The 55,568-nt window shown below is 61.8% G+C and carries 55 protein-coding genes and 1 pseudogene (2 of these 56 cut by a window edge); 29 read left to right on the top strand and 27 right to left on the bottom strand.

Annotated elements, in window-relative coordinates; all coding sequences use genetic code 11:
• A protein-coding gene (locus tag AC0L14_RS08675) for an aldose epimerase family protein (RefSeq protein ID WP_473529770.1) crosses the window boundary here: on the bottom strand, window positions 1-684 show its 5' portion. The gene continues 486 nt to the left of window position 1, outside the view; 684 of the gene's 1,170 nt are visible here — the first part of the coding sequence; it begins with the start codon at window positions 682-684; its stop codon lies off the left edge, out of view.
• Window positions 644-1,036 carry a hypothetical protein gene (locus AC0L14_RS08670; RefSeq protein WP_473529771.1) on the bottom strand — a complete coding sequence of 131 codons (393 nt, stop codon included), beginning with the start codon at window positions 1,034-1,036 and terminating at the stop codon, window positions 644-646. Before AC0L14_RS08670 ends, AC0L14_RS08675 begins: the two co-directional genes overlap by 41 nt.
• A gap of 720 nt (window positions 1,037-1,756) precedes the next feature.
• Here AC0L14_RS08670 and AC0L14_RS08665 point away from each other — a divergent pair.
• Window positions 1,757-3,514 carry an adenylate/guanylate cyclase domain-containing protein gene (locus tag AC0L14_RS08665; protein WP_473529772.1) on the top strand — a complete coding sequence of 586 codons (1,758 nt, stop codon included), beginning with the start codon at window positions 1,757-1,759 and terminating at the stop codon, window positions 3,512-3,514.
• A gap of 866 nt (window positions 3,515-4,380) precedes the next feature.
• Here AC0L14_RS08665 and AC0L14_RS08660 read toward each other — a convergent pair.
• Complete coding sequence (locus tag AC0L14_RS08660) at window positions 4,381-4,770, bottom strand: cupin domain-containing protein (protein ID WP_473489998.1); 390 nt, start codon at window positions 4,768-4,770, stop codon at window positions 4,381-4,383.
• 32 nt (window positions 4,771-4,802) lie between these two features.
• On the opposite strand from AC0L14_RS08660, the pseudogene AC0L14_RS08655 reads away from it, so the two are divergent.
• The 5 genes and pseudogenes from AC0L14_RS08655 to AC0L14_RS08635 form a co-directional block, all read left to right on the top strand.
• A pseudogene (locus tag AC0L14_RS08655) lies at window positions 4,803-5,081 on the top strand (FAD-binding oxidoreductase); the annotation flags it as partial.
• Between the two features lie 420 nt (window positions 5,082-5,501).
• Window positions 5,502-5,975, top strand: coding sequence for a BBE domain-containing protein (locus AC0L14_RS08650; RefSeq protein WP_473613779.1), 474 nt, complete (start codon window positions 5,502-5,504; stop codon window positions 5,973-5,975).
• Between the two features lie 46 nt (window positions 5,976-6,021).
• Window positions 6,022-6,582 (top strand): pyridoxamine 5'-phosphate oxidase family protein, encoded by a 561-nt coding sequence (locus AC0L14_RS08645; protein ID WP_473489999.1) that lies wholly within the window; start codon window positions 6,022-6,024, stop codon window positions 6,580-6,582.
• A gap of 330 nt (window positions 6,583-6,912) precedes the next feature.
• A complete protein-coding gene (locus AC0L14_RS08640; RefSeq protein ID WP_473749165.1) occupies window positions 6,913-7,707 on the top strand; it encodes a methyltransferase domain-containing protein in 795 nt (264 codons plus the stop codon).
• Between the two features lie 172 nt (window positions 7,708-7,879).
• Window positions 7,880-8,323, top strand: coding sequence for an SRPBCC family protein (locus AC0L14_RS08635; protein WP_473487095.1), 444 nt, complete (start codon window positions 7,880-7,882; stop codon window positions 8,321-8,323).
• Window positions 8,324-8,399: 76 nt separating this feature from the next.
• On the opposite strand, the gene AC0L14_RS08630 is transcribed toward AC0L14_RS08635, so the two are convergent.
• Window positions 8,400-14,957 carry a kinesin gene (locus AC0L14_RS08630; RefSeq protein ID WP_473526808.1) on the bottom strand — a complete coding sequence of 2,186 codons (6,558 nt, stop codon included), beginning with the start codon at window positions 14,955-14,957 and terminating at the stop codon, window positions 8,400-8,402.
• Window positions 14,958-15,228: 271 nt separating this feature from the next.
• Between AC0L14_RS08630 and AC0L14_RS08625 the strand changes: the two genes are divergently transcribed.
• The 3 genes from AC0L14_RS08625 (at window position 15,229) to AC0L14_RS08615 (ending at window position 17,254) form a co-directional block, all read left to right on the top strand.
• Entirely contained in the window at window positions 15,229-15,597 is a 369-nt protein-coding gene (locus AC0L14_RS08625; protein WP_473487093.1) for an Hpt domain-containing protein, read from the top strand.
• 100 nt (window positions 15,598-15,697) lie between these two features.
• Window positions 15,698-16,018, top strand: a complete 321-nt coding sequence (locus AC0L14_RS08620; protein ID WP_006334837.1) for a 2Fe-2S iron-sulfur cluster-binding protein — start codon at window positions 15,698-15,700, stop codon at window positions 16,016-16,018.
• Between the two features lie 207 nt (window positions 16,019-16,225).
• On the top strand, window positions 16,226-17,254 hold the full coding sequence (locus tag AC0L14_RS08615; RefSeq protein WP_473487092.1) for an NAD(P)/FAD-dependent oxidoreductase: 1,029 nt from the start codon (window positions 16,226-16,228) through the stop codon (window positions 17,252-17,254).
• 46 nt (window positions 17,255-17,300) lie between these two features.
• Here AC0L14_RS08615 and AC0L14_RS08610 read toward each other — a convergent pair whose 3' ends face one another.
• On the bottom strand, window positions 17,301-17,918 hold the full coding sequence (locus AC0L14_RS08610) for a DUF922 domain-containing Zn-dependent protease (RefSeq protein WP_123145937.1): 618 nt from the start codon (window positions 17,916-17,918) through the stop codon (window positions 17,301-17,303).
• An 84-nt stretch (window positions 17,919-18,002) separates the two neighbouring features.
• On the opposite strand from AC0L14_RS08610, the gene folP reads away from it, so the two are divergent.
• From folP to folK, 3 genes are all read left to right on the top strand, one after another.
• A complete protein-coding gene (folP, locus tag AC0L14_RS08605) occupies window positions 18,003-18,845 on the top strand; it encodes a dihydropteroate synthase (RefSeq protein WP_473526807.1) in 843 nt (280 codons plus the stop codon).
• Window positions 18,846-18,955: 110 nt separating this feature from the next.
• Complete coding sequence (gene folB, locus AC0L14_RS08600) at window positions 18,956-19,315, top strand: dihydroneopterin aldolase (RefSeq protein WP_123145775.1); 360 nt, start codon at window positions 18,956-18,958, stop codon at window positions 19,313-19,315.
• Complete coding sequence (gene folK / locus AC0L14_RS08595) at window positions 19,299-19,811, top strand: 2-amino-4-hydroxy-6-hydroxymethyldihydropteridine diphosphokinase (protein ID WP_473487090.1); 513 nt, start codon at window positions 19,299-19,301, stop codon at window positions 19,809-19,811. The genes folB and folK overlap by 17 nt, the downstream gene beginning before the upstream one ends.
• A 103-nt stretch (window positions 19,812-19,914) precedes the next feature.
• Here the strand turns inward: folK and AC0L14_RS08590 are convergent, their stop codons facing one another.
• From AC0L14_RS08590 to AC0L14_RS08580, 3 genes are all read right to left on the bottom strand, one after another.
• Complete coding sequence (locus tag AC0L14_RS08590) at window positions 19,915-20,463, bottom strand: DUF924 family protein (RefSeq protein WP_473749164.1); 549 nt, start codon at window positions 20,461-20,463, stop codon at window positions 19,915-19,917.
• Window positions 20,460-22,316: a monovalent cation:proton antiporter-2 (CPA2) family protein gene (locus AC0L14_RS08585; RefSeq protein ID WP_473749162.1), complete on the bottom strand. Its 1,857-nt coding sequence runs from the start codon at window positions 22,314-22,316 to the stop codon at window positions 20,460-20,462. Before AC0L14_RS08585 ends, AC0L14_RS08590 begins: the two co-directional genes overlap by 4 nt.
• 174 nt (window positions 22,317-22,490) lie before the next feature.
• Complete coding sequence (locus tag AC0L14_RS08580) at window positions 22,491-22,661, bottom strand: hypothetical protein (RefSeq protein WP_473487087.1); 171 nt, start codon at window positions 22,659-22,661, stop codon at window positions 22,491-22,493.
• A gap of 13 nt (window positions 22,662-22,674) precedes the next feature.
• On the opposite strand from AC0L14_RS08580, the gene AC0L14_RS08575 reads away from it, so the two are divergent.
• Window positions 22,675-22,896: a hypothetical protein gene (locus AC0L14_RS08575; RefSeq protein WP_473639191.1), complete on the top strand. Its 222-nt coding sequence runs from the start codon at window positions 22,675-22,677 to the stop codon at window positions 22,894-22,896.
• A 31-nt stretch (window positions 22,897-22,927) separates the two neighbouring features.
• Here the strand turns inward: AC0L14_RS08575 and AC0L14_RS08570 are convergent, their stop codons facing one another.
• The 4 genes from AC0L14_RS08570 to AC0L14_RS08555 form a co-directional block, all read right to left on the bottom strand.
• The gene (locus tag AC0L14_RS08570) at window positions 22,928-23,482 is read right to left on the bottom strand and encodes a hypothetical protein (RefSeq protein WP_473639190.1); all 555 of its coding nucleotides are present in this window, start codon (window positions 23,480-23,482) and stop codon (window positions 22,928-22,930) included.
• Between the two features lie 187 nt (window positions 23,483-23,669).
• A complete protein-coding gene (locus tag AC0L14_RS08565) occupies window positions 23,670-24,758 on the bottom strand; it encodes a YcjF family protein (protein WP_473749161.1) in 1,089 nt (362 codons plus the stop codon).
• Window positions 24,755-26,269 (bottom strand): YcjX family GTP-binding protein, encoded by a 1,515-nt coding sequence (locus AC0L14_RS08560; protein WP_473749160.1) that lies wholly within the window; start codon window positions 26,267-26,269, stop codon window positions 24,755-24,757. Before AC0L14_RS08560 ends, AC0L14_RS08565 begins: the two co-directional genes overlap by 4 nt.
• A gap of 292 nt (window positions 26,270-26,561) precedes the next feature.
• The gene (locus tag AC0L14_RS08555; protein WP_473749159.1) at window positions 26,562-27,065 is read right to left on the bottom strand and encodes a SixA phosphatase family protein; all 504 of its coding nucleotides are present in this window, start codon (window positions 27,063-27,065) and stop codon (window positions 26,562-26,564) included.
• Between the two features lie 263 nt (window positions 27,066-27,328).
• Here AC0L14_RS08555 and dksA point away from each other — a divergent pair, with 263 nt between their 5' ends.
• Complete coding sequence (gene dksA, locus AC0L14_RS08550; protein ID WP_006202025.1) at window positions 27,329-27,745, top strand: RNA polymerase-binding protein DksA; 417 nt, start codon at window positions 27,329-27,331, stop codon at window positions 27,743-27,745.
• Between the two features lie 101 nt (window positions 27,746-27,846).
• On the opposite strand, the gene AC0L14_RS08545 is transcribed toward dksA, so the two are convergent.
• A complete protein-coding gene (locus AC0L14_RS08545) occupies window positions 27,847-28,581 on the bottom strand; it encodes a hypothetical protein (protein ID WP_473487082.1) in 735 nt (244 codons plus the stop codon).
• 368 nt (window positions 28,582-28,949) lie between these two features.
• Here AC0L14_RS08545 and cckA point away from each other — a divergent pair, with 368 nt between their 5' ends.
• Entirely contained in the window at window positions 28,950-31,520 is a 2,571-nt protein-coding gene (gene cckA, locus AC0L14_RS08540) for a cell cycle histidine kinase CckA (protein WP_123145782.1), read from the top strand.
• Between the two features lie 85 nt (window positions 31,521-31,605).
• Entirely contained in the window at window positions 31,606-32,316 is a 711-nt protein-coding gene (locus AC0L14_RS08535) for a purine-nucleoside phosphorylase (RefSeq protein WP_473749157.1), read from the top strand.
• Here AC0L14_RS08535 and AC0L14_RS08530 read toward each other — a convergent pair.
• Entirely contained in the window at window positions 32,313-32,618 is a 306-nt protein-coding gene (locus tag AC0L14_RS08530) for a ribbon-helix-helix domain-containing protein (protein ID WP_077384009.1), read from the bottom strand. The two genes, AC0L14_RS08535 and AC0L14_RS08530, sit on opposite strands and share 4 nt — an antisense overlap.
• A gap of 365 nt (window positions 32,619-32,983) precedes the next feature.
• On the opposite strand from AC0L14_RS08530, the gene AC0L14_RS08525 reads away from it, so the two are divergent.
• From AC0L14_RS08525 to AC0L14_RS08515, 3 genes are all read left to right on the top strand, one after another.
• Entirely contained in the window at window positions 32,984-33,379 is a 396-nt protein-coding gene (locus tag AC0L14_RS08525) for a VOC family protein (protein ID WP_473487079.1), read from the top strand.
• 79 nt (window positions 33,380-33,458) lie between these two features.
• Window positions 33,459-34,007 (top strand): gluconate 2-dehydrogenase subunit 3 family protein, encoded by a 549-nt coding sequence (locus AC0L14_RS08520; RefSeq protein ID WP_473487078.1) that lies wholly within the window; start codon window positions 33,459-33,461, stop codon window positions 34,005-34,007.
• 47 nt (window positions 34,008-34,054) lie between these two features.
• The gene (locus AC0L14_RS08515; RefSeq protein ID WP_473487077.1) at window positions 34,055-35,626 is read left to right on the top strand and encodes a GMC family oxidoreductase; all 1,572 of its coding nucleotides are present in this window, start codon (window positions 34,055-34,057) and stop codon (window positions 35,624-35,626) included.
• Between the two features lie 68 nt (window positions 35,627-35,694).
• Here AC0L14_RS08515 and AC0L14_RS08510 read toward each other — a convergent pair whose 3' ends face one another.
• Window positions 35,695-36,090 carry a hypothetical protein gene (locus AC0L14_RS08510; protein ID WP_123145941.1) on the bottom strand — a complete coding sequence of 132 codons (396 nt, stop codon included), beginning with the start codon at window positions 36,088-36,090 and terminating at the stop codon, window positions 35,695-35,697.
• Window positions 36,091-36,391: 301 nt separating this feature from the next.
• Between AC0L14_RS08510 and urtA the strand changes: the two genes are divergently transcribed.
• The 6 genes from urtA to AC0L14_RS08480 all read left to right on the top strand — a co-directional run bounded on the left by urtA (window position 36,392) and on the right by AC0L14_RS08480 (window position 42,824).
• Window positions 36,392-37,702 carry an urea ABC transporter substrate-binding protein gene (gene urtA, locus AC0L14_RS08505; protein WP_473487076.1) on the top strand — a complete coding sequence of 437 codons (1,311 nt, stop codon included), beginning with the start codon at window positions 36,392-36,394 and terminating at the stop codon, window positions 37,700-37,702.
• 124 nt (window positions 37,703-37,826) lie between these two features.
• Entirely contained in the window at window positions 37,827-39,446 is a 1,620-nt protein-coding gene (urtB, locus tag AC0L14_RS08500) for an urea ABC transporter permease subunit UrtB (protein WP_473487075.1), read from the top strand.
• Window positions 39,443-40,675 (top strand): urea ABC transporter permease subunit UrtC, encoded by a 1,233-nt coding sequence (gene urtC / locus AC0L14_RS08495; RefSeq protein WP_473487074.1) that lies wholly within the window; start codon window positions 39,443-39,445, stop codon window positions 40,673-40,675. Before urtB ends, urtC begins: the two co-directional genes overlap by 4 nt.
• Window positions 40,676-40,678: 3 nt before the next feature.
• On the top strand, window positions 40,679-41,425 hold the full coding sequence (gene urtD / locus AC0L14_RS08490) for an urea ABC transporter ATP-binding protein UrtD (protein WP_473487073.1): 747 nt from the start codon (window positions 40,679-40,681) through the stop codon (window positions 41,423-41,425).
• A gap of 70 nt (window positions 41,426-41,495) precedes the next feature.
• Complete coding sequence (gene urtE, locus AC0L14_RS08485; protein WP_473487072.1) at window positions 41,496-42,191, top strand: urea ABC transporter ATP-binding subunit UrtE; 696 nt, start codon at window positions 41,496-41,498, stop codon at window positions 42,189-42,191.
• A 456-nt stretch (window positions 42,192-42,647) separates the two neighbouring features.
• On the top strand, window positions 42,648-42,824 hold the full coding sequence (locus AC0L14_RS08480) for a hypothetical protein (RefSeq protein ID WP_473487071.1): 177 nt from the start codon (window positions 42,648-42,650) through the stop codon (window positions 42,822-42,824).
• 40 nt (window positions 42,825-42,864) lie between these two features.
• On the opposite strand, the gene AC0L14_RS08475 is transcribed toward AC0L14_RS08480, so the two are convergent.
• The 9 genes from AC0L14_RS08475 to AC0L14_RS08435 all read right to left on the bottom strand — a co-directional run bounded on the left by AC0L14_RS08475 (window position 42,865) and on the right by AC0L14_RS08435 (window position 51,425).
• Complete coding sequence (locus AC0L14_RS08475; protein ID WP_473487070.1) at window positions 42,865-44,016, bottom strand: GGDEF domain-containing protein; 1,152 nt, start codon at window positions 44,014-44,016, stop codon at window positions 42,865-42,867.
• A 96-nt stretch (window positions 44,017-44,112) separates the two neighbouring features.
• A complete protein-coding gene (locus AC0L14_RS08470) occupies window positions 44,113-44,919 on the bottom strand; it encodes a DUF72 domain-containing protein (RefSeq protein ID WP_473526801.1) in 807 nt (268 codons plus the stop codon).
• 27 nt (window positions 44,920-44,946) lie between these two features.
• Complete coding sequence (locus tag AC0L14_RS08465) at window positions 44,947-45,417, bottom strand: GNAT family N-acetyltransferase (RefSeq protein ID WP_473526800.1); 471 nt, start codon at window positions 45,415-45,417, stop codon at window positions 44,947-44,949.
• A gap of 34 nt (window positions 45,418-45,451) precedes the next feature.
• A complete protein-coding gene (uvrA, locus tag AC0L14_RS08460) occupies window positions 45,452-48,373 on the bottom strand; it encodes an excinuclease ABC subunit UvrA (protein ID WP_473487067.1) in 2,922 nt (973 codons plus the stop codon).
• Window positions 48,374-49,144: 771 nt separating this feature from the next.
• Entirely contained in the window at window positions 49,145-49,402 is a 258-nt protein-coding gene (locus AC0L14_RS08455) for a hypothetical protein (RefSeq protein ID WP_473749154.1), read from the bottom strand.
• A gap of 125 nt (window positions 49,403-49,527) precedes the next feature.
• Window positions 49,528-50,133 carry an ATP-dependent Clp protease proteolytic subunit gene (locus AC0L14_RS08450; protein WP_473749152.1) on the bottom strand — a complete coding sequence of 202 codons (606 nt, stop codon included), beginning with the start codon at window positions 50,131-50,133 and terminating at the stop codon, window positions 49,528-49,530.
• Between the two features lie 21 nt (window positions 50,134-50,154).
• Window positions 50,155-50,649: an SRPBCC family protein gene (locus AC0L14_RS08445; RefSeq protein ID WP_473526799.1), complete on the bottom strand. Its 495-nt coding sequence runs from the start codon at window positions 50,647-50,649 to the stop codon at window positions 50,155-50,157.
• On the bottom strand, window positions 50,646-50,960 hold the full coding sequence (locus tag AC0L14_RS08440) for an ArsR/SmtB family transcription factor (RefSeq protein WP_473526798.1): 315 nt from the start codon (window positions 50,958-50,960) through the stop codon (window positions 50,646-50,648). Before AC0L14_RS08440 ends, AC0L14_RS08445 begins: the two co-directional genes overlap by 4 nt.
• Before the next feature lie 75 nt (window positions 50,961-51,035).
• Window positions 51,036-51,425 carry a cupin domain-containing protein gene (locus AC0L14_RS08435; protein WP_473487062.1) on the bottom strand — a complete coding sequence of 130 codons (390 nt, stop codon included), beginning with the start codon at window positions 51,423-51,425 and terminating at the stop codon, window positions 51,036-51,038.
• Between the two features lie 219 nt (window positions 51,426-51,644).
• Here AC0L14_RS08435 and AC0L14_RS08430 point away from each other — a divergent pair, with 219 nt between their 5' ends.
• The 3 genes from AC0L14_RS08430 to AC0L14_RS08420 all read left to right on the top strand — a co-directional run bounded on the left by AC0L14_RS08430 (window position 51,645) and on the right by AC0L14_RS08420 (window position 53,544).
• Window positions 51,645-52,163, top strand: a complete 519-nt coding sequence (locus AC0L14_RS08430) for a single-stranded DNA-binding protein (RefSeq protein ID WP_473487061.1) — start codon at window positions 51,645-51,647, stop codon at window positions 52,161-52,163.
• Between the two features lie 133 nt (window positions 52,164-52,296).
• A complete protein-coding gene (locus AC0L14_RS08425; RefSeq protein WP_473487060.1) occupies window positions 52,297-52,722 on the top strand; it encodes an OsmC family protein in 426 nt (141 codons plus the stop codon).
• Window positions 52,723-52,794: 72 nt separating this feature from the next.
• On the top strand, window positions 52,795-53,544 hold the full coding sequence (locus AC0L14_RS08420; protein WP_473749149.1) for a hypothetical protein: 750 nt from the start codon (window positions 52,795-52,797) through the stop codon (window positions 53,542-53,544).
• A 63-nt stretch (window positions 53,545-53,607) separates the two neighbouring features.
• Here the strand turns inward: AC0L14_RS08420 and AC0L14_RS08415 are convergent, their stop codons facing one another.
• The 3 genes from AC0L14_RS08415 to AC0L14_RS08405 all read right to left on the bottom strand — a co-directional run bounded on the left by AC0L14_RS08415 (window position 53,608) and on the right by AC0L14_RS08405 (window position 55,252).
• Window positions 53,608-53,955, bottom strand: a complete 348-nt coding sequence (locus AC0L14_RS08415; protein ID WP_473749147.1) for a transposase — start codon at window positions 53,953-53,955, stop codon at window positions 53,608-53,610.
• Between the two features lie 50 nt (window positions 53,956-54,005).
• The gene (locus tag AC0L14_RS08410; RefSeq protein WP_473487058.1) at window positions 54,006-54,638 is read right to left on the bottom strand and encodes a MarC family protein; all 633 of its coding nucleotides are present in this window, start codon (window positions 54,636-54,638) and stop codon (window positions 54,006-54,008) included.
• Between the two features lie 77 nt (window positions 54,639-54,715).
• The gene (locus AC0L14_RS08405; protein ID WP_473487057.1) at window positions 54,716-55,252 is read right to left on the bottom strand and encodes a hypothetical protein; all 537 of its coding nucleotides are present in this window, start codon (window positions 55,250-55,252) and stop codon (window positions 54,716-54,718) included.
• A gap of 103 nt (window positions 55,253-55,355) precedes the next feature.
• Here AC0L14_RS08405 and AC0L14_RS08400 point away from each other — a divergent pair, with 103 nt between their 5' ends.
• Window positions 55,356-55,568, top strand: the beginning of a protein-coding gene (locus AC0L14_RS08400) for an AraC family transcriptional regulator (RefSeq protein ID WP_473749145.1). It continues 642 nt past the right edge of the window; 213 of the gene's 855 nt are visible here — the first part of the coding sequence; the start codon lies at window positions 55,356-55,358; the stop codon falls past the right edge of the window.

The following is a 55,568-nucleotide window of genomic DNA, read 5'->3' as shown; positions in this document are numbered from 1 at the left end:
GATCCCACCCGTGCCGTCGCCGGCGAGATTGAAGTAGGAATGACTCGTGAGATTGACCACGGTTGGTTTGTCGGTCGTCGCCTCGTAGTCGATGCGCAGCTCGTTGTCGTTGGTGAGGCTATAGACGACCTGGACCGTGAGCGTGCCGGGATAGCCTTCCTCGCCATCCTTGCTCGTGTAGTTGAGCCGCGCTGCGGCGCCGCTGACGCTGCTCAGCGGCTCGACCGCCCAGACGACCTTGTCGAAGCCTTTCGTGCCGCCGTGCAGGCTGTTCGGCCCGTTATTGGCGGCGAGTTGGTATTGCGTGCCGTCGAGCGTGAACTTCGCGCCGCCGATGCGATTGCCGTAGCGCCCGATCAAGGCGCCGAAATAGGGGTTCATGGATTCGTAGTCGGCGAGTTCCTTGAAGCCGAGCACGACGTTGTCGAGCTTGCCCCAGCGGTCGGGCACATTGATCGCCGTGATGATACCGCCATAGGCGATGAACTTGACGGACGCGCCCCTGTCGTTGGTGAGCGTGTAGAGATCGACGGCTTTGCCGTCCTGCGTGTTTCCGAATGGGGTCTTGTCCACAGAGCCGGCGCCGGCGCTCGTTCCCGTCAGCAGCACGCCCATGCCGAGCACGGCCGCGCCGAGCACTGACCTATGCCAGGTACGCGACCTGTTTGGTTCGATCGGCGTCATGGTTTCCTCCCTCGATAGGCCTCTTCGCCGGCGGCTTCTGACGAGCCGCCTGAAAGACCAATTCTAAACTCATCGGGCTATCAAGGTAAGCGCGTCCTGGTAGAGATTGTACAATAGCACCGTGCTTGAAAAGCGTGTGCCGGATACCGCCGGTCGCAAATTCCGGTTTCCAGATCAGGGAGCCGTAGGCGAACACCCAGAATTCGCGGCTCTGCCCGCGTCCTGTAACGATATGATCAACCCACCACGCATGATCCTCGTCCTGCAGATAGATAGTCCCTGAACGCGGTCCTGGAACGACAACGTGGCGATGGGCCTTGGCTACAAGTTCAGGGGTGAGGGTCAGCATCATGTTGGTACACGCTCAACGCTTTTCGTCTCGGTTCGAGCGCATTATGCGTCCGCGAAAGGAGCCTGTACCGACGTCGTTCTGAAGTTTTTCTGATTTTAGCTTGGTCTAGTCGGTGCGCGGCCGTACCGCAGAATGTCTGCAGGCAGGCGCAATCAAGTCATTTCGGCGGTCAATTTCGAGGGCAGGTTTCCACACCCCGGCCGGACCTTCCCGAACCTCATCAGGCGATCTGAAGTCGGAACGCATCGACCGACCACGTGCGCCAATTCCGGTCATTCGGCGGGCTTCTCCATTGCCGACATTCGCTCAACCGCAGGATTCGACCCTTCTCTGCCCTACCGCTGCAGAGCCTGAAGGGGAAGTCCTGACCCACTCCGGACCATCCTGAGGTTGGGACACGTGGCTGACGGAGCGATTGTTCCCACCGCCAACGACGGAAGAAACCGCTTCGGCAAGTTCAGCGCGCCAGTGGGTTCGAAGTCCCGAAAACGGACCTTCCTTCGAATGACGCCGTCCTTCCATTGGACCGCAACAGACCTTTGCAGTGACCGCTTCGCGGATCCTGTTCCTGTTGAAGGCGGCACTCTCGTGAAGCGTCGCCACATGACCGTCTCAGTGGTATCATGAACCAGCACGGTCGCGGTGTCGGGCAGCCGGATGGTGCATGTCGCGTCAATCGCCCGGGCTTCATCCGGCGGATCTCCTGAGGGAGAGACAGCCATGGCAACTGCAAGAGCGGAGCGGCGGCTGGCCGCGATCCTGGCCGCTGACGTCGTCGGCTATTCCCGCCTCGTCGAACATGACGAGGCTGGGACGTTGTCGGCCCTGAAGGTTCTGCGCCGGGAGGTGATCGATCCGCTGCTGGCCGAGCATCAGGGCCGTATTGTCAAGCTGATGGGCGACGGTGCGCTCGTGGAGTTCGGCTCGGTCGTCGATGCCGTCGCGTGCGCGGTCGCCATCCAGAAGGGCGTTGCCGAGAACCAGGCCGATATCCCAACGGAGCGACGCATCATCTTCCGGATCGGCGTCAATCTCGGTGATGTGATCCACGAGGTTGATGGGGATCTCTACGGCGATGGCGTCAACATCGCGGCCCGCCTCCAGACCTTGGCGGATCCAGGCGGCATTTGCATTTCCGGCACGGCGTACGATCACCTCCAGGGCAAGCTTGACTGCGACTACGAGTACCTCGGCGAACGCGCGCTCAAGAACATGGAGCGGCCGGTGCGACTGTACCGCCCCCTTCTGGAAGGGACGACCGCACGAACGGCATCGCCCAGGCCCGCACTTCCGGACCGACCATCCATTGCCGTGCTGCCGTTCAACGCCATGAGCGCCGACCCGGAGCAGGACTTCTTCAGCGATGGGCTCACCGAGGATATCACCACCGCGCTATCCAAGCTCAAGGGCTTCTTCGTGATCGCCCGCAACACGATGTTCACCTACAAGGGAAAGCCCGTGGATGTGCGCGCCATCGGGCGCGAGCTCGGGATCCGCTATGTTCTCGAGGGGAGTGTCCGCAAGTCCGGCAACCGCGTGAGGGTGACCGCGCAGCTCATCGATGCGGCCTCCGAAGCCCATCTCTGGGCCGAAAGGTACGACGGCGACCTCGGCGACATCTTCGTCATTCAGGACGAAATCACCGCAAGCGTCGTCGGCCGCATCGGGCCGGAACTCCTGGCGGCAGAGCATGCCCGCGAAAGCCCCAAGCCGCATCATGGCCTTGATGCCTGGGAATGTGTCGTGCGGGCGGTGTTCCTGTGTTCCCAGTTGTCTGAGGAGAGCAGCCGGAAGATGCTCCCCCTGCTCGATCGGGCAATCGGACTGGCTCCCGATTATGCCCAGGCGCTCGCCATGAAAGGTTGGATTACGATGTGGCGCGCGTTCCAGGGGTGGGAGGACATGGGATACGCCCTGGCCCTTGCCAGGGATATCGTCCAACAAGCCATTGCCGCGGACGATAAGGAACCGTGGGCTTACCTCGCGCAGGCGATGATAGCCTTTGCGACGCGTGACAATGTCCTGGCGATGGCAGCGATCAGCCAGGCTGTCGCGATCAACCCCAACTCCGCGTTTGCACACGGCCAGTTGGGACTTGCGCATGCCAACGGGGGCCGCGCGGCGGACGCCATTCCTTGCATCGACTACGCCCTCAGACTGAGCCCGCGCGAGGCTTTTCTCGGCGACTTTCAGTTCTACTACGCCATGGCTTACTTCCAGGGCGCGAATTACGAGCTTGGATTGAGTTATGCACGGGAGGCGCATCGCTTGCGGTCCGGCCACGCGTATCCGCTGGTGATCGGCACAGCCTGTGCCGGACTTCTGGACAACCAGGAGGCTGCCACGGACTTGCTCGGACGGCTCAAGTCGCTAGTCCCTGACATCTCACGGGACGCGGTCGGAGCAACATCTGCTTTCGTCCGCGCCGAGGATCGGGCGCGCCTGATCGAGGGACTTGCCCGTGCCGGCCTGAATTGACGGGTTGGATTGACCTCGAGAACCGATCGCTTACCGGTGAGGAGCGTTCCTGGCAGCATGTCGCGACGACTTTCGGAATTGTGCTGCGTGGAAGCCCATCTCGCGGCCGCCGCAACAAAGCTGCCAACACGAAGGTCGCTTCAGCTATCGCCGAAACGCTCCCCGTGATTGGCTCATCGCGAGTAAGGGCGTCCAGACGCTGGAAGGCGTGGCTCAAGTCTGGTGGCGTTTGCTACCGAATGCCGGACCGATGCAGCGGCGATCTAGTCACACGGAGCGGCACGTTTCATTGTGGCATCCGCGAAATGAACTTGTGAACCAAGAACGTCCGTTCATGGCACAACCTGCTTGTCCCGATGAGCGAGGCGAACGACGGCCTTCCACCCAACCGCGACGTAGAACGCTCCGTGGCTGTACGGCAGAGCCGAATCCTTTGGCCGGCTCGGTCGCGCCAACTGCCGACCTCCCGGCGCTTCTCCATAGCTGCCGTTCGCGCTACGGCTTGCATCGACCCATCCAGCCATCAAGATGGCGGGTGTTATGCTTTTGCGGTAGCCCAATGTCATCACTTCCGGTTGCCCCTCGAAAGAGGCCTCGAAGATTGGCGTGCCGGCTGGCACGATGACGGATTGTCCCGTTGAAACTGTTCTCGTTCATCATCCAACCACAGCTCGGCTTGGCCTTCCAGAACGGCCAGACTTCCTCGACGGAATGGCTGTGAGTACGTGTGCCACCTCCCGGTGCGACTATGCAGAGCGCGGCTGCCTCGGCTGAAGGTTAGGATCAATAATCTGCATGATCCCCTCCGTTGGCAGAGTAGCACGGCGCGTGGATCGTTCGGCGGGACGCTTCTTGCCTTTGGTCCTTTAGGCATTGATGAACTCGACTCCATGCTTGGCGGCAATGTCCCTGAAAGTCGCCGCCCCCTGCCTTGACGGATTGCCACTATCGACCTGCGAATTGACCACATCTGCGATAAACGCTTCAAATGCCCCAGCAGGCGAACTGATCCCTATTTGCCGCCCTTCGCCCGGGCCGACATTCTTGATGGCGTGCGGTGTTCCAGCAGGGGCAAACATCATCTCCCCTGAGCCAAGAACGCGAACCTCGTCGCCGACCTGGCATTCGTATCGACCTTCGATGATCATATGCCACTCGTCATAATCATGGCGATGGAGGCCGGCACCAGAGCCGGGCGGACTCGTCGATTCCCACACGCTATAGTCCCCCAAAGCCTCGACGGGCTTGAAGGCCATCTTAACTTGCCCAAGCTGGCGGCGGTGGGCACAATGTTGCGGGCAGTGCGGTCTGTGATGACGGGCTCGTCATAGACTTTTCCGGCATGAAGCGCATTGAAGTCGACCCCGAGCGCCGAAGCGCGCGTGCCGAGCCGGGACTACTCTGGGGCGACTTCGACAGCGCAACGCAGGCGTTCGGCCTTGCCACCACCGGCGGCATCGTCACGCATACGGGGATCGCTGGACTCACACTGGGTGGCGGCATCGGCTGGCTGATGCGCAGGCACGGACTGACCTGTGACAACCTCGCTGCAGCCGACGTTGTGACCGCCGACGGCGGATCCTGCCGCGCGAGCGGGCGCGAGAATACCGATCTTCTTTGGGGGCTGAGAGGCGGAGGCGGCAACTTCGGCATCGTCACCGGCTTCGAGTATCGTCTCCATCCGGTCGGGCCACAAGTGCTCGCAGGCGTGGTGCTGCATGCCGCTGAACGGGCGCCCGAAGTGCTCCGTATCTATCGCGACTACATCGCCACTGCGCCGGACGATTTGACGACGATCGTCAATCTCCGAAAGGCGCCGCCGGCGCCGTACCTGCCCTCGGATCTCCACGGTCGCCCTGTCGTCGTCATCGCCGTCTGTTACGCGGGCTCGCTCGATGACGGAGAGCGCGTTCTCGCGCCGCTGCGGCGTTTCGGCGAGCCCCTCATCGACTTGATCAGGGCGACCCCGTACACCAGCCACCAGGGCATGTTCGATGCGAGCGTGCCCCATGGTCTGCACTACTACTGGAAAGCCGATTATCTCGGGCCGCTCGACGACGCGAAGCTCGACGCGCTGATTGGGCACGCCTGGCAGGCGCCGTCGCCGATGTCCTACACCATCCTGTTCCACCTGGGTGGCGCTATCCGTCGAATTGATGGCTCAGCGACAGCTTTCGAGGATCGCAACGCCGAACACGCCTTGAATATCAATGCGGTGTGGTCCGATCCGCAAACCACCGAAGGTCATGTCGCATGGGCCCGAACCTTCTGGGAAGCAATGCATCCACTATCGACGGGTGGCGTCTACGTAAATTTCCTCGGCGCAGAGGGGCAGGAGCGGGTGCGGGCCGCCTACGGTCCCGACAAGTATCTCCGGCTCATGGCGCTGAAGAGGAAATATGACCCGACCAACCTGTTCCGTCTCAACCAAAACATTCCGCCTGTGCCCGAGCGGCCATGATCGGCCGAACTCTGGCGAATGGTTGCGCCAGATGACGGAGGCAGCGATGGGCAAGCTTTATGGACACATAACCGATCGGCTCGAGGCCTTTATCGAACGGCAGCATGTCTTTTTCGTTGCCACTGCTCCCTTGGAGGAAGGTGGCCACGTCAACGTGTCGCCCAAGGGCCAGGATACCTTCGCCATCCTTGATCCCCATACCGTCGCTTATTTGGACTTCTCGGGAAGCGGCGCCGAGACCATCGCTCACGTCAAGCAAAACCGGCGGATCACCATTATGTTCTGCGCCTTCGAAGGGCCGCCGTTCATTTTGCGCCTCTACGGCCGGGGCGAGGTGTTGGAACCCGACAATCCAGACTTCGCGGCGATCAACAAGCGCTTCGGCCGCAAGCTCGGCGTGCGCTCCGTCATTCGCGTCGGTCTTACGCGCATCCAGGATTCCTGTGGCTTCGGTGTGCCCCTCTACAAATTCGTGAAACCGCGGGACACGCTTCTGAGGTGGGCCGAGAAGAAAGGCGAGCGGGAGATCGTCAAGTTCAAGCACGAGCACAATGTGCGGAGCATCGATGGCCTGGTCGCTCTTGAGGTCTTCGACCGACCGCAGTGACTGCGAATCCTGCGGCAAGAACGATGGGGCGCCGGAGTTGACTCGTCGCGGTCTCCCCCGATTGATGTCCGCCTCGTGGCGCGAAGCGGCCGTTCGCAGCCGCGCCATACGGCAAACTTCCACCCGATTGCGACGCTGGTTCTTCGAATGGGTTCCAATTCGCCCGCCGCTGGCAGGCTTGTTCGCGCCAATAGCCGAAGTTCCTGAGATCGAGCATCATGACCACATCGCCGCGAGCCGGCTGAGGGGAGGCGGATATGATGAGGATATGATAATCTAAAGTGGTGGCTATGCCTGTCGCGCTGGCGCTATTTAGGGAGGTCAAACCAAATGAGCGGTGGGCTGCAATTTGACGAAGAGACCAGCCGAAAGGTCGAGGCGCTCTATCTAACTCCGGACGTGGCCGCACAGCGGTGCCAAGTGTTAAAGGCTCTGCAGCTGAGGGAGGGTGAACGGGTTCTCGATATCGGTTCCGGCCCCGGACTCCTGGCCTATGACATGGCAGCTTCAGTCGGGCGTGAGGGCCGTGTGTGCGGCATTGATATCAGCGAAGACATGCTAGCCATGTCGAGAAAGCGCTGCGCCGACCTGCCTTGGACCGAATACCAGCGGGCAAATGCAACCAACCTACCGTATCCGGATAGTAGTTTCGATGCCGCAGTATCGACTCAGGTCTACGAATATGTTGCGGATATTCCGGCAGCCCTTGCGGAGCTTTATCGGGTAACGTGTCCGGGCGGTCGCGTGGTCGTTCTGGACACGGATTACAGGTCGTTGGTGATTCACACGGAGGACGAGGCGCGCATGGGGCGGGTGTTATCGGCCTGGGAAGAACATTTCGTACACGCCGGGCTACCCCGCATCTTGTCAGGGCACCTCCGCGACGCCGGTTTCACGATCCGACAGCGCAACGTGATCCCGATGTTCAATCCCGAATACCACGATAACACCTACGGCAAGCGTGCGCTGGGTATCATGGCGTCGTTTGCGGTCGGACGCAGAGGCGTGTCCCAGGAGGAAGCAAACGCCTGGCTTGCTGAATTCGCCGAGCTTGGCAAGCAGGGGAAGTTCTTCTTCAGCCTCAATCGTTACCTCTTTGTTGCCGACAAAGTTGCGGCTGCGTGACTGGGACAGTTCAAGCTGAACTCGGTGGAAGGGCAGAGAAGGGTCGAAAGCGGTCGCAGAGAGCCCTACATGAAGGTCTGCGGCCCCGGTTCCAAAAACCTCAGAACTTGTGTCGGATTGGTCAAGACCGGTTCGTCCTTGGGCATGGAACGACATCACAAGGATAAATGATATGCCCAGTACCGTACGCCTGCACCGCGTTCTGGCAACCAGCCCAGAAAAAGTCTATCGCGCATTCGTTGAGGCGGACGCGCTCGCGAAATGGCTACCGCCCAACGGCTTTACCTGCACGGTTTATCATCTGGAACCCAAAGTCGGCGGCACATTCAAAATGTCGTTCCGCAACTTCACAACGGACAAAAGCCATTCGTTTGGCGGCGAATATGTCGAGCTCGTTCCGGGCGAACGCCTGCGCTATACGGACAAGTTCGACGATCCTAACTTGTCCGGTGAGATGCAGGTGACGGTGATATTGAAGAAAGTATCAGTCGGCACGGAACTGGATATCACGCAGGCAGGTGTTCCGGACGCCATTCCAGCTGAGGCTTGTTATCTCGGTTGGCAGGAGTCGCTGCGAAACCTGGCAAGGCTCGTCGAACCGGAGATCAATCAATAGAGCATCATCCCCGAGGACGCGGGACGGCATGAAAAAGGCGGGAAATTTTCCCGCCTTTTCGGTCCCTATCGCCTGATCAATGCAGGCGGCCGCTGGCGTGTGCAAGCATCGTATAGACCTTGCCGGTGTCCGACGTCAGGTAGGTCTGCGCCATCATGTTGTCGCGGTCGTTGCGCGACACGTCCTTGAGCAGTTTTTCGAAATCGTCGCAGTAACGGTCGACGGCGGCGCGGAACTCCGCCTCCATCTGATATTTGCGACGGATCTCGTCGAAAGTCTGCTGACCCTTCAATGTGTAGAGACGCCGCGTGAACACGTCGCGCTCGCCGCGCCGGTAGCGGTCCCACAGCTCGATCGAGGCGTCGTGATCGATGGCGCGGGCGATGTCGACGGAAAGCGAGTTGAGCGACTCCACGACATGAAGCGGCGAGCGCTGGGCAGGGGCCGAGCGTGGCGCTTCCGAAGGTGCCGCGGGCTTGGCGCCCTCTTCGCGCGATGCCCCGGTCAAGAGATCGCGCACCCAGCCGCCCTGCGGCGTACGGCCATTGGGGTCGCGCTGGCGCGGCGCCGTCTCAGCCGGGCGTTCCAGGTCGAGCGTGCCGCGCAGTGCGGTGTCACCCGATGGCGCCTGCGGGCCAAGAGGCTCCGGTTGCGGGCCTGGAGGACGGCCCTGCGGCTCAGCGGCGCGCGCGGCAGGCGCTTGCGGCGCAGGACGCAGGTTGCGCGGCTCCGAGGAGTCGGTGTTGCGGCCCGATTTCGCAACGATATCCGAAAGTTCCTTCAGCGCGTTGATCTGCTCGGAAACGGCGCGGCGGATGGCCGTGGTCGATTCCTTTGCCTCTTCCGGCATCTCGATGACGCCCTTCTTGAGCTCGGCGCGGGTGAGGTCGAGCTCGCTCTTGATCGAGCCGGCGGTGCGCCGCATCTCCTCGGTCGCGTCGGCGAAGCGCTTCGTTGCCGAATCGACGACGTCGGAGATGGCGGTACGGATCTTGTCCGCCGACTCCAGCGTCTTGCCTTCGGCGTTCTGCAACGTCTGGCCGACCAGATCCTCGAACGAGCGCATGACCTTTTCGAGATCCTCCGACTTCTTGACCAGGCCGACGGCGAGGTCCTCCAGCGACGATTGCCTTTCCAGCGTGTGTTCGAGGTTGCTCTGGGCCGAGCTCAACAGATCCGAAGCACTGGACAGCAATCGGCTGTGCTCGTCGAACTTGGTGGCGATCGAGGCAACCTCGCGCAAGGTCGCGGATGACAGCTCGGTAAGCCGTGTCGTGTTCGAATCGACCAGGCGTGCCGAACTGGCGAAGGTCTGCGCGGCTTTTTCCGTCGTCGCCGCAAAGCTTTGCGTGCTGCCGGTCAGGCGTTCGTCGACTTGGCCGAGATTGGCCGCCGCCTGCTCGATCAACTGACCGAGCTGCGAGCTCGAGGTGCTCATGCGGCCGATGAGATCGGCGACACTGTCGGCGAGCGTCGAGCGCGCGCCTTCGACGGCCGACAATGTTTCGGCCGTGCGGCTGGCGAGCGCATTGACGAGGGTGGCGTTTTCACTGCGCAGCTTCTCGGTGGCGCGTTCGGTCACCTCTTCCATGCTCTTTTGCAGTTCCGAGCCGCCCAGGGCGAAGCGCTCGACCAGCGGCCGTGCCGTTTCGTCGAGGATTTTCGAGATCTCGGCCGAACGTGCCGCAAGCATGGTGTTGAGCTCGCGGGTGTTAGTGCCGATGGTCTTCGCCGCGTCGTTGGTGCTCTGGCCGATATGCTGGCCGACCGCAGTGAAGGTTTCGGCGATCGAGTTGGCACGCGAAATAAGTTGCGCCTCAGCGGTCGAAACCTGCTCGTTGAGCTTCTGGCCTATCGTTTCGGTGGTGTAGACGAGACGGTTTTCGACGCCGGCAACCTGCTCCTCGACGCGAGCCGCCGCAGCCGCCGCGCTGGATGCCAGGCGCTCGTCGGCGCCGGCGAGCGCCTGCTCGATTTCACGGGCGTGGACGGCCAGTTCCTGACCGGTCTGCCTCGCACGTTCGGCAACCCGCTGCTCGGTGCTGGCAAACGCCCCGACGATGCTGTCGGCATGTTCTCCGATCGTCGACGTGCTGTCGGTGATGCGGGAAACCAGACGGTGATCCGCCTCGTCGAAGATACGGCCGATCTCGGATGCTCGGGCCGCCAGCGCCTCCGAACCTTCGGCGATGCGCGAGATCAGCTGCTGGTCGGCGGCATCGAAAATGCGGCCAAGGTCCGATGCCCGCGCTGCTAGCGCTTCGGCCGATTCGCCGATGCGCACGCCGAGCCGTTCGTCGGCGCCTTCGAAATTGCGCAGGATGTCGCCGGCGCGTGCCGCCAGCGATTGCGCCGTTTCGACCGCGCGGGCAACCAGCTTCTGGTCCGCCGCATCGAATGTACCGGCGATCTCGCTGGCGCGAGCGGCCAGCTGGTCGGCTGTTTCCTGGGCGCGCGTCAGCAAGGAGTTCGATGTGTCGTCGACACGGGCCATGATTGCGCTGGATGTATCCTCGGCGCGGGCAATGAGCGTGCTCGACGTGTCTTCGGCACGTGCGGCGAGGCGGCGGTCCGCCTCCTCGAAGGTGCGGGCGATATCCTCCGCCCTGGCGAGCAAGGCGGCCGAGGTCTGCTCGGCACGTTCGGCGATCTTGCGATCGGCGTCGCTGAACGCCGCGCCTGCCTGCTCATGCAGCGCGCTGGTGACTTCCATGACCTTTTCACGCAGCGCTCCCGCAACGAAGACGGCGCTCTTTTCGAGCACGCTGCGGACGTTGTCGACACCGGTCGACAGCGCGCGCTCCATGGTTGCGGCGCGCTCCTCAATGATGCCGGTCTGGCGGCTGAACGCCTGCTCGATCTTTTCGACGTCTGCGGCAATGGCGTCCGAGATATCGGTGCTTCTGGCGGCGATCTGGTCGATATGGCCGGACAGGGAACGGTCGACTTCCTTGCGCGTATCGGCGAGCTTGGAGAGATCGTCCTCCAGCGCACGGGTCAGCGCGTCGCGGCCTTCGCCCAGTTTGCCGACATGCCCGGCGATGATGTCGTCCACCTCGCTGCGGCTCGTCGCAATTTTCTGCAGGTCTGCTTCCAGCGCACGTCTGAGGATGTCGCGGCCCTCGGCCAGTTTCTCGACTTGGCCGGCAACCAGCCCGTCGATGCTCGACCGGCTTTCCGCCAGTTTGGCGAGGTCGTCTTCAAGCGCCTTGGACAGGATCGAGCGGTCCTGGATGAGCTTCTCGGCATGGCTGTTTACAAGACCGTTGACGCTGCCGAGATCGGCTTCCAGCGCCTGCGCAAACTGTGCGCGATTGTCGGTCAGCTGCTGGGACTGGTCGGCGACGACACTCTTGATGGTGTGGAGGTCTGCTTCCAGCGCACGTCTGAGGATGTCGCGGCCTTCGGCCAGCTTCTCGACCTGGCCGGCAACCAGCCCGTCGATGCTCGACCGGCTTTCCGCCAGCTTGGCGAGGTCGTCTTCAAGCGCCTTGGACAGGATCGAGCGGTCCTGGATGAGCTTCTCGGCATGGGTGTTTACAAGACCGTTGACGCTGCCGAGATCGGCTTCCAGCGCCTGCGCAAACTGTGCGCGATTGTCAGTCAGCTGCTGGGACTGGTCGGCGACGACACTCTTGATGGTATTGAGGTCTGCTTCCAGCGCACGTCTGAGGATGTCGCGGCCTTCGGCCAGCTTCTCGACCTGGCCGGTAACCAGACCATCGATGCTCGACCGGCTTTCCGCCAGCTTGGCGAGGTCGTCCTCAAGCGCCTTGGACAGGGTCGAGCGGTCTTCCGCCAGCTTTTCGGACTGGCCTGCTATGACGTCATTGATCGTATTGAGATCGGATTCCAGCGCGCGCTTGAGGATGTCGCGGCCCTCTGCCAGCTTCTCGACCTGGCCGGTAACCAGACCATCGATGCTCGACCGGCTTTCGGCCAGTTTGGCGAGGTCGTCTTCGAGCGCCTTCGACAGGATTGAACGGTCCTCGGCGAGCCTGTTCATGTGATCGGAGATAAGGCCATTCACGCTCTGCAGGTCGGTTTCCAACGCCTTGGAGAGCTGACCACGATCTTCCGCCAGCTTTTCGGACTGGCCAGATATGACGTCCTTGATCGTGTTGAGATCGGATTCCAGCGCGCGCTTGAGGATATCGCGGCCTTCGGCCAGTTTCTCGACCTGACCGGCGACCAGCCCGTCGATGCTCGATCGGCTTTCCGCCAATTTGGCGAGGTCTGCCTCGAGCGTCTGCGAAAGCAGGCTGCGATCGTCGGCGAGCCTGCCCGAATGGTTCTCGATCAAGCCTCGGATGTCGGACAGGTCGCCTTCAAGCGAGCGCGAAAGCAGGCTGCGGTCTTCCGCCAGTTTGGCGGAATGGCCCTCGATAAGATCCTTGATGCCGACAATGTCGGTTTCCAACGCCTTGGCGAGTATGGCGCGACCTTCGGCGATCTTCTCGACCTGACCGGCGACCAGTCCGTCGATGCTGGCGCGACTGTCGGCCAGCTTGCCGAGATCGGCCTCGAGGGCGCGTGAAAGAATGCTGCGGCCTTCGGCGAGCTTGCCAACATGGCCGGCAACCATTTCGTCAATGATCGTACGGGCTTGTACAAGTTTTCCGGAGTCTTCGTTCAATGCTTGTGAAAGCCTGTTGCGGCCCTCTTCGAGCCTTTCGAGATGGCTGCCGAGCGAAGCATCGATGGCGGCGCTTGACTCGTTGACCTTGCGCAGATCCTCTTCGAGGGCGCGCGAGATCAGGTTGCGGCCTTCGGCAAGCTTCTGCACCTGGTCGGTGACGGCCGCGTCGATGCCGGCGCGGCTTTCGGCGAATTTCGCAAGATCGGCCTGCATTGCCGCCGCCATGCGTTCGCGGCTTTCGGAAAGCTTGCGGCTGTGGTTCTCGACGGCTTCTTCGATGCCGACGCGGGCATCGGCAAGCCGCTGGATGTCGGCGTCGAAGGAGCGCGACACCACATGACGGGCCGCTTCCATGCGCCCGGCGAAATCGCCTGCGCGTGCTTCGAGCATGGACGAAGTCGACGAGACAATATCGGCCATGTCGGCGCCGATCTGGGTCTTGCCCTGATCGATCATCGCCGACAGCGTCTCCTTGCTCTCCTGGAAGGTATGGGCGATTTCGCGCGCGCGCTCGACCAGCGTCTCGTTGATCTGGCGTGCGCGGGCCTCGAGTGCGGCGTTGAGCTTCTGGGTGCCGGTGTCGAGCGCTTCGGCGCGGGTCTGGAATTCACTGATCAGCGCTTGGCCGCGTTCGGCCAGCGTCCGCTCGATGCCGTCAAGGCTGGCTTCAAATTCGGAGTTGAGCGTGCGCGCGGCGCCGCCGAGCAGCGATACCATGCCGGAGGTCCGATCGTCGAGCAGATCGGTCAGCGACCGGGTGAGGCCGTCGGTCGTGTCCGTCAGCTTGGCGATGCGTGTATCGAGAAGACTGGCGAAGGCTTCGCCGGAGGTCGACAGCCGGTCCGTGATCGACTCGAGCCGGCCTTCCACCGAATCGAAGATCGACAACGAGCTTTGGTTGATCCTGTCGATCAGCGTGTCGCCGGAATTGGTGATGGTCATCGACAGGTTGGTCGAGGCGTTGAGAATGCTGTCGCGAATGATGTCGCTGGCAGCCCCGATTTCGTCCTTCAGCGTCTCATGCGCGCCGGTGATCGAGGCGCGCACGCGTTCGGCGTGAGTGACCACCGCTTCGCGCTCGCTGCCCAGCCCGTCGACAAGCGAGCGGATGCGCGATTCATTCTCCGAGTAGGAGCGTTCGATCTGGTTCACCTCGCTGTGGACCAGGGTTTCGAGCTCGACGGCACGCGCAAGCGTGCGCTCGATGCCTTCACCCATGGCCGCCACCTCGCGGCGGACGGCTTGCCCGATCATCATGACGCGATCCTGGGCAATATTTTCCGGCTCGGTCAGGCGGAAGGCCACTTCCGTCATCGACTGAGCCGCGATGCGCATTTCCTGCGCGCGGCGGATCATGGCTGCAAACGCCCAGAACAGGAGGACGGGCAGGATCGCAGCGATCGCCAGGCCGATCAGTTCGGGACGGGCGAAGAACTGGCCGGGCGTGCGGATTTGCCAGATGCCTGGTCCAAACAGCAGGTTGGCCAATGCACCGGCGCCCGCGATCCAGGCAAGCGAAACGAGCGCCACGATCCAGTAGATCGTGTTCGAGGCACGCCGATTGAGGGTGTGCAGCAGCGTTTTGTAGTCTTTTTGACGCGGGTCATTGGCTGGCGTGAAACCGGCCGGCTGGCCATTGCGCGTTTCCAAAGAGCGCAGTTCAGCCGGCTTGGCCATTGCCGCGGGCTTTGCTTTCTGGTCCTGGTTGGCAGGCTCCGTCTGTAGGCTCCAGTTGGCGGGCTCGGCATTCTGTCCCTGGTCGGCGATAGGCTCGGCATTCTGGCTCTGGTCGGCGACAGGTTCGGCATTCTGGTTACGGCCTTCGCGGGCCAACTCGTCGGCAGCCTGCGATATCTGCGCTTCCAGATCTTCCATCGACGCTGCGATGTCGAGGTCGCCGCCGGCATCGCCGCTCAGATCGATATCAAGTGCTTTTTCGAGTTCCCTGGCTACGTCGTTGTCGAGCGTTCTTGTCGTCGATGTTTTCTTCGCCATGCCTTCGCTACCCTGTACAAGCTGCCGCGGGACTTATTGATTCTGCTTGTCGTGTCCCACGCAAGAGGCTGAAAATGGACCTGTCGTATCGTAATGACACACCGGGGTAAAGAAAACATGCATTCGGCGCGATACGTAAAACTTTAAATATAAGGTTAACAGAACTGTGATTCCGGCGCCGTTATCGCAACATTTTTCCGGGCCAATCATTAACCCGTCGTCCACAGGATGGGCCTATTTTTTGCGGCTGGAAGAACGGAGTTGCAGATTCATGCGTGGCGAAAACGGCATTGCCTTCTCGATGCCCGGCGGCGACGTGTCGGGAACGGCCGGGTCGCGGCCGGTGGACCTGGCGCACCTGGCGCGCCAGACGATGGGCGACCGCAGCCTCGAGCAGGAGGTGCTGGCGCTGTTCGTACAGCAGGCGCTGTCGGTTCGCGACAGGATCGTCGACGCCGATGTGAGGCAAAGACTGCTTCTGGCGCACGGGCTGAAAGGTTCGGCGCGCGGCGTCGGCGCCTTCGCTATTGCCGATTGCGCCAGCGCGATCGAACTTCAACCTGAAGATATCAATACCCTCAAGCGGCTTGGCGCCCTGATCGAAGAAGTCCGCGATTTCGTCGCCGCCATCAGCCGTTAAACCGATTTCCGAAAAAAACGGCATAGAGCGCCGCTTTCGCGCGGCAGTTGACTTGTCTGCCGGAGTGATTATCTCGGCTGGGACTCCCTTCAGGTGACAAATGACCAAGCTGACCTTCATCGCCCATGACGGCACACATTTTGACGTGGATGCCGAAAACGGCTCGACCGTCATGGAGAACGCGATCCGCAACGCTGTGCCGGGGATCGAGGCCGAATGTGGTGGCGCCTGCGCCTGCGCGACCTGCCACGTCTATGTCGACGAGGCATGGACGGCGGAAGTCGGCGAGCCGGAAGCGATGGAGGAGGACATGCTGGACTTCGCCTACGACGTCCAGCCGAACTCACGGCTTTCCTGTCAGATCAAGGTGCGCGACGCTCTCGACGGGCTGGTTGTGCGCGTGCCCGCCCGCCAAGGCTGAAGCGTGAAGGCTGAAGCGCTAGATATAGCCGATTTTTCCGGCTCCGGCTTGGCAGCGGGCCAATGGTCATGCAGTGTCGCGCCGTTCTCTACAGCGCCGCGCGTTCTCTCGGACGCGCAAAGGACGCTGTAGCACCGTGATTTGGCGCATGATCCCCAGCAAAAATCGATTTCGATTTTTGCGGTCGTGCGCATCGAAGGCGCATTCATGACCGATATCACCAAGACGGACGTATTGATTGTCGGGACGGGGCCTGTCGGCCTGTTCGCCGTGTTCGAACTCGGCCTCTTCGACATGAAATGCCATCTGATCGACATACTCGATCGGCCCGGCGGGCAATGCGCCGAACTCTATCCGGAAAAGCCGATCTACGACATTCCCGGCTGGCAATCGATTTCGGCGCAGGGCCTAGTCGACAGACTGCTTGAGCAGATCGCGCCGTTCAAGCCCGACTTCACCTTCAACCGCATGGTCTCAAGCCTCGAAAAGCTCGAGGACGGCAGCTTTCGCGTGATCACCGACGAGAACGAGGTGTTTGAAGCCAAAGTTGTGGTTATCGCCGCCGGCGGCGGCTCGTTCCAGCCGAAGCGGCCGCCGATCCCGGGCATCGAGCTTTATGAGGGCAAGAGCGTCTTCTACTCGGTTCGCCGGATGGAGGAATTTCGCGGCCACGACCTCATCATCGTCGGTGGCGGCGATTCGGCGCTCGACTGGACGCTGAACCTGCAGCCTGTGGCCAAGAGCGTGACGCTGGTCCACCGCCGGCCGGAGTTTCGCGCGGCGCCCGACAGCGTCAACAAGATGTACGCCATGCAGGAGATGAAGGAACTGGATTTCCAGGTCGGGCAGGTGACGGGATTGTCCGGCGCCGACGGCCAGCTTTCCTCCGCGACCATCAAAGGCCCCAGCGGCGATATCGAGGTGCCGTGCACGCGGATGCTGCCGTTCTTCGGCCTGACCATGAAGCTCGGACCGATCGCCGAGTGGGGGCTCAATCTTCATGAGAACATGATCCCGGTCGACACCGAGAAATTCCAGACGTCGGTACCGGGCATCTTCGCCGTCGGCGACATCAACTGGTACCCCGGCAAGCTGAAGCTGATCCTGTCGGGCTTCCATGAGGTCGCCCTGATGGCCCAGGCAGCCAAGCGCATCGTCAGCCCCGGCGAGCGCATCGTATTCCAGTATACGACGTCGTCGACCAGCTTACAGAAGAAGCTCGGCGTCGCCGGCTGACGCCCACTCTTACTCCACGAGAATCGATCTTATCATCTGGCCTGAGCTAACCCGGCAGCCGGCCGTTCTCGATGCGCTCCATGCGATAGCGCAGCAGCCGCAGGATACGGCTTTCGAAATTGATTGTCTCGACGCGATCGAATTGCATCTGGGCCTGGTCGTGCTTGGCAAGAATAGCGGCGGCGACTTCCGCGGCCTTGGCCTTGGCCTCCTGGCAAGTCTTCTGCGGATAGGTCGCCTTCAGCGCATCCTCGAGGTCGCGGGCATGGTTCTTGGCGATCTCGACATGGCGGTCCTCATGGCGCTTGATGTCGGCGGACAATGTATCCCAAAACAGCCTTACGCCCGCATCAGCCTTGCGCGAGCGGCGCCACTCGGGAAGGATCACCTTGACCTTGAGAGTGACGTCGGCGTCAGCAATCGCGCAGGAATTCGATTTTTCCGCATAGCTGACGCGGGTGGTGAACGCCATCTGCGTGGCGCCTGGATGCCGCATCCCGGTGCTTTTCACCTGAGGTCCAAGTTTCGTAAGCTGGGATCCGATATCATCGAGCGTTCTGCCGCCGATGCTGAAGTAGCTATATGTCTTTACCAAACTCGCCGTGCCCGCCGGCAAGGCAGAAAAAGCGAGCATCAGGGCGCAAAGCAGTGATCGTTTCATCATGTTGCCTCTTTGCCTACCATGCGCTACGGCCGCTGCCGGCGCAACGGAATTGATCTTTGGCGGATCACACATGATTGATGGACAATGACGACACGGCGATGGCAACTGGCGCATGGGCGTCATCTCGACCTTGGCGGCAAGGCGGTGATCGTCGGTATCCTCAATGTCACGCCGGACAGTTTTTCCGACGGGGGACTGTTCGTTGCGCCCGAACAGGCGATGGCCCAGGCCCGCCGGATGGTGGAAGAGGGCGCCTCCGTCATTGACGTCGGTGGAGAATCGACACGTCCCGGCGCATCTCCGGTAGCCGTCGAGGAAGAGCAGGCCCGCGTGCTGCCTGTCATCGAGGCGCTCGCCAGGCTTGGCAAGGCGCTGATTTCGGTCGACACCTATCGCGAGGACACTGCCCGGCTTGCCGTCGCTGCCGGCGCCCATATCGTCAACGATGTCTGGGGCCTGCAGCGCGAACCGGGCGTCGCGCGGGTCGCTGCCGAGACCGGCGCCGGGCTGGTCATCATGCACACCGGACGTGACAGGCAAAAACTGCCCGACGTGATCGAGGATCAGTTTTCCTTCCTCAGCAAGTCACTGGAAATCGCCCGGCGAAGCGGCGTTGTCGACGACCAAATCGTGCTCGATCCGGGCTTTGGCTTCGCCAAGGAAACAGCGGAGGAAAATCTCGACCTGATGGCACGGTTTTCCGAACTCGATGCCTTGGGCTTTCCACTGATGGCGGGTACGTCGCGAAAGCGCTTCATCGGCGCCGTCACCGGCCGCGACGCCTCGGCCAGGGGTGCCGGAACGGCGGCGACGAGCGTCATACTGAGGCTCAAGGGCGCGCAGCTTTTTCGCGTCCACGATGTCGCAATCAATGTGGATGCGCTGGCGCTTGCCGATGCTATGCTGGCGCGTGAAACCACCGCATAGGCTCGAAAATCAAAATCGATTTCCGGCAGGATGCGTCGATTTAAGCGTTAGAGCGTAGTTTGTGCGTCCAACTGGACGCACCTCGCTCTAATCGAGCGGGACGCTGAGCGATGTATGTCATACGCATGAAGAACTGCGCTTTCTTCGCCCGGCACGGCGTGCTGGATGAGGAGGAGACGCTCGGCCAGCGCTTCTATGTCGACGCCGCGCTCACCGTCGAACCCGGCCGCGCGCTGGTCGACGATTCCATCGAGGATACCGTCCACTATGGTGTCGCCTTCGGGGTGATCGAAAAGATCATAACCGGGGAGAGGCGTTTTCTGATAGAAGCGCTGGCGCTGGAGGTGGCCCGGGCGCTGACGGCCCGGTTTCCCCAGATCAAAAAGGCCGAGATTACCGTGCGCAAGCCGAACGCTCCGGTGCCCGGTGTGCTCGATCATGTCGAGGTGACCGTTGTCTGGCCCGAATAATACTGTCTACCTCAGCCTTGGCGGCAATCTCGGCGACCCGGCAAGGTCGATGGGCGCGGCGCTGCGCATGCTGGACGCCGACGAGAACGCGCGCGTCGTTGTCGTCTCCTCGCTTTACCGCACGCCGCCCTGGGGCAAGCTCGACCAGCCGGATTTTCTCAATGCGGCTGCCGAAATTTCGACTGTGCTCGCACCACATGCTTTGCTCGATCTCTGCCTCGATGTAGAGCGCAGGCTGAAGCGGGTGCGCGAGGAGCGCTGGGGTCCACGCCTGATCGACATCGACATTCTGGTGTTCGGCGATCGGATTATCCACGAAACCGGGCTGGAAGTGCCACATCCGCGCATGCTGGAGCGCGCTTTCGTTCTGGCGCCGCTGGCCGAGATCGCGCCTGACCTCACCGTCGACGGCAGAAGCGTGGCGGAGCGGCTTGCCGCTCTCGACAGCGCCGGCATCGAGCAATTGCCGTCCGGCCGGGATTGGTGGCTGACCTAAACGGCGTGTTTTCAAATGGAACCGCTGCGCTGCTCTATCTCTTTGTTTACGCATTGGATTTAACCGAAAGCCGCTTCGCACCTTTCGCTCCGATGCACTGAGCTCAGCCGGAAAATCCGCCGCCGTCGAGGAACACCTGTTCCTCCGGCGTCGTCTCGCGGCCAAGCATCCTGTTTCGATGCGGAAAGCGGCCGAAGCGCTGAATGATCTCCAGGTGCTCGACCGCATATTTCAGATAAGATTGGGCTTTGGCGGTAGTGAGGTCCACTGATTTGAGGTGGTCGGCGAGATGCTCCGAATGCTCATAAGGCAGATAGAGGAAGACGCGCAGCTCTTCGTCGAGCGCCAGATCCTGGCCGGCGGCGATCGCCTTCTCGGCAAAATGCCTTGCCAGCGGGTCGGTCGCATACATATGGCCGGTGCCGCGAAAGCAGTTTCGCGGGAACTGGTCGAGCAGGATCATCAGCGCCAGTGAGCCTTCGGCATGCTCCGACCAGTCGTCGCATTCACGCCGCGCGGCAGCGTAGTGCAGGTCGAGAAACCGATTGCGGAACTCCGCGTCGAAGGCGTCATTCTTCTCGAACCGTGCGTCTTCCCCAGCGTCACGCCAGAATTTGGTGACGGAGAGCGCGCGCTCGTCCAGTTCGATCATCTGTTTGCTCCAGGTGTTAAATCCGCAGGCTCGGATTTATGCAGAACGCCGGCGGTTTCTTCATTGAGCGCCTGACCGGCGTGGCGTGGCTGGCTGAGCGGTGTCGGAATCGGCGTGCCGATATTGCCCTTGAGGAAGCGCGCTCCGGCGCGAACGCCTTCGGCGAGCTGCAGCTCGAAGCGGGCGGCATCGCGGTGGCGGACGTCCTCGATCACCTCGGCGACTTCCTCCGGGTCGACGCCCAGCGCTTCCAGCGTGGAGCCGCCGAAGACAAGCGCTGATTCGAAGGTTTCGCGAATCTGGAAATCGACGTCGGCACGTATCAACTGGAGTGCGGTTCCGCGGTCGAAAGCGCGTGCCAGCACGGTCAGCAGGGGAAACTCCGCCTTGATGAGCTTTGCGATGCGGACCGCGACATCGGGTTTGTCGACGCAGATCAACACGGCGCGCGCGCGGCCAGCGCCTGCGGCACGCAGAATGTCCAGCCGCGTGCCGTCGCCATAATAGACCTTGAAACCGAAATCGGCCGCCGCCTGGATCATCTCGACCTCATTGTCGATGATCGACACATCGATCCCGCGCAACAGCAGCGGCTGGCTGGCGATCTGGCCGAAGCGGCCGAAGCCGATGATCAGCACGCTGCCGGTAAGGCCATCGGCGATGTCGACGCCTTCGAGCGACTGCTCGTCGCGCGGCGTCAGATACCGCAATGCCAGAATGGCCAGCGGTGTCAGCACCATGGAGATGATGACGATCGCCGTCAGGGTCGCGTTAGCCTGGCTGTCGATGATGCCGACCGCCGCGGCTGCGGAATAGAGAACGAAGGCGAATTCGCCGCCTTGCGCCATGAAGACGGCACGCTCGAGCGCTTCCCGGTGACCGGTCTTGAGGGTGCGGGCGACGAGATAGATGCCGATCGCCTTTATCACCATGTAGGCGACGACGTAGATGACGACAATCCGCCAGTTCTCGATGACCACATGCAGGTCGAGCGACATGCCGACAGCGAGGAAGAACAGCCCGAGCAGCACACCGCGGAACGGTTCGACATCGGCCTCGAGCTGATGGCGGAAGGTGGATTCCGACAACAGCACGCCGGCCAGGAAAGCGCCCATCGCCATCGACAGGCCGCTGAGCTGCATGGCAAGCGCCGACCCCAGAACCACCAGAAGGGCGGCTGCGGTCATCACTTCGCGGGCGCGGGCGTCCGCCAGGATGCGAAAGAACGGATTGAGCAGATAGCGCCCGGCCAGCACCAGCCCGACGATGGCGGCAAGGCCGATGCCCACCTCCATCAGCCGCTGCGTCAAGCTCATATCGGCGCCGCCCGGCGCTAGGAAGGCGATCAGGGCCAGCAGCGGCACGATCGCCAGGTCCTCGAGCAGCAGGATGGAGACAATGCGCTGGCCTTTGGGCGCGGCGATCTCACCGCGCTCCTCCAGAAGCTGCATGACGATCGCCGTCGAGGTCAGCACGAAGCCGGCGCCGGCGACGAAGGATTGCGAGACCGGAAAACCTCCCGCCAGTCCGACGCCGGTCAGCAACAGCGCGCACACGCCGACCTGCAATGCCCCAAGGCCAAAGATCTCTCGCCTGAGTCCCCACAGCCGCGACGGTTGCATCTCCAGCCCGATGATGAACAGGAACATGACGACGCCGAGCTCGGCGACGTGAAGAATCGCTTCCGATTCGGAAAAGATGCCGATGCCGAACGGGCCGATGACCACGCCGGCCGCCAGATAGCCGAGAATGGAGCCAAGCCCCACGCGCTTGAAGATCGGTACGGCGACAACACCTGCGGCGAGCAGCGCCACCACGTGGATCAGATCGCTGCCCGCTGCTTCTGCCGCCATGCCTGCCGTTCCGTTCTCTCTAGGGGCCGCCGCACGTGCTGCGGCATCGAGCGGCCAAGATAGGGGCTTCGGCTGAAATCGAACAGTCCGAATCCGGAAACTGGTGCAGCAGCGTTGCAGGCGCGCTCCACAGCTTTATGCACCCGCTGCGTTGAATGTTGCAGCAATCGGGCGCTAAGGACGCGCGGCTTTGGCCGTGAAGGGCGGACGACGATCAAGTCGGCCGCCTTTTTTGAGGGAGACGACTGACATGTAGATTTTTTTGCTTGTTGCCGTTGGCATCGCGGCACTCGCCGGATCGGCCTGCTCGAAGGCGCCGGACTGCACGACCGAAATGCTGTCCAAGAAAGCTCAGGACATGACTGCAGCCCTTCAGGAGGCCGTTACCAAGGATCCGGCCAAGGCAGCCGACCTCACCGCCAAGGTCCAGGCGGTCATAACCAAGTATCAGGGCACGACGACGGCGGACGAGGCCTGCAAGGCCTATGACGAGTTGATCACCGCCATCAAGGGCTGTGCATCGATCGGAGTTTTGGAGAAAGCGGTGGCGGTGGCTGCCGCTTTTTTGCAACTAGAGTAGAGCGCCGCCTATCGGACGTGCAAAAGGTCGCTCAGTTCGGCGCTATGGAGCCGACTTCGACCGTATCGACGCGCTTCAGCTTCATGCCAATGACCGGCACTAATTGCTGGTCGACGCGCACCGCAACCGTCACCGTCATCGAATTGTCGTTGGGGACAAGAGCCTGCATGACGCCGCGCAACTGGTTGCGGTTGATGGTGAAGACGACCTTGTTGGCGCTGACCACGTTGCCGCCGATAATGTCGAGGCCGGAACCGGCAGCACCGCCCATGAAGCTGCCCTTGTAGCCCTCGCGGCCTTTGTGCTGGATCGTCGCCGACATCTGCTGGGTGAACATGCCGACCCGGCAGCCGCCGTCGAGCGACATGCCGATCTTGCCGTCTGGTGTCGAACCGGTGAAATTGCAGGTGAATTTCGTGCCCTTGTATTTGCCGGCGACGATTTCCCCCGGGCCGACCCATTCGCCTTCCACCGATTGAAAGAACTTCTTGTCCCGTTCTGCTGCAAAGGTCTTTTCGGCCATGCCGGCAGTTGTTGAAACCGCGACCGCCATTGGCAGGACGCTAGACAAGATCACGCTTTTCATCGACGACACCCGGCAACAAAGAGACTGTTTGGAACCCGTCCGACCATGAACAAGATTGGTTAATGCTTCGTCACCGCTAGCGCATGGCTCCGAAAATCGGAAGCGATTTGCGCTGGGATCATGCGCGAATCAAAGTGCTTCAGCGTCCTTTTCGCGCCCACTAGACGTGCGGCGCTGGAGATAGTTGTCAATTGTCGGAAGCCGATGTTTCCTTGTGCTTTTTCGTTGCAAACGATGTCAGCGCGGACAGGAAATCACCCATGCCGGGCCGTCTCGTGGCGCTGAAGGGCAGGGGCCTTGCGGTCTCCATCGCAGCAATGCCGATGCGCGCCGTCATCATGCCGTTGACGACACCTTCGCCAAGCTTGGCCGAGAGCCGAGCAGCGAGGCCATGGCCGACGATCTGCTGAACGAAACTGTCGCCGACGGCAATCGAGCCGGTCACCGCCAGATGAGCGAGAACGCTGCGCGCCAGCCGGAAGAACCCCAGCGTGCCCGGCCGGCCGCCATAAAGTTCCGACAGCCGGCGAATCAGCCGGCCCGCTTCGAACACGACATAGGCGACGTCGACCAGAGCGCGAGGGCTGACCGCCGTCACCAGCGACACACGCTTTGCCGCTTCGAGGATCATCACCTTGGCGCGCGCATCGAGGGGGCCGAGGATTTCGGTCTCGGCCAGGCGCACCAGATTGCCACCGTCGATGATCTCGTCGCGCAAGTCTGCCAACGCACGTCTGCCGGCCGCGGTTTCGGGTTTGGCCGCGACAAAGGCCGAGAGTTCGTCGACCACGGCGCGAGCGGCCTTCGGATCGTCGCGGGCAACGGCGTCGAGTGCCCGCTTCTGTAGCTTTTCGACCTCGGCGAGGCGGGCGATCGCCAGGAATTCGCGGACGAGGATGACCAGAAGCGCCAGCACCGCGATCACGGCCATCCCGGCGGCAAGCCAGCCCAGCCATTCGGCACGTGCGAACAGATCGCGAATCAGCTGATCGGTCCAAAGGCCGAGGGCCAGCGAAACCAGAACGCCCAATGCGCCGAACAACAAGCCACCTGATATCGAACGCTTACGCGGCGCGGTCGCCGGCGGCGGTTCGGCGGCGATAATATCTGGCTCGTCGAAAACGTCGATTTCCGCCGGAGTGACGACGGCAAGATCAGCCTTCGCGGCGCGTGGCCTTCTGGCCGATGGAGCGTCGGGCTGCCGCAAGGCTGCCCGTTCTTTTGGCGCGGCTTCCGGCTCGATGCGAAAAGCCGCCGGCTTGCGGGGCGCGGTCATGCCAGACGATCTCCGATCAGGAACTGCAGGGCGCGGTCGAGCCTGATATGCGGCAGCGACAGCGTGACGCCTTCAGCCGTGCTTTCGAGCTTTGGCGGGCGAAAGCGCACGAAGCGGATTGCCGGGTCATCATTACTTTGTCGACGGTCTGGACTTTGCCGATGGTCTGGGCTCTGCCGATTGTCTGGCCCAGAGACTTCGAACACCGTGTCAATTTTCTCTGGTAAGTCACCGGGAAATATGGCTGTTTCGGTTCTTCCATCAAATGTTTCGCCGTTGATCTTTTCATCTTTCAACGGTGTGCCAATGATGACCGGCAACGTCTCACGGCCTTGCTTGACCGTGCCTTCCCGGGTCGCGCGCACCGCCGCCAGGGCAACCACGTCGACATCGGCGCCGGTGAAATTCGCCCGCGCCACGGCACGGTCGGCGAGCCGCCGCACGATCGCCTGCAGCCGGTCGTGGCTTTCGTGGTGCAGATGGTCCGCCTTCGTCGCCGCTACCAATATGCGGTCGATGCGCCTTGAAAAAAAGTCGGTCAGGAAATTGCCGCGGCCGGGGCGGAAACATGCGAGGATTTCGGTCACAGCACGTTCGAGATCGGCCATGGCGCCGGGGCCCGCGTTCAAGGCCTGCAGGGCGTCTATCACCACGATCTGACGGTCGAGGCGCGTGATGTGCTCCCGGAAGAACGGCTTTACGACATATGTCTTGTAGGCCTCGTAGCGCCGCTCCATCATCGCCTGAAGCGACCCGGAACGCGCCCGCCGCTCACTCAGGCCCGGCAAGGGCGCGAAGGTCAGTGCCGGCGAGCCCTCAAGATCGCCGGGCATCAGGAAACGGCCGGGTGGCAGGGTTGAAAGCGCCCGCTCGTCGAGCTTGCATGCCTTGAGATAAGCGGCGAAGCTGTCGGCGAGGCGGCGCGCCGTCATCTCGTCGGCGTCCGCATTCGGGTCGACAGCGGCAGAGAGCGCGCGCCATTCCTGCGAAAGGTCGGCGCGCACCGGCAGCGCGGCCATCTCGAAGGCTTCGCGTGAGAAATCAGCGTAGGATTTGCCGAGCAGCGGCAGGTCGAGCAGCCATTCGCCGGGATAGTCGACGATATCGACCGACAATCTGCCTGATGAAAACATGCGGCTCCAGCCGGAGGCCGATTCATATTCGATGGTGAGCCTCAGCTCGGAAATGGCCCGTGTCGAATCCGGCCAGAGGCGGTCGTTGACCAGGGCCGCTACGTGATCCTCGTACTGGAATCGCGGTACGGCGTCATCCGGTTGCTCTTCGAGGAAGGCACGGGCGATGCGTCCCGATTTCTGCGCCGCGAACAGCGGCATGCGCCCGCCATGGATCAGATTGTGGACAAAGGCTGAGATGAACACTGTCTTGCCTGCGCGGGAAAGGCCAGTGACACCCAGCCGCAGCGATGGCGAAAAAAGCCCGGTAGCGCGCCCCGACAGCGTATCCAGGGCAATCTTCGCCTCGTCGGTGAAAGTGGTCAGCGATGATGCCAAAATGCGTCTCTCGGGGCTTCGGTACGACCCGATATAGACGCTGCCGCCTAGTGTGGCGAATCCGAAATTCGCAGTACCTTGGAGCAGCGCAGTGAGCGAATTTCGGATTCTAAGCCACACCAGCAAATCATTGAATTCGCGCATGAACCCGAACCATAGGTTCGGAAAAGATCATGCGCAAAATTGAGTTCTACAGCGTCCTTTGCGCGTCCAAGAGGACGGCGCTGTAGTGTGCGCTGATGCCATTGAAGTGGCAGGAACTTCAAATCTACAACGCTAGGTTGAAATGGCGTCAGAGATCGGCCGGCGTCACGAAGGCTTCGAGATAGCCGGTGCCTTGCGCGGCGTTGGCAAGACTGCCTGGAAAATGGACGACCGCGAGTCCGGAGGCCGGGAAGCCGTGGTTCAGAATTCCCCTCGCAGTCTCGTCGCCATCGCCCGAAAGCGCGATAGTAAGATCTTCCGTCATCGGGTTGTGGCCGATGACGAGCAGCGAGCCTGGCCCGCCATTGCCGCGGATGATCGAGAGATAACTGGCGGCGTCCTCGCTATAGAGCGTGTCCAAGAACAGGACCCGGCCTGTATCGGTGTGGCCGGCCAGGCCTTCCAGCGTCTGGCGCGCTCGCTTTGCGTTGGAGCAAAGGGTGAGGTCCGGAATGTAGCTGCGGGCCCGCATGGCCGCACCCATGGTTTCGGCGTCGGCGAGGCCGGATGCGTCGAGCGGACGGTCGAAATCGCGCATGCCGGGCAGGGCCCATCCGGCCTTGGCATGCCTCAACAGGTAGAGCTTGCTCACCGGCCCTCGCTTGTGCCAAACACCGAAACTCGTCAAAAGGCGCTGCAGGATTAGCCATGAGAACGGCCTTATGCACAATGGCCGGCACCTTTCAAACCCAACAAATCATACGCGAATTCGGTCGTGCCCTTCATGCGAATGATGCGGCCAATACCGTTTTGCCCGACATTAACAATTGCGTGAAACTGTCGTCGATTACGCTTGTGCAGCATTCGGTCCGCGAATATATAGGCGCCAAAATTGGGGCTGTTTGGGTGAGTCGAATGAACGACATCGTTACTGCCGATTACGTACCCTCCGAAGACGAGCCGTTCATGAACGAACGGCAGAAATCCTACTTTCGCCTGAAGCTCGTCACCTGGAAGAACGACATACTGCGCGAAGCGCGCGAAACTCTCGAAATCCTGCAGCAGGAAAACGCCAACCATCCCGATCTCGCTGATCGCGCCTCTTCGGAAACTGACCGCGCCATCGAACTTCGCGCCCGCGATCGCCAGCGAAAACTCATTTCAAAAATTGATTCCGCGCTTCAGCGCATTGATGAAGGCACTTACGGCTATTGTGAGGAAACCGGCGAGCCCATCGCGCTGAAGCGGCTCGATGCGCGTCCGATCGCGACCTTGTCGATCGAGGCGCAGGAGCGCCACGAGCGCCGCGAGAAGGTCTACCGCGACGACTGAAGCACAGGCGGAGCGCCTAAAAAGCAGCCGATAGCGAATTTTGTCATGGCCGGTCTCCGGACATTTTTTGTTAGCTGTTCGCTGCCCCGGTTTCTGGCCGGTTATCTTTTCTGGCTGGAAAGCTCGCCGAGAAGCTTCGTCATCTCGTCATCGAGAGACGACGGTGCCTTTGCCGCCGGCTTGCTCTCCGGCTTGGTGGGGTGCGGGTCATCAAACGAGACCTCGAGCTCCCTCATCAGCGTATCGTCAATAGAATCCTGCTTTGGCGGGGAATCCTGTCTTGCCGGCGATGGCGCCTGTCGAAAGGCAGTGGCGTTCGCCGATCCGTAGGCGGGCAGCGGCGTGACGGTCGCCGATTGATGACTTTGCGCTGCTGGCTTCGGCGCTGGCGCCGTCTGATGGGGCCGGACAGGCGCCGGGGCCGCGCTTACCGGCTGCGGAGGCGGTGCTTGCGTCATTGGCGCAGGAGCCGGTTGAGGCGCGCGCGGCCGCGGTGCCGGCTGATGGCCGCCGCTATCTCCGGTCAGTGCAGGACGGCGCAGCGCCGACAGCCGGATGTCGCGTTCGACGACGACATCGGTTGGGCCTCCGATCAACAGCAGGTGCTCGATGTCGTCGCGGCGCACCAGCACCAACCGGCGGTGACTGTCGACAGCGGTGGCGTCCATGACGGCCAGGCGCGTCTTGCGGTTCCTGCCACCGGCAACGAATGTTCCAAAGGTCAGATTGCGGACCAGCTTGATGATGAGGAGAATAATGGCCAGAAGGACAAGCGCGACCAGCGTCCACAGGATTTCCGCGGCATAAGGACCCAAAACGCTATCCAGCCCTTGCATTAGTGCCCCCGTATCGGCTTTCGAAGAAAAGTGACACTAGACTGTTGCGGCACGCCCCTGCAAGTTGCCTTTCGCGCTTCTTGAACAGCTTGAAACGCCAATCTGGTGGATTTGAAGTACCTGCGAATTGAGTGCGTCAGCGTTCCCACTTCAAATCCACCACACTGGATTTTCAGCAAGTTGCTGATGTGATGAATCCGAAATTCGCTCCGCGTTGCACCAAGGTGATGCGAATTTCGGTTTCACCACACCAGGCGCAGAACGGGCGTCATTTTTAGCGGACATTTGCCGCCAAGGCCTTTTCCGGACCCTGAGAATGTGATTCAACCGGGCAGGGGCAAGTACCGGATTTCACGAGCAGGGGGCATATGGCCAAGGAAGCGCGCGGCGATTTCTATCCGGTACCGATCGTCGACCAGAACACGCGACCGGGTGCGGTCACCCGGCTCATCGTCTTCATCGTCGTCCTGACCGGCGCTGCGATCGTCTTCGGCCTTTTCCGCGAACGTCTTGGCGATCCATTCCTGCTCGGAATGCTTGGTGTGCTGGCGATGATCGGCGTCGGCTTCCTGTTCGCCACCGCCATCGGCTTCGTGCAGATCACACCGCGCTCGACGAGTGACGAGCTATCGAAAGCGTTTGTCGATTCGATGTCGCAAGGTCTTCTGGTCACGGACACCAAGGGTCGTGTCGTCTACGCCAATCGGGCCTATGCCGACATGACGGGCGCCGCGTCCGCGGCGGATCTCAAGACGGTCGAAAGTTTGCTGTCCGACGTTCCCGAGGCCTCGGTGACCATATACCGGCTCGCCTCCGGCCTGCGCGACGGCCAGCCCGGCGACGGAGAGTTTCGGCTTGCGCAATCCATTCGACCCGGCGCCGAGCCGGGCGCGCGCTGGTACCGTGCCCGCGCCCGCGCCTTCAGCGTCCCGGGCCAGCGGCTGCCCTTGCTCGCCTGGCAACTCGCCGATATCTCGGAGGAACGGGCCGAGCAGGAGCGGTTCTTCCTCGATCTGCAGGAGGCCATCGACCATCTCGACCATGCGCCGGCCGGCTTCTTTTCGGCCGACCAGGAAGGCCGCGTCACCTATATCAACGCCACGCTGGCGGAGTGGCTGGGCATCGACCTGACGAGCTTCACGCCTGGTGCCGTTACGCTTCCGGAGATCGTCGCCGGCGACGGCATGGCGCTGGTCCGCTCAGTCAAGGCCGATCCCGGCACCACGCGCAATGCGGTCATCGATCTCGATCTGACGACGGTGAAAGGCGAGGCGCTGCCCGTGCGTTTCATGCATAGGGTCTCAGCCAGCCGCGAGGGTGTCAACGGTCCGACGCGCACCATCGTGCTCAACCGGACGCAAGGTGAGGACGCTTCCGCCGATCTTCGCGCCTCGGAGATCCGCTTCACCCGCTTCTTCAATTCGACGCCGATGGCAATAGCGGCGGTCGACAACAGCGGGCGCATCTTGCGCACCAACGCGCCTTTCCTGTCGCTGTTTTCCTCCGTCGTCGACGGGGACGCGGTCGATCGGCGCGTGCGGCTGGACACGGTGATCCATGAGCGCGACCGGCCCGCCTTTGCCGCGGCGTTCGAAAAAGCGCGACAAAGGCAGGCCGACATCGAACCGATCGATACGCTGCTGCCCGGCAATGAAGAACGGCACATGCGCTTTTACGTCAACGCGGTTGCCGACGGCACCGGCGAGGGCGCCGAAGAATCGGCTATCGTCTATGCCGTCGAGACCACCGAGCAGAAGGCGCTCGAGGGCCAGATGGCGCAAAGCCAGAAGATGCAGGCGGTCGGCCAGCTTGCCGGCGGCATCGCACACGACTTCAACAACGTCCTGACCGCCATCATCATGGCGTCGGACCTTTTGTTGACCAACCACCGCCCGTCGGACCCGTCCTTCCCCGACATCATGAACATCAAGCAGAACGCCAACCGGGCGGCTTCGCTGGTGAGGCAGCTTCTGGCCTTCTCGCGCAAGCAGACGCTGCGGCCGGAGGTGCTCAACCTGACCGATGTGCTTGCCGACCTGCGGATGCTGCTGGCCCGCCTGGTCGGAAGCGACATCAAGCTGAAGGTCGATCATGGCCGCGATCTGTGGCCGGTGAAGGTCGACATCGGGCAGTTCGAGCAGGTGGTGGTCAATCTGGCGGTCAATGCGCGCGATGCGATGCCGGCTGGCGGCGACCTCACCGTGCGCACCCGGAACGTGACGACAGAAGAGAGCAAAAGCCTACCCTACCGCGAACTTGCGCCGGCCGATTACGTGGTGGTCGAAGTCGAAGACACCGGCAGCGGCATCGCCCCCGAAGTCCTCAAGAAGATTTTCGAACCGTTCTTCACCACCAAGGAGGTCGGCAAGGGCACCGGCCTCGGCCTGTCCATGGTCTACGGCATCATCAAGCAGACAGGCGGTTTCATCTTCTGCGATTCCGAGGTCGGCAAGGGATCGGTGTTCCGCATTTTCCTGCCGCGCTACATTGCTGAGGCGAGAAAGGCAGGCGAGCCCGGCGAGGCACCGGTCGCACCGGCAAAGATCGCCGACGCAGCCAAGGATCTGTCGGGCTCGGCCACGGTGCTGCTCGTCGAGGACGAGGATGCCGTGCGCATGGGCGGCATGCGGGCGCTGACGTCGCGCGGCTACACCGTCCACGAAGCGTCCTCGGGCGTCGAGGCGCTGGAAGTCTTCGAGGCGCTCGGCGGCAAGGTCGACATTGTCGTTTCCGACGTGGTGATGCCTGAGATGGATGGGCCGACCCTGCTTGGCGAACTGCGCAAGCGGCAACCCGACATCAAATTCGTCTTCGTTTCCGGTTACGCCGAGGATGCGTTCGCCAAGAACCTGCCGGCAGACGCGCATTTCGGTTTCCTGCCGAAGCCGTTTTCGCTCAAGCAACTGGCCACAATCGTCAAGGATGTGTTGGAATCTTAGGGCATACTAATTCTCGCACTTGCGAAATGGCGTGAGACTGCCATGATTATGGCGAAACGGGCGGCGGGTTTTGGGGGAGCATACCGTGACGCCGCACAACGAGGCAGGCAAGGGTGATTATGCCGCAACAGTGCTGTTGCCGGGCGATCCGCAGCGTGCCGAATGGATGGCGGAAACCTTTCTGGAGGCGCCGCGCTGCGTCAACCGTCGAAGGGAGGCCCTCGGTTTTACCGGCCTGTTTCGCGGTAAGCCCGTCAGCATCCAGTCCACCGGCATCGGCGTCTCGTCATTCCTGATCTACGCGCATGAATTGCTGGACTTCCATGGCGTGAGGACACTGATCCGCACCGGCACCTGTGGCGCCCTGACGGCGGCGGTTAAACTGCGCAGCCTGGTGATCTCGCAGTCGGTGCGGGGTGAAAGTGCAGAGAGCGGCCAAGTCTTTGGGCTCTACGGTGCTGATGCCGGCCCCGATCCGGCGCTTTATGCCCAGGCATTGACGCGGGCTGCCGAAATCGGCATCGAACATCAGGCCGGGCTGACCATCTGCAGCGATATATTCTATCATCCCCAGGGGCGCGATCGCTTCGCCGAAGCACAGGCACAGGGCGCGCTGGCCGTGGATATGGAGACCAGTGCGCTCTATCGCATTGCCGCGCATTTCGGCGCCCGGGCCCTGTCGATGCTGACTGTCGTCGACAATGTGGTGACCGGCGAGCAAACCGACTATTTCGAACGCCAGGCGCTTTTCACCGATATGACTCGCCTGGCACTCGATGTTGCGATCGAAAGTTAAGCTGCTTGCCGCTTCGGGGCCGTGTGTTCCTCGATGCCCGGCCGATGGCCACGCAGATAGAGAGCACAGGTCGTGCGCAGCATCGAGGCGAAGTTCGGAATCTGGCCATTGATCTCGATAGCCTCGTCATAGAGCTTCGAGATGAATTTCGGGGTCGTCAGACCCTGGCTGTCGGCGATCTCGTCGAGCAATGCCCAGAACGTCGCCTCGAGTTGGATGCTCGTCGAGTGCCCGTCGATACGGATCGATCGATTGATCTGCCGGTAGCCCTCCGGATCCTGCCCGGCAAAAACTCTGCACATCGTTACCTCCCGTTCTTATTGGTCTTGGCCATTCTTGTTGATTTTAGGCGCAATCTGCAGCGATTCGCGCCTTTGAGCAGTGCCTATCGTGGCAAATTATCTTCAGCTGGAAAGCGGAAAACAGCAATCGGACTTTCGTCCTTAAAAGCGCGTCGCGTTTGAATGGATTCATGCGACGCGCTTTTAGGCCTCGTTCTTATGCATGTCGTTATCGCAAAACCGCTGCGCACTTTTGCGCGACATGCATTAGCGGTTTGCCACCCCGTCGTTAGATTAGCGCGTGGTAATCGGCTGCCACCACCTCTGCCGCAACCCGCGCATAATCACGCCGACGCGCATAAGGCGCTGCTGCGACGGAGTGTCATTTGGCGAAGACGATCCACACCATGATCCGGGTTCTGGACGAGGCCCGGTCCATCGACTTCTACCGGAAAGCCTTTGGGCTGGACGTCGCTGAACGGCTCGATTTCGAAACTTTCACGCTCGTCTATCTGAGCAATGCCGAGGCGGAGTTCGAGGTCGAGCTCACCGTCAACAAGGGCCGCCAGGAGCCTTACGCGCTCGGCGACGGCTACGGCCATCTCGCGGTTTCGGTCGCCGATCTGGACAGCGAACATGACCGGCTCGGCGCGCTTGGCCTGAGCCTGAAGAAGATCGTCGAGTTCAACCGCGACGGAGCGCTGCTCGCGCGCTTCTTCTTCATCGAGGATCCCGACGGCTACAAGATCGAGGTCCTGCAGCGTCAGGGCCGGTTCAAATAGGAGACATTACGGCCGCGCCGGCCAGCGCGGCGCCAGCCAGGGCACCTTCGGGTGCAGATAGCAAGCAAGGGAGGAACAAATGGTCACGATTTATGAGAGCAAGCCGGCCCATGAAAAGAAGCCCGGCCTATCGCGCCGCGAGCTTCTGAAGCGCGGCGGTGTCGGCGCGTTGCTGGTCATTTCAGGCAGTGCCGTCATCAGCCCGGAACATGCCTGGGGTCTCGAAACATCCGCGCTCAAGCCCGAAACCATGGCGACCCTGATTCACATGGCGCGCGACATCTACCCGCACGATCAAGTGCCTGACAAATATTACGCAATCGCCGTCAAGGCCCATGATGAGCAGGCCGGGAAAGACCCCACCCACAAAGATCTTATCGAAAAGGGAATTGCCGATCTCGACGTGAAGTCGGGCAAGGGCGGCTACACCGGTCTCGGCTGGGAGGAGCAGCGCATTACGGTGCTGAGAGAGATCGAGGACACGCCGTTCTTCCAGGCAGTCCGCGGCGGGCTTGTCGTCGGCCTCTACAACCAGAAGGAGGTCTGGCCGATCTTCGGCTACGAGGGCGAGTCCTATTCCAAGGGCGGCTACATGGCGCGCGGGTTCGACGACATCGAGTGGCTCTGAGCCCCATCGTCCCAATCCGTACACAACAGACATCACGGGAGGAATCCATGGCAGCACCATTTGATCTCAAGAACGATGGCGTGGTCGTCATCATCGGCTCGGGCGCCGGCGGCGGCACGCTCGGCAACGAACTCGCCCAGAAGGGCATCGATGTCGTCATCCTGGAAGCGGGCGCCCGCCACGAATATGAGGATTTCATCAACGACGAGTGGGATTCATTCGCCCAGCTCGCCTGGACGGACAAGCGCACGACCTCGGGAGACTGGCGGGTGGCGAAGGATTTCCCCAATCTGCCGGCTTGGATCGTCAAGGCGGTCGGCGGCTCGACCACGCACTGGGCGGGCGCCTCGCTGCGCTTTCAGGAGCATGAATTCAGAACGCTTTCGACCTACGGAAAACTGGAAGGCGCGAACCTGCTCGATTGGCCGATCACGCTTGCCGAGCTGGAGCCCTACTACGCAAAGGCCGAAGACAGACTAGGCGTGACGCTCACCAACAACATCCCGGGCCTTCCTGGCAACAACAACTTCAAGGTGATGAAGGCCGGCGCCGACAAGCTCGGCTACAAGGAGTGCCACACCGGCCGGATGGCAATCAATTCCGAGCCACGCGACGACCGCAATGCCTGCCAGCAGACCGGCTTCTGCTTCCAAGGCTGCAAATGGGGCGCCAAATGGTCGACGCTCTACAGCGAAATTCCCAAGGGCGAGGCGACCGGCCATCTCGAGGTCAGGCCAAACGCCATGGCGATCAAGATCAACCACGATCCCAGCGGCAAGGTGACCGGCGTCGTTTATGCCGACAAGGACGGCAAACTTCAGGAACAGAAGGCCCGCATCGTCGCCGTCGCGGGAAATTCGATCGAGAGCCCGCGGCTGCTGCTCAATTCGGCATCGAGCCAGTTTCCCGACGGCCTTGCCAATTCGTCGGGGCAGGTCGGCAAGAACTACATGCGCCACACCACGGGCTCGGTCTACGGCATCTTCGACAAGCCGGTGCATATGTATCGCGGCACCACCATGGCCGGTATCATCCGCGACGAAGCCCGCAACGATTCCTCGCGCGGCTTCGTCGGCGGCTACGAGTTAGAGACGCTGTCGCTCGGCCTGCCGTTCATGGCCGCCTTCCTTAATCCCGGCGGCTGGGGGCGTTCCTTCACCACGGCGCTCGACCACTACGACCATATGGCCGGCATGTGGATCGTCGGCGAGGACATGCCGCGCGAGGAAAACCGCATCACGCTGCATGCCGATATCAAGGACGAGCACGGCATGCCGGTGGCGGACGTCCATTTCGACGACCATGCCAACGACACGGCGATGCGCAACCACGCCTACAAGCAGGGCTCGGCGCTCTACGCGGCGGTCGGGGCGACGCGGACCTTCCCGACGCCACCTTATCCGTCGACCCATAATCTCGGCACCAACCGGATGAGCGAGAAGGCGACCGACGGCGTCGTCAACAAGCATGGCCAGGCGCACGACATCAAGAACCTGTTCGTGTCGGATGGCAGCCAGTTCACCACCGGCGGCGCTGAAAATCCGACATTGACGATCGTGTCGCTGGCGATCCGTCAGGCTGACTATATTGCCGAACAGATGTCGGCCAAGAGCATTTAGCCATACCCTCCCGACTTGCCTGCTGGCGCGGAACCTCGCAAGGTTTCGCGCCTCTTCCTGTCGGCTGTTCAACGCTTTGTGCAGGTCGAGGCGGTGAAGGCGCCGTCAGGCTGCTTCATGATGATGTCGAAGGACGGGCTGGTTTGACCGTCCAGGGTGGCTTGCGTGAGCGAGATCGAGTTGCCGCCGGTCGTATAGCCGCCCAACGGGCCCAACCAGGTGATCTCGCCGTTTGCATCCATCTGATAGTTGTAGCCCTGCCGGGCGGTTCCGAAGGTCACCGGGCCGCTATAGACATTCCCCTTGATGGTGATGTCGCCAAGGCTGAGGAACATGCCAAGCAGATAGACTTCGCAGTGATAGGTGCCGTCCGGCAATTTGCCGTCGGTGAAGTCGGCGCGTGCGCCGCCGGTGGCCGCAACCAGAAGCATGGTGCTGAAAATACAAGAAATCCTGGAGGCCATGACGTCGCTCTTTTGAAGATCGAACTTGCCCCATTTTCCTGCTGCGGTGCAACGGTTCGCCGTCTTTGATTTGGTTCTGCTCAAAATTGGCGCATTAATTCGCGAGTGATCAAAAATTAGGCGAGAGCGGGGGAGTTTTTTCCAGGCAGAGCACCGGCGGCGGCGCTTATCTTTGGCGGCTAATATATTAACCGGCTGATAGGGCTGGGAAATCCAAGCCCACTTAATTTTGCTCCCGCGGTTGGCACAGCCGTTGCATGGTCTGTTTGCGATGCGATCAACCAGTTAGGGAGTTTGAAATATGAGGGGCAGTTTCTCGACAATAACAAAAATGCTTTCGGCAGGCGCGGTTACGGCCGGCCTGCTGATGAGCGTCCCGGCCAGGGCGGCTGACGACACGATCAAGGTGGGTATTCTTCACTCGCTGTCGGGTACCATGGCGATTTCGGAGACGACGCTGAAGGACGCCATGCTGATGCTCATCGAAGAGCAGAATGCAAAGGGCGGCCTGCTCGGCAAGAAACTCGAAGCGGTCGTCGTCGATCCGGCTTCGAACTGGCCGCTGTTCGCCGAAAAGGCGCGCGAGCTGATCTCCAAGGACAAGGTCGCGGCGGTGTTCGGTTGCTGGACCTCGGTGTCGCGCAAGTCGGTGCTGCCGGTGTTCAGCGAGCTCGACAACATCCTGTTCTACCCCGTCCAGTATGAGGGCGAGGAGAGCGAGCGCAACGTGTTCTACACCGGTGCGGCGCCGAACCAGCAGGCAATTCCGGCCGTCGACTATCTGATGAGCGAGGACGGCGGTTCGGTGAAACGCTGGGTGCTTGAAGGCACCGACTACGTTTATCCGCGCACCACCAACAAGATCCTCGAAGCCTATCTGAAAGCCAAGGGCGTCGCCGCCGAAGACATCTTGGTCAACTACACGCCGTTCGGCTTCTCCGATTGGCAGACCGAGGTCTCGGCGATCAAGAAGTTCGGCTCGGCCGGCAAGAAGACCGCCGTCGTCTCGACCGTCAATGGCGACGCCAACGTGCCGTTCTACAAGGAACTCGGCAATCAGGGCATCAAGGCCGAGGACATCCCGGTCATGGCCTTCTCGGTCGGCGAGGAAGAGCTTGCCGGTCTCGACACCGCGCCACTCGTCGGCCATCTCGCCGCCTGGAACTATTTCCAGAGCATCGATACGCCCGAGAACGCGAAGTTCATTGCCGACTGGCACAAGTTCATCAAGAACGACAAGCGCACCACCAACGACCCGATGGAAGCCCACTATGTCGGCTTCAACATGTGGGTGAAGGCGGTTGAGAAGGCCGGCACCACCGATCCTGACAAGGTCATCGACGCCGTGATCGGCGTCTCGGTGCCGAACCTGACCGGTGGTTATTCGACCATGATGCCGAACCATCACATCACCAAGCCTGTGCTGATCGGCGAAATCCAGGCCGACGGCCAGTTCGAGACCGTCTCGCAGACGCCTGGCCTGGTGATGGGTGACGAGTGGTCTGACTATCTGGCTGATTCGAAGGACCTGATCTCCGATTGGCGCGCGCCTCTGTCCTGCGGCAACTTCAATGTTGCAACCGGCAAGTGTGGCGGCAAGGGAACCAACTGATCCTCCCGGGTCTGACGGTCGTGGATTTCTCCACGACCTAGACCGCAACGCGTCCGGGCGGCTCCTCCTCTCCTCCAGCCCGCCCGGACGCGAAGTTCAACCTTTCAAGAGTCGCCAGAAATCGATGATCTTCACCCGCGCGATCGGCCTGACGCTGCTGCTCCTCCTCCTGGGGATGCTGTCGCCGTCGAACGCTGCCGAAGCGGATCTGCGCGCCATCATTGCCAAATTTGCCACTGCCTCGAATTTTTCGGCCACCGAAGCTGTCGTGCGCGAGCTCGCGGCCACCGGTGACACTGCCGTCGAACGTCCGCTTGGCGCGCTTGCGGAGGGCGATCTTTACGTTCGCAAGGCCGATTCGCTGGTTTTCATCGGCAAGGAAGGCGGCGGCAGCGTTGCGCTGCTCGACCCGCTGAGCGGGGAAAAGTCCGGCGAGGCGGCCAAGGGCGAGATCACCAAGATCAAGGTCAACAATACGCTGCGCCGCGCCATCCGCGATGCTCTGGGCACACTGACGCTCGGCGCGAAAGATCCGGCTGCGCGCTTTGCTGCCGCCGACACCATGTTCAAGACGCCCGATGCCACAAACATCGAGCCACTCGATGCCGCAATCACCAGCGAGAGCGTGGCAAGCGTCAAAGCGCTGCTCGAACAGGCCCGCGCCGCATCGGTTCTGGTGTCGGACAGGCCGGAAGCCGACAAACTCGCGGCGATCGCCCTGATCGGCGCGCGCGGCGATCGCAACGCACTGTCCCTGCTCACCGCCGTCGAGGCCAATTCCGAAGGCGCGGTCAAGGACGCGGCGACGGCGGCGATCGCCAACATCAATTCGACGCTGGCGCTGTGGGATGCGGGCCAGAACATCTGGTACGGCATCTCGCTCGGATCGGTGCTGCTGCTGGCGGCGATCGGTCTCGCCATCACCTTCGGCGTCATGGGGGTCATCAACATGGCGCATGGCGAAATGGTCATGCTCGGCGCCTACACGACCTTTGTCGTGCAGGAAGTGATCCGAAACTCCTTTCCCGGCCTGTTCGACTGGTCGCTGGTCATCGCACTGCCGCTCGCCTTCTCGGTCGCGGCGCTCGTCGGCCTTGTCATCGAGCGGGGCGTGATCCGTTTCCTTTACGGCCGGCCGCTGGAGACGCTGCTGGCGACATGGGGCGTCTCGCTGATCCTGCAGCAGGCCGTGCGCACCATCTTCGGGCCGACGAACCAGGAGGTCGGCAACCCGTCATGGATGTCGGGTTCGTTCGATATCGGCCAGCTCGCCGTGACCTGGAACCGGCTCTGGATACTGGTATTCGCGCTCGGCGTGTTCGCGGTGCTGCTTTATGTGATGAAGCGCACGCCCTGGGGTCTGCAGATGCGCGCCGTCACCGCCAACCGCCGCATGGCCGCTTCGATGGGCATCAGGACACCATGGGTCGACGCGCTGACCTTTGCATTGGGGTCCGGCATTGCAGGCATCGCCGGTGTCGCGCTCAGCCAGATCGACAATGTCTCGCCCAATCTCGGCCGCGGCTACATCATCGACAGCTTCATGGTCGTCGTCTTCGGCGGCGTCGGCAATCTCTGGGGCACGCTGGTCGGCGCCTTCTCGCTCGGCATCGTCAACAAATTCCTTGAACCCTATGCCGGGGCAGTCCTCGGCAAGATTGTCGTGCTGGTCATCATCATCCTGTTCATCCAGAAGCGCCCGCGCGGCCTTTTCGCGCTGAAGGGCAGGTCGGTGGAAGCATGATCACGGGACGCTTCTTCGCCGCCGGCGCCGATCGCCGCATCGCGATCACGATCTTCATCCTTTTGGCGGTCGCCTTCATCGTGCCGCTGCTCAATCTTGCGGTCTCGCCGACGAGTGCGTTCTACGTGCCGTCCTATGTCGTCGCGCTCACCGGCAAGTATTTCTGCTACGCGCTGCTCGCTTTGGCGCTCGATCTCGTCTGGGGCTATTGCGGCATCCTTTCGCTCGGCCACGGCGCCTTCTTCGCGCTCGGCGGCTATGCGATGGGCATGTATCTGATGCGCCAGATCGGTTCGCGCGGCGTCTACGGCAATCCGCTGCTGCCGGACTTCATGGTGTTCCTGAACTACGGGGAATTGCCGTGGTTCTGGTACGGTTTCGACCAGTTCTGGTTTGCCGCGATCATGGTGCTTGCGGTGCCCGGCCTGCTCGCCTTCGTCTTCGGCTGGTTCGCCTTCCGCAGCCGCGTCACCGGCGTCTACCTGTCGATCATCACCCAGGCGATGACCTATGCGCTGCTGCTTGCGTTTTTCCGCAACGACATGGGTTTCGGCGGCAACAACGGCCTGACCGATTTCAAGGATATTCTCGGCTACAACGTGCAGGCGGATGCGACACGCTCGGCATTGTTCGCGGCCAGCGCCGCCACGCTGGCGCTCGCCGTCTTCGTCACCTGGGCAATCGTCGGTTCCAAATACGGCAAGCTGCTGATGGCGGTGCGCGACGCTGAGAGCCGCACCCGCTTTCTCGGCTGGCGCGCGGAGAACGTCAAACTGTTCGCCTTCACCGTGTCGGCTGTCATGGCCGGCATTGCCGGCGCGCTCTACGTGCCGCAGGTCGGCATCATCAATCCAGGCGAGTTCGAGCCGTCCAATTCGATCGAGGTCGTGGTGTGGGTGGCCGTAGGCGGGCGCGGCACCATCGTCGGGCCGATCATCGGCGCGCTTGTGGTCAATGCCGGCAAATCCTGGTTCACCGGCGTGCTGCCCGAGTTCTGGCTGTTTGCGCTGGGCGGACTGTTCGTCGCCGTCACGCTGTTCCTGCCCAAGGGCATTGTCGGCATGTGGGATTCCTGGCGCGGCAATGCCAAGGCGCTGCGTGCGGCCTCGATTGCCGAGGAAGCCGGCACCGATCAGGATGCCCCGGCGCCGCCGAAGATCGTTCGCAGTGCCGCGAGGACGCCCGGCGACTGGTCCGCGTCCGGCCCCGAACCGCAGCCGGCGGAGTGAGCGATGTCGAAGAGCAACACCATCCTCTATCTCGACGGCGTCTCGGTTTCCTTCGACGGCTTTCGCGCCATCAACAATCTGTCGCTGGTGCTCGACAAGGGCGAGATGCGGGCAATCATCGGTCCCAACGGCGCCGGCAAGACCACGATGATGGACATCGTCACCGGCAAGACGCGTCCCGACGCGGGCGAGGTCTACTTCGACGGCCAGGTCGACCTGACCAAACATGACGAGGCCGAAATCGCCATGATGGGCATCGGCAGGAAATTCCAGAAGCCGACCGTCTTCGAAAGCCACACGATCGAGGAGAACCTGGTGCTGGCGCTGAAGGGCCCACGCTCAATCTTCCCGGCGCTACTCCATCGCCGCTCGGCCGCGGAGGCGCGGCAGATCGACGACATCCTCGGCATCACCCGGCTGGGCGACAAGCGCGATGAACTCGCCGCCAATCTCAGCCACGGACAGAAGCAATGGCTCGAGATCGGCATGCTGCTGGCGCAGGATCCGAAGCTGCTGCTGGTCGACGAACCTGTCGCCGGCATGACCGACGCCGAGACCGAGGAGACCGCGCGGCTGCTCAAGGATATTGCGCGCGACCACTCAGTCATCGTCGTCGAGCACGACATGCATTTCGTGCGCGAGCTCGGCGTCAAGGTCACCTGCCTGCACGAAGGTTCGGTCCTGTCCGAAGGCTCGCTCGATTTCGTTTCGGCCGACGAGCGTGTCGTTGAAGTCTATCTGGGGAGATAATCATGGTCTGGCGCGTTCCGTTCCATCATTTCGACCTTTCGTTCTTCAGGCGTTGGGGAAGGCGCTGACCATGCTCGAAGTCTCCAACGCCACGCTGCACTACGGCGCCGCCCAGGCGCTGCGTGGCGTCTCGCTGAAGGCCGGCGCGGGCAAGATCACCTGCGTGCTCGGCCGCAACGGCGTCGGCAAAACCAGTTTGATGAGATCGATCGTCGGCCACCACCGGCTGACGAGCGGAAGCGTTGCCTTCGAGGGGAAGGCGCTCGACCGGAGCGCGGCGTATGATCGCGCCCGGTCGGGCATCGCATTCGTGCCGCAGGGCAGGGAGATCTTCCCGCTGCTCACGGTGCGGGAAAACCTCGAATCGGGCTTTGCGCCATTGAGGCGCGCCGACCGCAACATTCCCGGCCATGTCTTCGAATTGTTCCCGGTGCTGAAGCAGATGCTCGGCCGCCGGGGCGGTGACCTTTCCGGCGGCCAGCAGCAGCAGCTTGCCATCGGCAGGGCACTGGTGATGCGGCCGAAACTGCTGGTGCTCGACGAGCCGACCGAGGGCATCCAGCCGTCGATCATCAAAGATATCGGCCGCGCCATCCGCTATCTGCGCGACCAGGCCGGCATAGCCGTGCTGCTGGTCGAACAGTATCTCGATTTCTGCCGGGAACTGGCAGACGAGGTCAACATCATGGACCGCGGGCAGATCGTCCACACCGGCCCGGCCGAGGATCTCGACCGGGCGGATGTTCGCAAGTTCCTGACCGTTTGATCGCAGACCCTCGAGATTAGCCGAACCATCTCTCCCCTCGTCATCCTGCGGCGAAGCAAGGAGCGAAGCGACGCGGCGCAGAGCCCAGGATCCATGCCGTGACATCCGCCGAAGAGTGCAGCGGTCAAGAATAGAAGCCGTTCTCCCCCCACCCTGGATTCTGCACTGTGGCGATGCTCTGAAGTTACGGCGTTGGGTCTTCGCTCCGCTTCGCGTCACTGCGCCCAAGGATGACGAAATCACGAAAGCCGCTCAGTCTTTCCTGAACGCCTCTGGCGCGCCGAGGATTGCATGCTAGGCTTTACTTGGCCTTGTTGAGTCGGCCGCTTTCCGTATCAGTCTCGTTGACGGATCAAGGTGAGGCGTGGGCTCAGCCGGCACGTTCTGTGCAAGCAACCCCTTCCTGCGATCCGATTTTTGTTCGATGCATTTGGGGCACTTGGGCCAGGGACGCCGATGGAACGTTACGTCGAGGACTACCAGAAACGACGGCTCACCGAGCGCGTCGACATCATGACCGCTATCAATGTTCTGAAATCGCAAGGATACGACCACGACGAGCTGATCGCAGAGATCACCAAGGTCTTCTACGTCGATCTCGATACCTACAACGAGGTCGTGATGGCGGCGTGAGGGCTGACGGAAGGGGCGGATGCGCTATACCGCCACGCGGCTAACTTGCGCGTCGGAAGGTCGAGGCCGCGACGCGGTTGCGACCGCCACGCTTGGCGGCATAGAGCGCCTTGTCGGCGGCGCTGAGCACCTTGTCAAAGCTCATGCCGTCCTTGCTGCCGAAAGCGTATCCGGCGCTGACCGTACATGTCAGGGGACGGGTTTCGGTCTCGATGACACGCGCGGCGAAGGAGGTGCGTATACGCTCGGCGGTGAACTCCACCGCTTCGGGCAGGGTGCGCTTCAGAACCAGCGCGAATTCCTCTCCGCCCATGCGCGCGGCGACATCGGTCGGGCGAAGGTTCTCGACCAGGTCCTCGGCGAACACTCTCAACACCTGATCGCCCGTGGCGTGCCCGAACTCGTCGTTGATGACCTTGAAGCCGTCGAGGTCGAACATGACCACCGCCGTGAAAGCCCCGATCGGGGCGCCGCCATTGAGATCGAACAGCGCGCGGCGATTGAGCAGGCCGGTCAGCGGATCGGTCAGCGCGTTCAGACGGTGATATCGGGCCAGACGGCCCTGGTTGAGTGCCAGCGAAAGGGCGCCGATGCCGGTCATGCTGGCGATGACGACGACGAGGCTCAGATCCTCGGCCCAGTTGCTGGGCGCATGTCCGAGGACAAGCTTCCCATCCCATGCAAGAGCCATGGCGCACAGCACAAAGGAAATGCCGGTGGCCGAGTAGAGCACGGTAAGGCCGATGATCGGGACAGGAGTTTCAGCGCGCCCGACCCAGTACTGATAGGCCGTTGAAAACAGAATCAGGGCGGCAAGGAAATTTTCGAATATGAAGCCGAGCCCGTCATATCCGAGCGCCATCGGCGGCAGCGCCAGGGCAAGCGAGATGCAGCTGCCGAGCACCGTCAGCGGGATCGGCGACTGGCCTGACCTGAACTGGTAGGCGGCGCCCAGCATGGTCGAGAACCCAACCAGGAGCAAGGCGAAGGTCGCGATACCGAGGATGCGTCCGGGCGTCTCGATATAGTCCTCGTATATGAATACGTCGCCGACGACCAACAACGCGCTGATCGACCATGTCAGCAGAAACTTTTCAGTTCGCGCGGTTAGCCAGATGCCGAACAACGTCAGGCTCAGGCAGGCGGCGGAAAAACCGACAGCCAGCAGAAGTGAGTGGTAGTCGAGCGACATGCCCTAACCCGCGGCTGCCCCAGCTCCGCGAATTCATGCAGCAAGGAGGTATCGATAAGGTTACGACGGCTGTGAAGATGCCATGATTCGACGTTGTCAGCCGGTGACGCGCTTCATCAGCGCCATGGCGCCGAACGGCGCGCGGACCTTGCCCTCGGTGATGAAGTAGACGAACACATCGCGCGGTTTGACCGGTGCGTCGGTTGGCGGATCGGTGCGCGGCAGGTCGGCCGGCGCCTTGCCTTCCGCCCAGGTTTTTGCCCGTGCCGCCCATTCGTCGAGCGCCTTTGGCGTGTAGCAGTCGGGATTATCATCGCTGCCGGTCTGCAACCGGACATAGATGAAATCGCCGGTGATGTCGGCGATCCCAGGATATTTGGCGTGGTCGGCGTAGACGATCGCCACCTTGTATTTGCGCGCCAGGGCAGCGAATTCCGGCACGACGAAGCTGTCGTTGCGCACCTCCACCGCATGGCGCAGCGCAACGCCGTCCTGCTTTTCAGGCAAAAGCTTGAGGAAGGCCTCGAAATCGTCCGGATCGAACTTTTTGGTCGGCGCGAACTGCCACAGGATCGGCCCGAGCTTGTCGCCGAGTGCGGCGACGCCCGACCCCAGGAAGCGCATCATCGATTCACCGGCCTCGCCGAGCACGCGGCGGTTGGTGACGAAGCGGTTGCCTTTCAGCGAATAGACAAAACCGTCCGGCGCCTCGTTAGCCCATTTGACGAAGGTCGGCTCCTTGAAACTCGAATAATAGGTGCCGTTGACCTCGATGCTCGCCACCTGCCGGGTAGCGTAGTGCAGCTGTTTCGCCTTGGACAGCTTGTCCGGATAGAACGACGCGTCCCAGGGCTCGAAGGTCCAGCCGCCCATGCCGGCGCGAATTGTTCCTGATTGAGTCACTGTCGTCCTCCCGTTTGCTGAAAAGGATCAGGCGATGGCCGTTGTCTGGGTGGCTTTAGCCATGTCGACGACCGTCGATCCTGGCCGGTATGGATTGGGCCGACGACCCGTTTCGTGAAAGCCATAGGCTTTGTAGAGCGCGATGTTTCGTTCCATCCTGGCGTTGGTGTAGAGCCGCACCTCGGGCAAATGCCACAGGCGCGTCTGTTCGTCCGCCCACTTGAGCAGTGCGATGCCGAAACCCTTGCCCTGGAAAGCAGGGCCGACGGCGACGGAGAAGATCATCGTGTGGTTTGGGTGCCGCTCGAGGACAATCAGTCCGGCCGGCTCGCCGCTGCTTTCCAGCAGCCGGACCTCGCCGCGTTCGATCCGCGGCGCATAGTCCTCGGTGACCGGGATCGGCGGCGCGCCCAGCAAGGCCGTGTAGGGCGCATAGGCGGCTTCGGTCAGCCGGACGATTGTGGCGAGATCCTCAGCAAGCGCTCTTCTGATCTTCATTTGAAGGTTCTTCCAAACGCCAGCCAGTCCTCACTCACTCCGCCGCTTCGCGCTTGCCTCCGGGCCGCCGCTCCAGCAATTCGCGCAGGAACTGGCCGGTGTAGCTGCGCTTCTCGCGGACGATGTCCTCCGGCGTGCCTGACGCCACCAGCTCGCCGCCGCCGTCGCCACCCTCGGGACCGAGGTCGAGCACCCAGTCGGCGGTTTTTATGACCTCGAGATTGTGCTCGATGACGACCACCGTGTTGCCCTGGTCGACCAGCTCGTGCAGCACTTCCAAGAGCTTGGCGACGTCGTGGAAATGCAGGCCGGTGGTCGGCTCGTCGAGGATGTAGAGCGTCTTGCCGGTCGCCTTGCGCGACAGTTCCTTGGCGAGCTTGATGCGCTGCGCCTCGCCGCCCGACAGCGTCGTCGCCTGCTGGCCGACATGGATGTAGCCGAGGCCGACCTGTTTCAGCGTCTCCAGCTTGTCGCGCACGCCGGGCACGGCGGCGAAGAAATCGACGCCCTCCTCGACCGTCATGTCGAGCACGTCGGCAATCGACTTGCCCTTGAACAGGACGTCGAGCGTTTCGCGGTTGTAGCGCTTGCCATGGCAGACGTCGCAGGTGACATAGACGTCGGGCAGGAAGTGCATCTCGATCTTGATGACACCGTCGCCCTGGCAGGCCTCGCAGCGGCCGCCCTTGACGTTGAACGAGAAGCGGCCCGGCTGATAGCCGCGCGCCTTGGATTCCGGCAAGCCGGCGAACCAGTCGCGGATCGGCGTAAAGGCGCCGGTATAGGTGGCGGGATTGGAACGCGGCGTCCGTCCGATCGGCGACTGGTCGATATCGATGACCTTGTCGAGAAATTCGAGGCCCTCGATGCGGTCATGATCGGCCGGATGCTCGCGCGAGCCCATGATGCGGCGCGACGCTGCTTTGAACAACGTCTCGATCAGGAAGGTCGACTTGCCGCCGCCGGAGACGCCGGTGACGGCGGTGAAGGTGCCGAGCGGGATTTCGGCGGTAACGTTCTTCAGATTGTTGCCACGCGCGCCGACGATCTTCAGGCGCCGGTTCTTCTTGGCCTCGCGCCGCACGGCCGGCGTCGCCACTTCGAGCTCGCCTGACAGATATTTGCCGGTGATCGAGGCGGGGCTCGCCATGATCTGCTGCGGCGTTCCCTGCGCGATGATGTGGCCGCCATGGATGCCGGCGGCCGGGCCGATATCAACGACATAGTCGGCATGCAGGATGGCGTCCTCGTCATGCTCGACGACGATCACCGTGTTGCCGATGTCGCGCAGATGCTTCAGCGTGTCGAGCAGGCGCGCGTTGTCGCGCTGATGCAGGCCGATCGACGGCTCGTCCAGCACATAGAGCACGCCGGTGAGGCCGGAGCCGATCTGCGAGGCCAGGCGAATGCGCTGGCTCTCGCCGCCCGACAGCGTGCCGGAATTGCGCGACAGCGTCAGGTAGTCGAGCCCGACATCGTTCAGGAAGCGCAGCCGCTCACGGATCTCCTTGAGCACGCGCACCGCGATCTCGTTCTGCTTGTCGCTGAGCGAAGCGGGCAGGGCGGTGAACCATTGGTCGGCCTTGCGGATCGACAGCTCGGTGACCTCGCCGATATGCTTGCCGGCGATCTTCACCGCAAGCGCTTCCGGCTTCAGCCGGTAGCCGCGGCAGGCCGGGCAAGGCGTGGCCGACATGAAGCGCTCGATCTCCTCGCGCATCCAGGCCGATTCGGTTTCCTTCCAGCGCCGCTCGAGATTGGGAATGACCCCCTCGAAGGTTTTCGTCGTCTTGTAGGAGCGCAGGCCGTCATCATACTGGAAAGTGACCTCGCGCTCGCCGGTGCCATGCAGGATGGCTTGCTTTGCCTCTTCGGTCAGGTCCCGGAACTTGTCGCCGAGCTTGAAGCCATAGGCCTTGCCCAGCGCCTCCAGCGTCTGCACGTAATAGGGGGAGGTCGATTTCGCCCATGGGCTGACGGCGCCCGCACGCAGGGACAAATTGTCGTCGGGCACGATCAGACTGGCGTCGATGGCGCGCTGGCTGCCGAGGCCGTCGCAGGTCGGGCAGGCGCCGAACGGGTTGTTGAAGGAGAACAGCCGCGGCTCGATCTCAGGAATGGTGAAGCCGGACACCGGGCAGGCGAACTTTTCCGAGAACAGAATACGTTCGTGCGTCTCGTTCTTCGACTTGTTGACCGAATCCTCGCCGGTCTGGCTGGCGTCGAGCGGCCGGTCGGCGAATTCGGCCACCGCCAGCCCGTCGGCGAGCTTCAGCGCGGTCTCGATGGAATCGGCAAGCCGCGTCGCCAGATCGCCGCGCACCACGATGCGGTCGACGACGACGTCGAGATCATGCTTGTATTTCTTGTCCAGCGCCGGCACGTCGGCGATTTCGTAAAAGACACCATCGACCTTCACGCGCTGAAAACCCTTTTTCTGCAGTTCCAGCAGTTCCTTGCGGTATTCGCCTTTGCGCCCTCGCACCATCGGCGCCAGGATGAACAGACGAGTGCCTTCCTCGACCGCCAACACGCGGTCGACCATCTGCGACACCGTCTGGCTCTCGATCGGCAGGCCGGTGGCCGGCGAATAAGGGATGCCGACGCGCGCGAACAGCAGCCGCATATAGTCGTAGATCTCGGTGACGGTCCCGACCGTCGAGCGTGGGTTCTTCGAAGTGGTCTTCTGCTCGATTGAGATGGCCGGCGACAGGCCGTCGATCTGGTCGACGTCAGGCTTCTGCATCATTTCGAGGAATTGCCGCGCATAGGCCGACAGGCTCTCGACATAGCGGCGCTGGCCTTCGGCATAGATGGTGTCGAAGGCGAGCGACGACTTGCCGGACCCCGACAGGCCGGTCATGACGATCAGGCTGTCACGCGGCAAGTCGAGATCGACATTCTTCAGATTGTGTTCGCGCGCCCCGCGAATGGAAAGATATTTATGGTCGGCCATCGCCGGTCGCCGCCTCAGATCTGGAATCTCATGGGATGGCGGGTTGTCCCGACCATCCCCTATGTAGGTAATTTCGTCACCTTTTCGAGAGACGCCACAACTCTCGACCAGAGCCTTTAACCGTCTTTCGCGCGGGCGAGCAAGCGGAAAGAACAAAGGCCGAACACGCTCCTGACAAAAGCGCCCAGGTAATCCACGGCCGACGCCGGGCTGCTCAAAACGGATGCAAATTTCGGATTCGCCACACAAGCGATCACATTTTTTGTAATCGGCTATCCAACGGTTGACGTCTCAGCCTCTGAGAGTCAGACTCCAAACGTCAACCGAAGCCGGCCGTCTTTTGATGGCCGCGCCACCCAAGGTGGCCTGCGAGACGCCGCGGGCTTTTGCGATATGTGCTTCGGACGACACCGGTCGCAATGGACAGAAAAGGAGAGCAGAGGAATGACTCCACCGGACAGTCCCTTGAGGCTCCACGTGTCGCTGGAGCCGCGGCAGGCATAAGTGCCAGGGCCAGGCGTTTGCGCCGCCCGACAAACCGTGATCTGCCGATCCCCATTAAAATCAGAGACTACTAGTCGGATCGTCGGCTGAACGCCGCGAAGCATCCGAAATCAAAGGCCGGCAGTGCACTCCCGGCAAGTTTGGATTTTAGATCCAAAAAAAGCCCCGACCGTTTGCGGAAGCAGCGGCGGGGCTGTTCATTTCAGATGGCCGCAGCGCACGAGTGCCTTGAGATTTGTGGCAACGATGAAGGCCGATGGACCTGTCCTACCGCCGGGGGGCATTGATCGTGCCGGCGCCGACATCGAAGGTTATGCTGCCGGAAATCCTGACATCGGTATCGCCGATCTTGAACTGGCCGTTGCTGGGCACGGCGTCGTCGGGTTCGGGAGCCGGCCTGGCGACGCGATAGTCGCCGGCCACGCCTGGCAGCGTGCCTTCGTGGGGCGGCGTTGAATTGTCTTCGGCGAGCGCTGCGCCGGAGGTCATGGTCGCGACGGCGATGCCGATGATCAGTCGGTTCAAGCAAGTGCGTGAAATCCTAGACATCGGCGGACTGTATCGCCGCACACTGGCCGAAGCCAGACCGGTGGCGATCAAACTTGCCGAACGGCTTGGCTGTTATCGCTCATGGCGTTCGGCCACCCCTTTCACGCCGCCTGTTTGCGCGTGTCAAAAACATGGTCGACAAGCCCCCAGGTCTTTGCCTCCTCGGCGGTCATGAAATGGTCGCGGTCGAGCGTGCGTTCGACCTCTTCGAAGGTGCGACCGCAGTGGTGCGCGTAAATCTCGGTCATGCGCCGCTTGGTCCTGAGGATGCCTTCGGCGTGGCGCTGGATGTCGGAGGCCTGGCCCTGGAAACCGCCTGACGGCTGGTGCAGCAGGATGCTGGTGTTGGGCAGCGCGATGCGCCGGCCCGGCGTGCCCGCCATCAGCAGGAAAGAGGCCATCGAGGCGGCAAAGCCCATGCAGACGGTCGATACCGGACTGCGTATATACTGCATCGTGTCGTAGATGGCGAAACCGCTGGTCACCACGCCGCCCGGCGAGTTGATGTAGAGCGAAATCTCCTTGTCGGGATTGTCGGATTCCAGCGACAGAAGCTGGGCACAGACCAGCGCCGACACATTGTCATCGATCGGACCGTTGATGAAGACGATGCGCTCGCGCAGCAGCCGCGAAAAAATGTCGAAGGCGCGTTCGCCGCGGCTCGACTGCTCGATCACCATCGGCACCAGGTTGGCAAAACCGCTCATCGCTTTTCTCCGTTGTGTCGTTCAGGCCGCGCGCAGGGAGAGGCGAGGCGTGTTTGCGGCTATGATCTGTCTGGGGCTGTGTGCGTTGAGCGAAACCCGGCAACCGGCGCCTGCAACCGCAGGCGTAGCTACCCGCGCAAATCCATCGTGGACGATGCGCAGATGCGTGCCGCCCGACAGGGTGCGGTCGAGCGTGAAGGTGACAATGCTATCCATTGGGTTGTCCAGCGGGCTGGTGAGCGGATCCGCTGTGTTGCCAGGCGCCGGCCGCTCCCGCCAGGAATAACGCAGCAGGCGTTCGGGCTCGGCGTCGAGGATTTCGCACTCGATCTGACTATCAGCCTTAGCAAAGGCAAAGCGGCCGCCGATCTCCGGCTTGATGTCGTTCGGCATCATCCAGGCTGCAAGCAGGTCCGGCACCGTCAGCGCCCGCCACACTTTTTCCGGCGGCTCTGGAAGCTCGCACTCAAACTCGATCGAATCTGCCGCCATGTCTGAATGCTGTTTTGCCGTCATTGGTCCATATCCTTCAAAACCGCCTTGAGTCTTTCGATACGCTCGGGCCAGAACGCGCGGTAGCGCTCGATCCAACCGAGCAGCGGGTCGAGCCCTTGCGGATCGGCGCGATAATAAGCGTTGCGGCCGACTCGCCGCTCGGCCACCAGGCCGGCGCCGCGCAGCACTGCGAGATGCTGCGAGACGGCCGGTTGCGACACGGTCATGCCGCTGCGCAGTTCCGATACGGTCATCTCGCCGGCGGCGAGCCGTTCGTAGACGGCGCGGCGCGTCGGGTCGGAAAGCGCTCGAAAAATCTCTGCTTCGATCATGGCAGAAGCATAAGTCGACACTTATTGGTTTGGCAAGCGGTGTTTTAGGCTGGCGGTGTTTTAGGCAGGCGCTTTTTACAGGCTCGTTAGAAGCCAGCGTCTCACCATCTCGGGGGACCCGTCGAACGTCGCCTCGAAAATTGGTGACGCGAGCACGGCATGGATATGAAGCGTTTCGGAGCCGGCGTTTCGGAAGCCATGTTTCCTGTGCGCGGGAACAACAAGGGACTGCCCGGGAGTCAAGACGATACTCTCCTCATCGATCCACATTTCAGCCTTGCCAGCGATCACAGTAAGCACTTCCTCGACCGGGTGCCAATGTGCCGGGGCGCCAACCGCGGGCTCGACCCATTGTTCAAATATGCAAAGTTGAGTTGCGCCGTTGCGGGCCGAGACGTGCATGCGGGTTTGTACTCCCGCTCGCCACTCTTCTTGCGGCTGGTCCTCATGTACAACTGTCTTCATTGTGTTCAACCTTCGATCCCGGCGGCCAGATATCGTGGAATTTCCAGGCCCAAGATACTACTTGTTGCTGACATTCCTTGACAGTAGAGATTAATGAGCCTAGGAACGAAAAGAGAACAAAAACCTTGTGGGAAAAGCCAGCCACGGCAGGCAGGGATTGTCCGCAGTCTATAAGGTGAGCGACAGAAATTTTGTTTCGGATGAGCGCGGAGAAGTATCATGGCGGGTAGCGTCAACAAGGTCATTCTGGTGGGCAATCTCGGGGCGGATCCGGAAATCCGCCGTTTGAATTCGGGTGAGCCGGTCGTCAATATCCGCGTCGCCACTTCGGAAAGCTGGCGCGACAAGACTTCCGGCGAGCGCAAGGAGAAGACCGAGTGGCACAATGTCGTCATCTTCAACGAGCAGCTCGCCAAGGTCGCCGAGCAGTATCTGAAGAAGGGTGCGAAGGTTTATGTCGAGGGCCAGTTGCAGACGCGCAAATGGCAGGACCAGACCGGCAATGACCGCTACACGACCGAAATCGTGCTGCAGAAATTCCGTGGCGAGCTGCAGATGCTCGACGCACGCGGGCAGGGCGAGGGCGGTCAGGTCGGCAGCTATGCCGGTGGCGGCAGCAGCCGCGGTTCCGATTTCGGCCAGTCCGGCCCGGGCGAGAGTTTCAATCGCGGCGTCGGTGGCGGCAACAAGGGTGGCGGCGGTTCGTCGCGCGAACTAGACGACGAAATTCCGTTCTGATCGCTCGGAGCGAGCGGCTCTGCGCGAGCTGACAACGCCACTATTTGAGGCCACGCATTGGCGTCCCGAAAATCTGTCTTGGATTTTCGGGACGTTGTGCGTTTGAGTAGTGCGCGGTGAAAGGACGTATCAGATGAAAGCACGGGTCAAATGGGTCGAGGAGCGCACTTTCGTCGGCGAGTCCGGCAGCGGTCACAAGGTGGTACTGGGGACTGCGTTCGGACCGGAAGGCAAGACGCCGGGGCCGAGCCCGATGGAGCTGGTGCTGCTCGGCACTGGCGGCTGCTCGGCCTATGATGTGGTCCACATCCTCGAAAAGGGGCGCGAGGCGGTCGAAGACTGCGTGGTCGAACTCGACGCCGACCGGGCGGAGAAGGAACCCAGGGTGTTCACCCGCATCCATATGCATTTCATCATCAAGGGCCGCGCGCTCTCGCCCGACAAGGTGAAACGGGCGATCGATCTTTCGATCGAAAAATACTGCTCAGCGACCGCGATGATGGCCAAGACCGCCACCGTCACGCATGATTTCGAGGTTGTGGATACAGCGGCGAAGTAACCGAATAATAAGGGCTGAATATTTAGACTTTCCCGTGGCGTCGTCATTTTTGCAGTCCGGAGTTTATGTTTAATGTCGCTGACCAGTCTGGCGAAGTTTGTATTCGGACGTTCAGCGGAGAGAAAAAGTAAAAAATCGCTCTATCGACTGTTGGTCGCCGAAATAATTTTGCGGACGATACGGCATGGCCCGCAAGATGAAAAAGGGAATTACGTCGAAGCTAAGAGTACGGAAGTGAAGGAACTGTACCGCGCGGGACGTGTTTTCAGTCACAGCCTCATATCGGTTTACGAGCAAGCGTCCGGATTGCTCTGGACGCTGGGAGTCGCCGAACCGGTGAGGCTGGTGAAGGGGCAATGGCACTCTGGATACGATGATCGTAGTTTTCCAGCATTCTTCAGGCTTCGTCATGATATTCGGCGCAGCACCAACATCGCCGCAACCTATTCGGAATATTCGTTTCCGTCATTGAACTATGTCCTACGAACCTATCTCGACCTCGTGTGGGAAAGCGAACATTGGCGTTCTCAGATAGAACCTATCATTGACGCCCTGGAGGCCAGAGTCGACCTTGAGCATATACAGGTACTAGCTAATTCATCCAGCACCGCCCGGTCACTGCCTGTCGTCCTTGTGAAACAAGCACCAGCCATTGCACAGCTACTCGCGCGATTGGGGTATCTCGAACGCAAACAAGGTTTTCCAGGTTGGACCGAAACCGCACGGCCGGCTCTTGGCGGCAATTGGTTTGACCTGCAGGGCGGGCCGGTTGAATCCGAGAATGGCCGGCCTATGCCCCGGCTTCGGGTCGTGGACTCATAAACCCGACGCCAGAGCCGGATGGCCGCGAGCTTAACGAAGACGAGGAAGTTAGCGGCGTGTTTCTCATCCGGTTGAAGAACAGTTCGCCCTGGTTTCGGTGGCGATAGGTACGGGCTGAAGCAGATTGGACCACGCCGGTGCCGACGGGGCGGGATGTTCGCCCAGCCTCCACGTGAACTCACGAAATGTTCGTATCTCGGTCGCGTCGTAAGCCTTGTCGGCGAGAACCATCCCGCCGCGCGGTAAGCTTTCAAGCAGAGCGCGTGCTGCCAGGCTATCGTGCTGCTGACCGCCGGTGATTGAGACGTGGAGCGGTAGGCCATTCGCGTCGACCACGGCGTGGATTTTGGTCGTCAGCCCTCCGCGGGAGCAAAGGGCATGGGCAGTCAATGAAACGGGCTGGCCGGTCATCGTTCATCGACTGATACAACCCTAAACTAAACGCGTTGTTGTTCGTCGGTTCAGGGAGCCGCCATTAACGCCTTGACGCCGTCGGCGACGAACTGCACGGCGAGTGCCGCCAGGATGACGCCCAGCAGCCGTGTCAGGATCGAGCGGCCGGTCTGGCCGAGGATACGGTCGATGCGCTCGGCCAGCACGAATACCAGGTAAGTGATCACAAGGCAGATCGCGATGATGCCGACAAGGGCTGCCTGCGCGCCAAAACCTGGAAAAGCGCCGGACAGCAGGACGGTCGCCGAGATCGCGCCCGGACCGGCGATCAGCGGGATCGCCAGCGGAAAGGCGGCGATGTTGTGAATCATGTCCTTGGTGATGGCGACATCGCCGATCTTCTCCTTGCGGTCCTGCCGGCGCTCGAACACCATTTCGAAGGCGATGAAGAACAGCAGGAACCCGCCGGCGACGCGGAACGCCGGCAGCGTGATGCCGAACACCGACAGGATCGATGCGCCGGCGATTGCGAACAGCGCCATCACCAGGAACGCGATGATCGAGGCGCGCACGGAAACCTGGTTGCGCTCCTCGCGGTTCATGCCGCGCGTCACGGCGAGGAAGAGCGGCGCCAGCCCAGGCGGGTCGATGGTCACGAGAATGGTGACGAAGGCGTTGAACAGGCTGTCGAAGCTCGGCATCTCTGACCCTCCCCGCCGGGCCGTGCCCGAGACCCTGCATTGGTAGAGCAAAGCGGCGTCAGGGGAAACCGTGCAGGTCAGGTGCTGGCGACGCGCCGCGCCAGGAACTCGACTTCGAGCCGCCACGTCGCGCCGTCGTCCTGCGAGCGTTCGCCCAGCCAGCGGAACGAATTTTCGGTGATGCGGGAAAAGCTCCAGCGTACCGAGGCGCCGGTGCCGTCAGCGCCTTGCTGGACGATGGTGTCGCCCTCGGCGTGGCCGAGCTGGCGGCTGTAATACTGGGTGCGCGGATCGCTCCAGAAGATGTGCCAGGCGTCGACGCCGGGGTCATAGACGCGCAGTGTCGTGCCATAGAAAGTCCATTTGCCGAGGGAACTCTGTGCGCCAGTGTTCCGCGCGGGCAGGATCCATACGTCCTGGATCGCGCGGCCTTCGAGCACCCAGCCGAAATGCACCTCGCCGCGCCCGGTCAGCACCTGGCCGTCTTCGAGATGACGCGTGGCGTCGAATGTCCAGGCGCCGACGAAGCGGCCGTAAAGATCCAGTTTCTCGGCAAGGTTCGCGGCTGGCCCGTCGCTATGCAAGGCTTCGGCAAAGGAGGATGAATTGAACATGGTTGTGGTCTCTTCTTGTCAGGAGCCCCATCTTGTCAGGAGAATGGGATGAATACGCCGCGCTAGGCTTCTTGCGCTTGGGAAAAATTGCTATGTTTCGGCCATGACGACGAGCGTGCATACACTGGCGTCCGGAAAAGGCTGGCAGGTGTCGGACGTGGTCTGCACTGCCGGCGTCGCTGATCGCCCGTTCGAGGAAGAGCATCGCAACTTCTGCGTCGCCGTGGTGACCAATGGCACATTCCGCTACCGCGCACGCCAGGGCACGGCGATGCTGACGCCGGGCGCGCTTCTGCTCGGCAACCCTGGCACTTGC

Source organism: Mesorhizobium sp. WSM4841, from assembly GCF_055811515.1.
Note: the sequence above shows the minus strand (reverse complement) of the source record. Positions and strands in the feature narration are given on the sequence as shown.

Excerpts from the sequence above, each read along its gene's own strand:
- AC0L14_RS08670 (WP_473529771.1), bottom strand. The coding sequence starts at position 1,036 with ATGATGCTGACCCTCACCCCTGAACTTGTAGCCAAGGCCCATCGCCAC.
- AC0L14_RS08665 (WP_473529772.1), top strand. The coding sequence starts at position 1,757 with ATGGCAACTGCAAGAGCGGAGCGGCGGCTGGCCGCGATCCTGGCCGCT.
- AC0L14_RS08660 (WP_473489998.1), bottom strand. The coding sequence starts at position 4,770 with ATGGCCTTCAAGCCCGTCGAGGCTTTGGGGGACTATAGCGTGTGGGAA.
- AC0L14_RS08650 (WP_473613779.1), top strand. The coding sequence starts at position 5,502 with ATGTTCGATGCGAGCGTGCCCCATGGTCTGCACTACTACTGGAAAGCC.
- AC0L14_RS08645 (WP_473489999.1), top strand. The coding sequence starts at position 6,022 with ATGGGCAAGCTTTATGGACACATAACCGATCGGCTCGAGGCCTTTATC.
- AC0L14_RS08640 (WP_473749165.1), top strand. The coding sequence starts at position 6,913 with ATGAGCGGTGGGCTGCAATTTGACGAAGAGACCAGCCGAAAGGTCGAG.
- AC0L14_RS08635 (WP_473487095.1), top strand. The coding sequence starts at position 7,880 with ATGCCCAGTACCGTACGCCTGCACCGCGTTCTGGCAACCAGCCCAGAA.
- AC0L14_RS08630 (WP_473526808.1), bottom strand. The coding sequence starts at position 14,957 with ATGGCGAAGAAAACATCGACGACAAGAACGCTCGACAACGACGTAGCC.
- AC0L14_RS08625 (WP_473487093.1), top strand. The coding sequence starts at position 15,229 with ATGCGTGGCGAAAACGGCATTGCCTTCTCGATGCCCGGCGGCGACGTG.
- AC0L14_RS08620 (WP_006334837.1), top strand. The coding sequence starts at position 15,698 with ATGACCAAGCTGACCTTCATCGCCCATGACGGCACACATTTTGACGTG.
- AC0L14_RS08615 (WP_473487092.1), top strand. The coding sequence starts at position 16,226 with ATGACCGATATCACCAAGACGGACGTATTGATTGTCGGGACGGGGCCT.
- AC0L14_RS08610 (WP_123145937.1), bottom strand. The coding sequence starts at position 17,918 with ATGATGAAACGATCACTGCTTTGCGCCCTGATGCTCGCTTTTTCTGCC.
- folP (WP_473526807.1), top strand. The coding sequence starts at position 18,003 with ATGACGACACGGCGATGGCAACTGGCGCATGGGCGTCATCTCGACCTT.
- folB (WP_123145775.1), top strand. The coding sequence starts at position 18,956 with ATGTATGTCATACGCATGAAGAACTGCGCTTTCTTCGCCCGGCACGGC.
- AC0L14_RS08590 (WP_473749164.1), bottom strand. The coding sequence starts at position 20,463 with ATGATCGAACTGGACGAGCGCGCGCTCTCCGTCACCAAATTCTGGCGT.
- AC0L14_RS08585 (WP_473749162.1), bottom strand. The coding sequence starts at position 22,316 with ATGGCGGCAGAAGCAGCGGGCAGCGATCTGATCCACGTGGTGGCGCTG.
- AC0L14_RS08575 (WP_473639191.1), top strand. The coding sequence starts at position 22,675 with ATGACTGCAGCCCTTCAGGAGGCCGTTACCAAGGATCCGGCCAAGGCA.
- AC0L14_RS08570 (WP_473639190.1), bottom strand. The coding sequence starts at position 23,482 with ATGAAAAGCGTGATCTTGTCTAGCGTCCTGCCAATGGCGGTCGCGGTT.
- AC0L14_RS08565 (WP_473749161.1), bottom strand. The coding sequence starts at position 24,758 with ATGACCGCGCCCCGCAAGCCGGCGGCTTTTCGCATCGAGCCGGAAGCC.
- dksA (WP_006202025.1), top strand. The coding sequence starts at position 27,329 with ATGAACGACATCGTTACTGCCGATTACGTACCCTCCGAAGACGAGCCG.
- AC0L14_RS08545 (WP_473487082.1), bottom strand. The coding sequence starts at position 28,581 with ATGCAAGGGCTGGATAGCGTTTTGGGTCCTTATGCCGCGGAAATCCTG.
- cckA (WP_123145782.1), top strand. The coding sequence starts at position 28,950 with ATGGCCAAGGAAGCGCGCGGCGATTTCTATCCGGTACCGATCGTCGAC.
- AC0L14_RS08530 (WP_077384009.1), bottom strand. The coding sequence starts at position 32,618 with ATGTGCAGAGTTTTTGCCGGGCAGGATCCGGAGGGCTACCGGCAGATC.
- AC0L14_RS08520 (WP_473487078.1), top strand. The coding sequence starts at position 33,459 with ATGGTCACGATTTATGAGAGCAAGCCGGCCCATGAAAAGAAGCCCGGC.
- AC0L14_RS08515 (WP_473487077.1), top strand. The coding sequence starts at position 34,055 with ATGGCAGCACCATTTGATCTCAAGAACGATGGCGTGGTCGTCATCATC.
- AC0L14_RS08510 (WP_123145941.1), bottom strand. The coding sequence starts at position 36,090 with ATGGCCTCCAGGATTTCTTGTATTTTCAGCACCATGCTTCTGGTTGCG.
- urtA (WP_473487076.1), top strand. The coding sequence starts at position 36,392 with ATGAGGGGCAGTTTCTCGACAATAACAAAAATGCTTTCGGCAGGCGCG.
- urtB (WP_473487075.1), top strand. The coding sequence starts at position 37,827 with ATGATCTTCACCCGCGCGATCGGCCTGACGCTGCTGCTCCTCCTCCTG.
- urtC (WP_473487074.1), top strand. The coding sequence starts at position 39,443 with ATGATCACGGGACGCTTCTTCGCCGCCGGCGCCGATCGCCGCATCGCG.
- urtD (WP_473487073.1), top strand. The coding sequence starts at position 40,679 with ATGTCGAAGAGCAACACCATCCTCTATCTCGACGGCGTCTCGGTTTCC.
- urtE (WP_473487072.1), top strand. The coding sequence starts at position 41,496 with ATGCTCGAAGTCTCCAACGCCACGCTGCACTACGGCGCCGCCCAGGCG.
- AC0L14_RS08480 (WP_473487071.1), top strand. The coding sequence starts at position 42,648 with ATGGAACGTTACGTCGAGGACTACCAGAAACGACGGCTCACCGAGCGC.
- AC0L14_RS08475 (WP_473487070.1), bottom strand. The coding sequence starts at position 44,016 with ATGTCGCTCGACTACCACTCACTTCTGCTGGCTGTCGGTTTTTCCGCC.
- AC0L14_RS08465 (WP_473526800.1), bottom strand. The coding sequence starts at position 45,417 with ATGAAGATCAGAAGAGCGCTTGCTGAGGATCTCGCCACAATCGTCCGG.
- uvrA (WP_473487067.1), bottom strand. The coding sequence starts at position 48,373 with ATGGCCGACCATAAATATCTTTCCATTCGCGGGGCGCGCGAACACAAT.
- AC0L14_RS08450 (WP_473749152.1), bottom strand. The coding sequence starts at position 50,133 with ATGAGCGGTTTTGCCAACCTGGTGCCGATGGTGATCGAGCAGTCGAGC.
- AC0L14_RS08445 (WP_473526799.1), bottom strand. The coding sequence starts at position 50,649 with ATGACGGCAAAACAGCATTCAGACATGGCGGCAGATTCGATCGAGTTT.
- AC0L14_RS08440 (WP_473526798.1), bottom strand. The coding sequence starts at position 50,960 with ATGATCGAAGCAGAGATTTTTCGAGCGCTTTCCGACCCGACGCGCCGC.
- AC0L14_RS08435 (WP_473487062.1), bottom strand. The coding sequence starts at position 51,425 with ATGAAGACAGTTGTACATGAGGACCAGCCGCAAGAAGAGTGGCGAGCG.
- AC0L14_RS08430 (WP_473487061.1), top strand. The coding sequence starts at position 51,645 with ATGGCGGGTAGCGTCAACAAGGTCATTCTGGTGGGCAATCTCGGGGCG.
- AC0L14_RS08425 (WP_473487060.1), top strand. The coding sequence starts at position 52,297 with ATGAAAGCACGGGTCAAATGGGTCGAGGAGCGCACTTTCGTCGGCGAG.
- AC0L14_RS08420 (WP_473749149.1), top strand. The coding sequence starts at position 52,795 with ATGTCGCTGACCAGTCTGGCGAAGTTTGTATTCGGACGTTCAGCGGAG.
- AC0L14_RS08415 (WP_473749147.1), bottom strand. The coding sequence starts at position 53,955 with ATGACCGGCCAGCCCGTTTCATTGACTGCCCATGCCCTTTGCTCCCGC.
- AC0L14_RS08410 (WP_473487058.1), bottom strand. The coding sequence starts at position 54,638 with ATGCCGAGCTTCGACAGCCTGTTCAACGCCTTCGTCACCATTCTCGTG.
- AC0L14_RS08405 (WP_473487057.1), bottom strand. The coding sequence starts at position 55,252 with ATGTTCAATTCATCCTCCTTTGCCGAAGCCTTGCATAGCGACGGGCCA.